Below are 57530 nucleotides of genomic sequence, written 5' to 3'. Positions count from 1 at the left end.
CGTCCCGTCGGCGCACCGCACGGTCCGCCGCTCCCGGTCGATGCCGGTCACGGTCGTCGAAAGGCGCACGTCCACCAGGGAGTCGGGGGCGGGCAGCGCGAGATCGGCCGGCGTCGGACCGGAGACGAGGGAGGAGAGCGCGACCCGGTCGTAGGCCCCGCGCGGTTCCTCCCCGAGCACGACCACCCGCCATCCGTCGGTCCGGTCCAGGGTGCGCAGCTCCGTGACGAGCCGATGCCCGACGGGCCCGTAGCCGGCGACGACCAGAGTCCGGCGCCTCATGCGACGCCCTCCGGTACGCGCAGCGCGGCGCACACCGCGCGGACCGCGTCGGCGCAGCCGCCGCAGCCGGTGGTCGCCCGGGTCGCCGCGGCCACCGCCCCGACATCCCGCGCACCGTCCTGCCAGGACCTCACGACGGCCCCCTTGCTGACGTTGTTGCAGTGGCAGAGCACGGCCTCGTCGGCCAGTGCGGCGGGATCACCCCCCGCACCCCCGGCGCCCGCGCCGGCCCCGCCCCTGAGGCCGAGCAGGAGCGCGAGCCGGTCGGCGGGGACAGGGCGGCCCTGGTCGTACAGCTGGGTCACGGCCGCGATCCCTTCGGGCATGCCGACCAGCACGGCCCGTGTCACCTTCCGCTCCGTGATCTCGATCCGCGCGTACCGTCCCCGCGCGGGGTCGGAGAACGTCACGACCTCATCGCTCTCCGCCCGCTCCGCCGCCCACCCGCGCGGACCTAGGGGGTGTCTTGCCGATCTTGCCGGGCTCGCGTGCCCTGGTGCCGCGCCTCGCCGCGTTGTCGTCGGTCGCCAACGCTCCGCGTTGTCTCCCTCCTCCGCCTTGCGATCCACGGCACCAGACCCCGCTCCCTGATCCGGCCTGATCGACAAGACACCCCCTAGGCACACGACGTCCAGGCCCGGGATCCGCGGCCGGACGATCGGGGGAGCGGGGACGCAGGAGGCGTCGCCGCCCGTCAGGACGGTGGCCAGGGTCTCCGCCTGGGCCAGCGCGCCGACGAGGTCCGGGGTGTCCGTACAGGCGCCGATCGCCCGGATCGAGGGGTCGCTCGTGCACAGGCGGTCGTCGACGACGATGCCGCGCCGGACCGTCAGACCGGCCTGCTCGGCCAGGGTGGTCTCCGGAGCGGTGCCGGTGCACCGCAGGACGGTGTCGGCGCCGAGTGTGTCGTTCGCCGCGACGTACGCGCCGAGCCGCAGCTCGATCCCGCACGACTCGAGCCGGGCGGCGACCAACTGCCCGGCGACCTCGTCCAGATGGTGGTGCATCGGGTACGGGCCGGAATGCGCCAGGACCACGCGGTGCCCGCGCCCGCGCAGCGCCGTCGCCGTCTCCACGCCCAGGACGCCCCCGCCGATCACGGCCACCCTGCCGCGTACCGGGCGGGTGCAGTCGGCCAGGGTGTGCACGTCGCCGGACGGCCGCGCCCCGGTCGCCAGGACCAGCGTGTCGTAGCCGAGGCGCGTCCCGTCGGCGCACCGCACGGTCCGCCGCTCCCGGTCGATCGCGAGGGCCTTCAGGCCCGTCCGTACCCGCACCCCCGCCGGTGGCGGCGGCAGCGTCAGCGCGCCCGGGGGCAGGCTGCCGGCGAGGACCGGACCGAGCAGGGTGCGCTGGTACGCGGGATGCGGCTCGGCGCCCAGGACGGTGACCGGGCCGTCGTGCCCGAGCACCGCGAGACGTGCGGTCAGCCGGTGCGCGGCGAGGCCGTTGCCGACGACCAGGATCCGCCCCGTCACGCGGTCACCGGAGCCTGTACCGGCTCGCCCCGGACGGCGCTCACGGGATCCCGCGCCGGTTCTATCCGTACCGCGCTCACCTTGAACTCCGGCATGCCGCTGCGCGGGTCGAGCGCCCCTCCGGTGAGCAGGTTCGCCCGCCCCTCCCCAGGGAAGTGGAACGGCAGGAACACCGTGTCCGTCCGCAGGCTCTCCACCAGGCGCACCCGCGCCACCACGGAGCCCCGCGCCGACACCACCCGGGCGAGCCCGCCCGCCTCCACGCCCGCCCGCCGGGCCGCGTCGGGGTGGATCTCCACATACGGCTCCGGCTCGGCCTCGTTCAGGCGCGCCACCCGCCGGGTCTGCGCCCCGGACTGGTAGTGGGCCAGAACCCGCCCGGTCGTCGCGTACAACGGGAGATCGGCGCCGGGCAGTTCGGCGGAGTCGCGGTGCTCGACCGGCAGGAAGCGGGCCCGCCCGTCCGGATGCGCGAAACCGTCCAGGAAGAGCCGGGGCGTGCCCGGATGCGCGGGCCCCGCCGGCACCGCCGGGCACGGCCAGTACAGCGCCTCGCCCGCGTCGAGCCGTTCGTAGCTCACCCCGGAGTAGTCCGCCCGGCTGCCCTCCGTGGCGCGCCGCAGCTCCTCGAACACCTCCCGGGGCCGGGCCGGATACCGCTCGGCCGGCTCCCCGAGCCGTACCGCGAGCCCGCGCAGCACCTCCAGGTCGCTCCGTACCCCGGTCGGCGGATCGAGCAGCGCCCGTCGGCGCAGCACCCGTCCCTCCAGGTTTGTCAACGTGCCTTCCTCCTCGGCCCATTGGGTCACCGGCAGGACGACATCCGCCATCCGCGCGGTCTCGGAGGGGACGAAGTCCGCCACCACCAGCAGATCGAGGGCCGCGAGGCGCTCGGTGACGTGCCCGGCGTGCGGGGCGGAGACCACCGGGTTGGAGCCGAACACGAGCAGGGCGCGCGGCCCGTGGGCGGTCCCCAGGGAGTCGAGGAGTTCGTACGCGCTGGGTCCGGGCCCGGGCAGGGACGCGGCGTCCACGCCCCACACGCCTGCCACGTGCTCCCGCGCCGCGGGGTCGGTGATCATCCGGTAGCCGGGCAGCTGGTCCGCCTTCTGGCCCAGTTCACGGCCGCCCTGTCCGTTGCCCTGGCCGGTCAGACAGCCGTAACCGCTGCCCTCCCGGCCCGGGAGCCCCAGCGCGAGCGCCAGGTTGACGAACGCGGAGACCGTGTCGGCGCCCTTGCTGTGCTGTTCCGCGCCGCGCCCCGTCAGGACGTACGCCCGCCGGGCGTCGGCGAGAAGCCGCACCGCCTCCCGCTGGTCCGCGACCGGCACCCCGGTCACCCGCTCGGTCCGCTCCGGCGTCCAGGGCAGCGCCCTCTGCCAGGCGGCCTCGAAACCGTTCGTCCGCTCCTGTACGAAGGTGTGGTCGAGCCGCCCGTCGAGCACCGTCAGCTGCAGCAGGCCGAGTGCCAGGGCGAGATCGGTGCCGGGGGCCGGCCGCAGATGCAGCGCGGCCCGCTCGGCGGTCGGGGTGCGGCGCGGGTCGAGGACGATCAGCGCGGCCCGGTCCAGATGGCGCATCAGCGGCGGCATCGTCTCGGCGGGATTCGCCCCCGCGAGCAGCACCACGTCCGCCCGCCCGAGATCGGTGACCGGGAAGGGCAGGCCCCGGTCGACGCCGAAGGCGGCGTTGGTGGCGGCCGCGGCGGAGGACATGCAGAAGCGGCCGTTGTAGTCGATCCGGCTGGTGCGCAGCGCGAGCCGGGCGAACTTGCCCAGCAGATACGCCTTCTCGTTGGTGAGCCCGCCGCCGCCGAAGACGCCGACCGCGTCCGGGCCGTGCTCCCGCCGGATTTCCCGCAGCCGCCCCGCGACCAGGTCGAGGGTGGCGTCCCAGTCGGCGGGGGCGAGCCGCCCGTCCCGGCCGCGCACCAGCGGCTCCCGCAGCCGGTCGGCCGCGGTCAGCACGTCCGGCGCGGTCCAGCCCTTCTGGCACAGGCCGCCCTGGTTGACCGGGAAGGCGGACGGGGCGACGGACACCTCGCCGAGGGCGCGGCTGAGCTTCGTACCGCACTGCAACGCGCAGTACGGGCAGTGCGTATGGACGGTGCGGGAGCAGGGGTCAGACACGGGTGACTCCACGTCGTACGGGCGGGGCTTCCAGCTGCCGGAGCGTACCGGTGGGACGCAGATAGACCGCCCAGGTGACCGCCACGCACAGCGCGTAGAAGCCGAGGAAGCCGAGGAAGGCGGGCGCGCCGCTGCCGCCCTCGGAGCCGTACGCCGCCCGGAAGGCCAGGTTCACCGCGACACCGCCGAGCGCGCCGACGGCGCCCGCGATCCCGATCACGGCCCCCGAGAGGCGCCTGGCGCGGGCGAACGCCGTCGTGGCGTCCCCGCCGTCCGTGACCTCACGGCCGGCCCGCTCGGCGAAGACGGCCGGGATCATCTTGTACGTGGAGCCGTTGCCGAGCCCGGTGAGCACGAACAGGACGGTGAAGCCGGCCACGAACAGCCCGAACGACCCCTGCGCGGAGGCGAGGAGCAGCCCGCCGGTGCCGGCCGCCATCGCCACGAACGTCCACGCGGTCACCAGGGCCCCGCCCCAGCGGTCCGCGAGCCGGCCGCCGAAGGGGCGGGCGAGCGAACCGAGCAGCGGGCCGAGGAACGTGTACGAGGCCGCTTCGAGCGGGGTGGAGCCGAACTGCGTCTGCAGGACCAGGCCGAAGGCGAAGCCGTACCCGATGAACGAACCGAACGTGCCGATGTAGAGCAGCGAGATCCACCAGGTGTGCGGGGTGCGCAGGGCCTCGCGCTGGGCGCCCTTGTCGCTCCGTACCACCGCCAGGTTGTCCATCCGCAGCGCGGCGAGGAGCGCGACGCAGACGATGAGGGGGAGGTAGAACGCGGCGACGTAGGCGGGGTGGGTGTCGCCCGCGGTGGCGATGACGAGCAGGCCGAGGAGCTGGACGACGGCGACCCCGAGGTTGCCGCCGCCCGCGTTGAGCCCGAGGGCCCAGCCCTGGTGGCGCTGCGGGAAGAAGGCGGTGATGTTCGTCATCGAGGAGGCGAAGTTGCCGCCGCCGACACCGCCGAGCGCGCCGATGACGAGGAACACCCACAGGGGGGTGCCGGGGCGTTGCACGAAGTACGCGGCCGCGGAGGCGGGGACGAGCAGGACGGCGGTCGCGCACACGGTCCAGTTGCGGCCGCCGAAGCGGGTGACGGCACGGCTGTACGGGAGCCTCAGCGCCGCGCCGACAAGGGTGGGAGTGACGACGAGGAGGAACTTCTCGCCGGGCGTGAACGGCAGGCCGATGCGTGGGGACATGAAGAGGACGAGGACCGACCACATGCTCCAGACGGAGAAGCCGATGTGCTCGGAAGCGATGGACAGCGCGAGGTTCCGCCGCGCGATCCGCTTCCCGCGCGCCTCCCAGAAGCGGACGTCCTCGGGGTCCCAGTCCTCGATCCACCGGGAACGGGATCGGGACCGGGACGGCTGGGGGTCGTGGGTGCTCACGGCGCGCCCTTCAGCGCCCGGTCCACCAGCGGCCCCGCCACGCCCGTGTAGGCGGCCGGGTCGCACAGCGCGTCGGCCTCGGCCCGGTCCATGACGCCGGCGAGCTCCGGGGCCTCCGCGAGGACCTCGGGCAGCGGGCGGCCGTCCCGGTCCGCCGTCACCGACGCCCAGGTGAGCAGCTCCTTCGCGGCGGCCTTCCCCAGGCGGGGCGCGAGGACGGCCGCGATCCGCTCGGAGACGATCCGGCTCCCGGTGAGCGCGAGGTTCTCCCGCATCCGGTCGGCGCGCACCTCCAGGCCCTCGGCCAGCTCGACGGCCGTGTGCGCGGCGCCGCCCGTCAGCCGCAGGCACTCCCGCAGCAGCTGCCACTCGGCATGCCACACCCCGGCGGACCGCTCGTCCTCCGTGACGAGGCACTGCGCCAAAGCGCCCGCGAGGGCGGGTACTTGGAGCGCGGCGGACCGGATGAGCGTGGCCAGCACCGGGTTGCGCTTGTGCGGCATCGCCGACGACGCCCCCCGCCCGGCCCCGCCCGACGGCTCGGCGACCTCCCCGACCTCGGTCCGCGCGAGCGACTGCACGTCGATCGCGAGCTTCCCGAGCGCCCCGGTCGCGAACGCCAGCGCGTACGCGAGATCGGCGACGGGGGCCCGCAGCGCGTGCCACGGAAGCAGCGTGGTCGCAAGCCCGGTCTCCTCGGCGAAGGCGGCACCGAGCCGCTCGACGTACGCCCCGGCGTCGAAGTCACCGTCGGCGCCGCCCGGACCACCGCCGGTGACCCGGCCGACCGCACCGGCACCTTCCTCCGCCGTCCGGGCGGTCGCACCGGCACCTTCCTCCGCCGTCCGGGCGGTCGCACCGGCACCTTCCTCCGCCGTCCGGGTGGTCGCGCCGGCATCTTCGTCCGCCGTCCGGGCGGCCGGGCCGGCCGGGTGCGTCGGGTCGTCGACCGGCGTCGGCGCCGCCGGCCTCGCGTACTCCACGTACCCCGCCAGCGTCCCCGCCGCCCCGCCCAGGGAGACCGGCAGGGACTCCTGGACACGGGCCAGCCGCTCCTCCGCCGACAGCAGCAGCTCGCGCCAGCCCGCCGCCTTCAGGCCGAAGGTCGTCGGGACGGCGTGGAGCGTCAGGGTGCGGCCCGCGACCAGGGTGTCGCGGTGGCGTTCGGCCAGCGACGCCAGCGCCGTCGCCGTGCGGGACACATCCGCCCGGATCAGTCGCAGCGCCCGGTCCGCGACCAGCATCGCACCGGTGTCGAAGATGTCCTGGCTCGTCGAGCCCCGGTGGACGTACTCCGCCGCCGCCGGCTCCTCCGCCGCGACCACCCGCGTCAGCGCCTGCACCAGGCCGACGACCGGGTTCGCCGTCTCGCGGGCCGCCAGTGCCAGGGCGCGGACGTCCAGGCGCTCCGCGCGCGCCGCGTTGGAGACGGCCCGCGCCGCCCACTCCGGGACCGTACCGAGCCGCGCCTGCGCCCGGACCAGCGCCGCCTCGGCGTCCAGCATGGCCTGCAGCCACGCCCGGTCGCCGACCGCCGCCTCCGCGGGCGTCCCGGCCCGCACCGGCGAAAGGAGACCCGCGTCGTCGTAGGACCGGGTCACACGATCACCCCGGCGAGCTCCGTCGTGGCCTCCCGCGTCACCGGCCGCACACCCGCCGGCACCTGGGCCGTCGGCGGCAGCGCGCACAGGGCGCGGGCGATCGCGTCCGAGTCGCCGAGCGTCACCGAGTCGACGCCCGGCCGGATCCCGGCCGCGGTCACCCAGTGCACGGACTCCGTCGGCACGCCGTACGCGAACCGGCGCGGATGCGGGCGGCCCCGGCCGTCCACCACCCGGTACGGCCGCTCGGTGACGGCCAGCCCCCCGGTCTCGTAACTCGTCCCGCAGGAACCGGCGATCCGGTACGGCGCCGCCTGGTCGGTGCCCAGCAGGTGCAGCAGCAGCGGATCCTCCGTGCGCCGCAGGTCCGGCTCGGGCAGCCGGGCCTCGATCAGCACCGTGGCCCGTACGGGCGGCCCCGGCACGGTCTCCGACGCGGCCACGAACGACGGCGCCGCCGCGTCGAGCCGGATCTGCGTACCGGGACCGGTGACCTCCAGGACCCCCGCCTCGATCAGCGCGATCATCTCCTCGATACGGGAGACCGGCGGGCCGATCGACAGGAAGCCGTTGAGCGGGGTGTACCAGCCCTCCAGGTCGTCCCGGTGCGAGTTGCCCTCCAGGCCGCCGTGGTCGACGGCGAGCCGGACCTCGTTGCGCAGGTCCCGCAGCACGTCGAGCGCCGCCTTGAGCGGGCCGTCCACATTGCCCGCCCGCGCCTCGGCCACGTCCTGCTCCAGATGGCGCAGCAGCCACGCCCGGAAGTCGTCCCGGCCGGTGAACTCCCGCTCGCCGTACGGCCGTGACAGCTTCTCCCAGTCCCAGCGGCGGGGCTCCTCGATGCCGTACGAGGCGACCAACGCGGCCCGGTCGGACTCCTCGGCCTCGGCCAGGTACCGGGTGGTGAACTCCTCGCGTTCGGCCCCGCGCCCCAGGGAGTCCAGGAGCGTGCCGTAGTAGACGCTCTCCACCTCCCGCGAGATCAGCGGCCACAGGTCCTGCGCGAAGTTCACCCTCCCCCAGCCTCCGGCCGGGGGGACCCCCATCTCGCTTCGCTCGCCGTCGAGGTTCCTGGCCCGCAATCGGGCGACGAACTCCGGGGTCAGCAGCTGCGGCAGATGGCGCCCGTACGCGCCCTTCTGGTTCTCGCCGCGCGCGTGGTACGGCACCCCGCGCCGGGAGGACGCGAACAGCTTGGGCTCCCGCCCCGACGCGCGGTACACCAGGCGGCCGTCGCGCCGCTCGAAGACCCCGCCCCGCCCGGCCGTGAACAGCGCCATGTGGTCGAAGAAGTTGAGCCCGAGACCGCGCAGCAGCACGTGCTCGCCGGGCTCGATGCCGCTCAGGTCCAGGTCCGCCGGGTTGGCCGGCGTGATGTAGCGCAGGTTGTGGATCCGGGCCAGGCTCGCCGTGCGGGCCTCGCGGGCCGTCAGCCGGGCCGGCACATGGCCCTGCGCGAGGACGACCCCGTCGAGGTGGTTGAGCCGGGTGCCGTCCTCCAGCCGTACGCCCTGCGGTCCGCCCGGCACCCCGTGGGTGTCGGCCATCGCGACCGCCCGCGAACGGTGCACGCGCACCGTGATGTGAGCGGGCGCGCGGGCCACCACCCGCTGGAAGGAGTCGTGCAGATACCGGCCGTAGAAGGCCCGGGAGGGGTACGAGTCCGGGCCGAGCCGCCGCGCCTCCTCCAGGGTCGCCGCGTCGTACCCGTCGGCGCCCGTCCCCTCGGCGCCCGTCCCCTCGGTGCCCGTGCCGAACGTCTCCGCGCCGTCCTTGGTGAGAACGGCGAGCGCCGCGAGTTCCCGCGCCCACTCGTAGAGGCTGGGACCGGGCTCGACCGGCCCCTCGATCCGGGCGCTGTCGTCGGTGTACACCGTCACCTGCGAGGCGACCGTGTTCATCAGCAGGTGCCGGGACTGCTCCGTCCGCCACACCGCCCCGGCGCCGGGAGCGGCGGGGTCGACGACATGGAGGGTCAGAGTCCGGTGGGTGGGCGCGATCCGCTCGTTGGCGCAGATGCGCTCCAGGACCGACAGGCCGCGCGGCCCGGCGCCGACCACGCAGTACTCCGCGTGTGAGTCGTTCATGCGCGCTCCCCGGCGGCCGGCGAGGTGCCGGCGGCGAGCAGGCGCGCCAGTTCCAGCCGCTTGATCTTGGTGGTGGCGGTCTGCGGCAGCTCGCCGAGCCGCCACTGGACGGGCTCCGCCATGGGCGGCAGCGCGGCCGCCGCCGCCTTCCAGGCCGCCGGGTCCAGCGGGCGGTCGTTCTTCGTGCACACCACCGGGACGGCCCGGCCGTCGCTGCCCGGAATGATGATGACCTCGGCCAGCTCCGGCAGCTTCCCGAAGAGCGTGTCCTCGGCGGCGAGCGTCGAGCCGAAGCCCTCGATCAGGTCGACCTCCCGGTCGAGCAGGTGCACGCAGCCCCACTTGGTGCGGTAGCCGACATCGCCCATCCGCCACCAGCCGTCCGCGGACACCTGCTGGTCGTACCGCTCCTGCTCGCCGAGGTAGGTGACGATCCTGCCGTCGCTGCGCACCTCGATGTAGCCCGGGTTCTCCGGCGAGGGCTCCTTGCCGTCCCGGCTCACCACCCGTACGTCCGTCATGCCGGGGAAGGGACGGCCGACGCAGCGCCCGTCGTCGTCGAGCGAGCGGCGCCGGGTGAAGGCGCGGACCACGGCCGGGCCGACCTCGCTCTGCCCGTACAGCTGGCCGAAGAGCGGCGCGCGTCGCTTCGTGGCGCGCAGCAGGGTGTGCACGGTCCGCGGGTGGATCGCGTCGAACGTGGAGGAGAACAGCTTCACGTTGGACAGCGGCCCGCGCGGGTCGCGCGCCAGCTCCTCCCACTCCATGAAGGAGTTGGGGTGCGCCTCCAGGATGCCGGGCTTCAGCCGGGCGAAGAGGTCGGCCGCCTGCTTGGGGTCCGGGTCCGCGAGCACGATGATCGGGAAGCCCCGGAAGAGGGAGATCGCGAGCGCGGTGAAGAGCCGCGAGTGCACGAACGACACGTGCATCGCGATGGTCTCGCGGCCGCGGATCAGCGGCGCGACGGCGGAGATCTGCGGCCGGTAACGGGCCTGCAGCGTACGGCCGGTGTGCACGGCCAGCTTGGGCGTGCCCGTGGTGCCGGAGGTGTGGGTGATCAGCGTCGGGTGCTCGGGCGGCATGGTCACGGCGGGCACCCGGGGCACGCCGGCGAGTCCGGCCAGCTCCGTGGCGCCCTCGTGGCTGCCGGAGGCCAGGAGCACCTTCCCGGCCAGCTCGAAGACCTCGGCCGGCAGCTCCTTCTCCAGCTTCGCCGCGTCCGTGAGCAGGAACGGCCGGTCCGTGCGGCGTACCAGCTCCGCGGCCGTGGCGCCGTCCAGCTTCGGCGAGAGGAGCACCGGTACGGCCCCGATGCGGGCGATGGCGCAGGACAGCAGCGTGATGTCGAAGCCGTCGGACTTGTAGACGACGACCCGCTCGCCGGGGCGCACCTTCGCCGCCCACAGCCGGGACGCGAAGTCGTCGATCAGGTCGGCGATCTCCGCGACCGTCGTACGGCGCCCGAGGCCGGGCGCGATGTCGAGGTCGTGGTCGAGGATCACCACGTTCGCGGGGTGCCGGGACGCCGCTCGCTCGAACAGCGTGCCCAGCCGGATTCCACGGTTTCCAATGCGCTGCAGCAGCATGTCCCCAGGCTTTCGTCAGTAGAAATGCCGAGTCCGGCAGAGATCGGCAAGGCGAATTCGGGCCGCTCCCGCGGAAAAGTGCGGGTGAAGAAGGGCGGACGGAGAATGGAGATACTCTTCGCAGTTCTCGGAAGGGGATACTGCTGAGCGCCCGGGGAAGGGTCAACGAAGCGATTCAGGGTCCGTCAAGTCCGGGCCTGTCAGGCCAGTTCCACGGCGTAGTGCAGGGCCACGATGTTCATCCGCTGTGCGTGGTAGAAGCGTTGTGCGCCATGGTTGCCCGTGCCCGTGTCGAGTTCCATCCGTACGCACCCGGCCCGTCGGCCCCGCTCCCGCAGGGCGTCGAGCAGGCGGGCGCCCACCCCGGCCGAGCGGGCGGCGGGCGCGGTGACGAGGTCGTCGACGAAGAGCAACCGGCCCCGGCTGGTGGCCAGTACGCGGTGCGAGGCCACGCCCAGGCAGCGGCCCGCCGCGTCGTGGGCGGCGGTGAAGACCAGGCCCTGACGGTGGGCCGCGGTCGCGAACTCCAGGAAGCCGTCGGCGTCCAGGCCGGGGCGCAGGGCCCGGACCAGGGGGCCGACGTCGGTCACGAGGGCGGGGTCGTCGGGTGTCAGATCGGTCATTGTCAATTCCATGAGCGTCAGCGTAGGACCGTAAAGTCGCCCGACCGCTCCGAGTTGACACATCATGGTGCCCGCGGGCGAAATGCGGGAACGGCCCTGCCAGTATCCGGGTATGCGCGCTGCCTACATCGAAGAGCTCGGACCGCCGGACGCGATTCAATACGGAGAACTGGCCGAACCTCGCCCCGGGCCCACGGATGTTCTGGTCGACGTCCTGGCCACCACGGTCAATCCGGTCGACACGTTCGTCCGTTCCGGACTGTTCAGCACTCCGCTGCCTTTTCCCTTCGTGATCGGACGCGATCTCGTCGGCCGGGTCGCGGAGAGCGGAGCGGGCGTCACCGGTTTCACCACCGGTGACCTGGTGTGGTGCAACAGCCTGGGCCACGAGGGGCGTCAGGGCGCCGCGGCGGAGAAGGCCGTGGTCGCCGCCGACCGGCTCTACCACCTTCCGGAGGGCGTCGACCCGGAGACCGCCGTCGCCGTCGTGCACCCGGCGGCCACCGCGTACCTCGGGCTCTTCACGCACGGCCGGGTGCGGGCCGGGCAGACGGTGCTGATCGCGGGCGCGGCCGGCAACGTGGGCAGCGCGATGGTCACCCTCGCCGTATGGGCGGGCGCCCGGGTGATCGCCACGGCCCGGCAGCGGGACGCGGCGTACGTCGCCTCGCTGGGCGCGGCGGAGGTCTTCGACTACACCGATCCCGCCGCGTACGAGCTGATCCGGAAGGCGGCCCCGGACGGCGTCGACGCGTATCTCGACGCCTCCGGCACCAACGACCTCGCGCACAGCGTGGACCTGCTGGCCCACCGGGGCCGGATCGTGCTCCTCGCGGGCGCCCGCAGCCGGCCCGTCCTGCCGGCCGGGCAGCTCTACATGAAGGACGGCTCGATCGCCGGTTTCGTCATCTCGCACGCCACCACCGCCGAACTGGCCGAGGCCGCCGAGGCGATCAACCACCTGCTCGCCGCCGGGCTGCTGCGTCCGCGCGAGATCGAGGTCCGTCCGCTGAGCGAGGCCGCCGAGGTCCACCGCCGCATCGAGACGGTGGGCCCGCACGGCACCCGCCTCGTTCTCCGCACCCCGGGAGCCTGACACCGGGTCCCCCGTCCCGGTCGTCCGCCTCCCTGTCGGCCACCTTCCGCCCGCCCCCCCCGGGCGGAAGGTGGTCCCACAACACCGCTCCCGGCAGCGGGTGGTGATCGCGCCACCCCGTGCACGCGGCGGGAACTAAGTGGCCGAGGTCACCGTTGACCGTCTCTCGGAGCCGAATTAGTTTCGGCCAGCGGTACGGGTTCCCTCCGGGGCTCCCGGTTTCTCTCAACAACGGGGGTTGGGACATGTCCAAGCACGGCGCGGACGGCGGCGGGGGGACCGACGCGCTCGCGGTTCTGGAGCTGCTGGCCCAACAGGCACCACCCGGCCGTTACGAATCCCTGCTCAGCCGGGCCCGCGGCGCGGGCGCCCCGGAAGCCGAACTGGCCCGGCTCGAACGGGCCGTCCACCTCGCCATCGGCATCTCCTCCTCGTTCGACCGCCGCGAGCAGCGCGAGGCCGGCCTCGCCGCCCTCGTCGACACGGCCCGCGACCTGACACTGCCGTACGACCTCGACAGCCTGCTCCGGGTCATCACCCGCCGTGCCCAACGGCTCCTCGGCTTCGACATGGCGTACGTCAGCCTGCGCGACACCAACGGGTCCTCGTTCATCCACACCACCGAGGGCTCCCACACCGGGCTCATCACCGGCCTTCGCGTCCTCGACGGCCACGGCCTCGGCGGCGAGGCGCACACCCGCGGCGAACCGGCCTGGACGCCCGACTATCTGGAGGACGACCGGTTCCCGCACACGCGGGCGGTCGACGAGGTCGTCCGGGCCGAGGGACTGCACGCCATCATCGCCGTACCCCTGCGCAGCGGCGACACCACCGTCGGCGCGCTGTACGGCGCCGATCGCCGGGTCCGCCACTACACCCCCGACGAGATCGGGCTGATGTCCTCCCTGGCCGACCTCGCCGCCGTCGCCATCGAGAAGGCCGGCCTCCTCGACCAGACCCGGGCCGAGGTCACCGAACTGGAGCTGGACAGCTCCCGGGCCCGGACCAGCCTCACCCGGATGCGGCACGTCAGCGAGGCGCACAGCCGGATCATGAACCTGGTCCTCGCGGGAGGGGACCTGTGCAACGTGGCCAAGGCGGCGGGGGACGCGCTCGACGGCACCGTGGTGATCCGCGACCCGGGCGGCCGTAGCCTCGCCTCCGGCGGTGACATCCCGGGCCTCGACGAGGAGGCGGTGGCGAAGGCCTCGCTGGACGCGCACGCCGGCCGCCGGCCCGTCGTGACCGGCGACAACACGTGGGTGGCGCCCGTCATCGCGGGGTCCGAGGACCTCGGAGTGCTGGTGATGCGCGCGGCGACCGGGCTGACCGGGGAGGACGAGAGGCTGCTCGAACTGGCCGCGCAGTCCGTCGCGTTCCTGCTCCTGATGCAGCGCTCCACGGCCGTCGCCGAGGGCCCGGTCCGGGACGAGCTCCTCGACGACCTGCTCGCCGACCCGCAGCACGCCCCTCCGCAGCAGTTGGTGCAGCGCGCCCGCCGCCTCGGCATCGACCTGCGCAAGCCGCACGTCCTGGTGGTGGCCCGGCCGGAGGGTGGGGAGCAGGGGCGGGCGGTGGTGTGGGCGTCCTCGTACGCGTACCGGATGTCCGGCCTGAAGACGGTGCAGGGCGGCTGTCTCGTGCTGCTGCTGCCCGGGCTCGACGCCTCGGCCGCCGCCCGCGCGGTCTCCGGCGAGCTGTCCCCGCTGCTCGGCCACCCGGTCTCGGTCGCCGCGGCGGGCCCGGGCTGGAGCCCGGACGGTGTGGGCCGGATGTACCTGGAGGCCATGCGCTGCCTGGACGCGATGAGCGCGCTGGGCGGTTCGGGGTCGGCGGCGTCCGTGCAGGACCTGGGGTTCCTGGGGCTGCTGCTCTCCGACGACCACGACGTGGACGGCTTCATCGAGTCGGCGATCGGTCCCGTACTGGACTACGACGCCGAACGGTTCACCGATCTGACGCGCACGCTGGAGGCGTACTTCGCCTCGGGCGGCAGCCCGACGAACGCGGCGGAGGCGCTGCACGTCCACCCGAACACGGTCTCGCGCCGGCTGGAGCGGATCGGCGAACTCCTCGGCGCGGAATGGCAGAAGCCGGGCCAGGTCCTGGAGGTCCAGCTGGCACTCCGCCTCCAGCGCACCCGCGACGTCCTGGCCCAACAACGCGGCACGGAGACGACCCGCCCAACCCCGGAACCGACCGCCGCGACCCCGGAACGGACCCGCCCGACCCCGGAATAGGCCGGTGTGGCTCCCGAACCTGGTCGCCCGGCTCCGGACCCGGCCGGTGCGATTCCGGCCCCGGTCACCCGGCTCCGGAATCGGCCGGCGCGGCTGCGGAACGGACCTGTCCTGGCCCGGAACGGACCGGCCCCGAACCCGCTCGTCCCGCCGAGCACCGGGCCCGCCCGATGGTGTCGTGACCCGCCGGGGCGGGGGGCCCGTGGCGCGCCCCCGCCCCGGCCGGTGTCAGCCGGTCGAGCCGTACGCCGCGTCCCAGTCCGTCGCCAGGACCGTCGCCGCGTGGGCCGCCGAGGCCAGGGTGATGTGACGGTGCCAGCCGCGGAACGAGCGGCCCACGAAGTCCCGTAGACCCGCCCCCTCCCCGACCTGGGTGAAGTCGCGCTCCACCCGCCCCGCCAGCTTCGTCAGGCGCAGCAGCGAGCCGACCGTCGAGCCGGTCAGGTCCGTGATCCACAGCCGGGCCGGGGGCCGCCGCGGGTCGTCCCACTCGCCGAGCAGCAGCAGCGGACGCATGCGTTCCCCCGCGGGCGCCGGCAGCGCGACCCGTACCACCGTGGCCAGCGACGTACGCGAGGTCCGCGCGCCGGACGCGGTGTCCAGCCAGCCCACCGGCCGGCGCAGGCTCTTGAGCGACTCCAGGATCTGCTGGGCCGGCAGCGGCCCGGCGCCGAAGCCGGGCAGCGACCGGTCCGCGACCGCGAGCCGGCACGTCGCGCCGATCCGGGCGACGACCGGAACTCCCGCACCGGCCAGCCGGTTCAGCGCCGCCCGCCCCGCGCCACCCCGGATGTCGAGCAGCAGCGGCTTGCGGCTGACGTCCTGCCAGCGCGCCGTGTCGAGCGCCGCCGCGACCGCGCACTCCTCCAGCGTCTCCTCGCCCGCGCCCTCCGGAACCTCCGCCCGGTCACGCCGGGTCCGGTCGTTCACCCACGGATCGGGCAGGAACAGGCGCCAGTTGACCGGCACGCTCAGCTCCTCGGCGGCGAACCACACACCGAACGCCTGCTGGCCCCGGAAGACCTGCCCACGCTCGGGGTCGAACCGGCGGTCCACGCCCACCGAGTGCTCGCCGGCCTTCGGTATCGGCATCGACCGCACCACCCACGCCTGCGGGCAGCTGTTCTGCTCCAGGAACCCGGCGAGCGCGGCCCGCATGGGCCGCCAGTCCCAGGTGGAGCTGGAGATGAAGTGGTGCAGGCTCTGCTCGGCGGCCGGCCCGCCGATCTGCGCCGCGATGTTACGGATGGACTTACGGCCCTGCGCGGTCAACAGCCCCCGAAGATACTGCTCCGCCTTCAGCCGCTGATCGCGCCGGGGGAACCCGGAGAAGAGCGTGGCGCAGAGCTCGTCGTAGACATCGTCGGCCACCGCGTTCCGGTACGCCGCGGGCTGGGGCCCGGTTCCCGTGCGGTGCTGGATTCCCAGTGGATCGAGAAGGGTCCTGTGCTTGGTTGCGACGGATGTTCTCACGACACTCCTGCCTACGGTTTTGCAGCTCCCTCCAGCTGCCCCTCAACCGTCTCGCCTGGGCGTCCGTGACACGAGGTGTACCCGGCACCCGTCTGGGCCGCCGGATGGTGGCCGGACCACCGTCGCCGTCGCGGGGAGTGCCGCAGCGGGGGCCGGGCACAGGTCGGACGGGGGGTGGGGTGTGGCCGGACCACCAGAGGACGGGCGGCCGGCTGTCGCGCCGACGTCGCGACGTCATACCCGGCGGGGGTGATCTGACAGACTCTGCGGCCGGGCTTTGACCGGGGTGCGGCCCGGGTCGACCATCGCAGAACGAGGCGGCACGGGCCGGCTCCTGGTTAATGCCCCAGGCCAGGAGCCGCGCCTGTCCGCCTCGCTCGCTTCCGCCGACGCGTCTTCCGCCGACGCGTCTTCCGCTTACGCGCCGGCCGTCGTCCCGGTCGTCGTCCCCGCCTCCGCGGCGCGTGCCGCCGCCACCCGGGCCGCATGGGTCGGCCCCGCGGGCACACCGGCCGGCCGCAGGTTGGCGAACTCCTTGCGCAGCACCGGGACGACCTCCTCGCCGAGCAGGTCCAGCTGCTCCAGGACCGTCTTCAGCGGCAGGCCGCCGCTGTCCACGAGGAACAACTGCCGCTGGTAGTCACCCACGTACTCGCGGAAGGACAGGGTCCGTTCGATGACTTCCTGCGGCGAGCCGACCGTGAGCGGGGTCTCGCGCGTGTACTCCTCCAGCGAGGGGCCGTGGCCGTAGACGGGCGCGTTGTCGAAGTACGGGCGGAACTCCCGTACCGCGTCCTGGGAGTTCTTGCGCAGGAAGACATGACCGCCGAGGCCGACGATGGCCTGTTCGGGGCTGCCGTGGCCGTAGTGCGCGTACCGCCGGCGGTAGAGCCGGACCATCTTCTCGGTGTGTTCCTTGGGCCAGAAGATGTGGTTGGCGAAGAAGCCGTCGCCGTAGTACGCGGCCTGTTCGGCGATCTCGGGGGAGCGGATGGAGCCGTGCCACACGAACGGCGGGACACCGTCCAGTGGACGCGGCGTCGAGGTGAAGCCCTGGAGAGCCGTACGGAAACGGCCCTCCCAGTTCACCACGTCCTCCCGCCACAGCCGGTGCAACAGCGCGTAGTTCTCGACGGCGAGCGGGATGCCCTGCCGGATGTCCTGCCCGAACCACGGGTAGACCGGTCCGGTGTTGCCGCGCCCCATCATCAGATCGACGCGCCCGTCGGCGAGATGCTGCAGCATCGCGTAGTCCTCGGCGATCTTCACCGGGTCGTTGGTGGTGATCAGCGTCGTCGACGTGGACAGGATCAGCCGCTCCGTACGGGCCGCGATGTGCCCGAGCAGGGTCGTCGGGGAGGACGGAACGAACGGCGGGTTGTGGTGCTCACCGGTCGCGAAGACGTCGAGCCCGACCTCCTCCGCCTTGCGGGCGATGGTGACCATCGCCTTGATCCGCTCGTACTCGCCTGGTGTGGTGCCGTCGGTGGGATCGGTGGTCCTGTCCCCGACGGTGAAGATTCCGAACTGCATGACACAACACTCCAAGCCGCCCCAGGAAGTCTGTCCTCCCCATAGTGCACGAGCCGGAGCGGAAACGGAAACTTATCCGGAAAGCTGTCGGTGTGGTGACGAAGTCTGTCGCGGCCACTGGACGAGCCGCCGCCGGACACCCACGCTCACAGCCATGACTCCCGTGACCCCCGTGACTCCCGTACGAGACGCGCAACCACCCGTCGTCACCGTCTGGTCGGACATCGGCTGCCCCTGGGCCTCGCTCGCCCTGCACACCCTGCGGGCCACCGCCGCCGAACGCGGCCAGGACCTGCTGATCGACCACCGCGCCTTCCCCCTCGAACTGTTCAACCGCCAGCCCACGCCCAAGCACATCGTCGACGCCGAGGTCGTCATGCTCGGCGCCCACCGCCCGGAACTGGGCTGGCGCCTGTGGGACGCGCCCGCGTGGGAGTACCCGTCGAGCGTCCTGCCCGCCCTCGAAGCCGTCCAGGCCGCCAAGGCCCCCGAGGCCGGTGGGCTGCGCGGCTCCGACCAGCTCGACGCCGGGCTACGGCGCGCCTTCTACACCGAACACCGCTGCATAGCGATCCACTCCGTCATCCTCGACATCGCCGAGACCTGCCCCGACGTCGACGCCCGCGCCCTGGAGGCCGCCCTCGCGCGCGGCTCGGGAAGGCGCGAGGTGTACGAGCAGTGGCACGAGGCCCAGGGCCCGCGGATCCAGGGCAGCCCGCACCTCTTCGCGAGCGGCGGTTACGCGGCGCACAACCCGGGCGCCACCTACGTCTTCACCGGCGACCTGTACGACGGCGGCTTCCCCCGCCTCGACCACTACGACGCGGGCTGGGCCGCCACGCTCCTCGACTCCCTGGCGGCGAGCACGGACTGAGGCCCGTCTCCTGGGGTGTCCGCCGGATCGGGGCCGGAGGGACCCCCTTAGCCTGGCCGCATGGACCTCCGCGGACAGCTGCCCGTCGTCGGGGCCGTCGCCGTCGGCGGCGCCCTCGGCGCGGCGGGCCGCTACGGCGCGTCGCTCGCCTGGCCCACGCCGCCCGACGCGTTCCCGTGGACGATCCTCACCGTCAACGCCTCCGGCTGCGCCGCCCTCGGCGTCCTGATGGTCCTGGTCACCGAGGCCGCCGCCCCGCCCCACCCGCTCGTACGCCCCTTCCTCGGGACGGGCGTCCTGGGCGGCTTCACCACCTTCTCCACGTACGCCCTCGACACGCAGCGGCTGCTGAGCGCCGGGGAGACGGCCCGCGGCGTGGCATACATGGGAGCGACGGTGGCGGCCGCGCTGGCCGCCGTCTGGGCCGCGACCACCGCGACCCGTGGCGCTCTGGCGAGGAGAACGAGGAGAACGAGGAGAACACGATGGCGAGACTGACGGGCAGCGCCCTGCGCGTGACGATCCTCCTCGGCGAGAGCGACACCTGGCACCACCGGCCGCTGTACTCGGAGATCGTGCACCGGGCCCACGAGGCCGGCCTCGCCGGCGCCTCCGTCTTCCGGGGCATCGAGGGCTTCGGCGCGTCCTCGCTCGTCCACACCTCGCGCCTGCTCTCGCTGAGCGAGGACCTGCCCGTCGCCGTCGTGATCGTGGACACCGAGGACCGGATCCGGGACTTCCTGCCGCAGCTCGACGCGCTGGTGACGGAAGGTCTTGTGATCCTCGACGACTGCGAGGTCATCCGGTACGCCGGCCGGGAGAAGCACGCGTGAACTGGCTCCTCGTGCTCACCGGCGCGGCGATCGGCGCGCCCCTGCGCTACCTCACCGACCGCGCCGTCCAGTCGCGCCACGACTCCGTCTTCCCCTGGGGCACGTTCACGGTCAACGTCATCGGCTCCTTCTTCCTCGGCCTGCTGACCGGGGTCTCCTCGACCGGGGCACACCTGTTGCTCGGTACCGGCCTGTGCGGGGCGCTGACCACGTACTCCACCTTCTCCTACGAGACGCTGAAGCTGTACGAGAGCGGGGCGAGGGGGTACGCGGCGGCGAACGTGGCCGGGAGCCTGGCCGCCGGACTCGGAGCCGTATGGCTGGGAGTGGTCGCCGCACGGGCCTGGTGACAAGGTGCTCCGGGCGATCCTCCGAAGGGCGGTACCTGCGCCTGAACTGGGCGGACTTCCCGTACGAGATCTACCTCGACGGCCTCGATCAGCCCGGGGCCGCCGACTGGGCCCAGAGGTCGTTGAGGATCTTGTCGGCGAGCTCCGGGTACGAAGGTGGGGCGCTGACGTGCAACCAGAGGAGGACCCCCAGCGGCACGGGCTTGTTCTTTCCCTCGGTGTACGTCGCCTTGACGGTCCAGTAGAGGGAGGCGGAGCCCGGCGAACGGTCATGGGAGACGGGGCCCTGGTGGTCCCAGTCGGCCAGGGGTCTGCCCGGGCGGCGGTCCGCGAAGGACCGTCGTTCCGCGGCCGAGCAGGAAGCGCCACAGCTGGTGAAGAGGAGGTCCATGCGGAAGCCGGCCGCGGGGCCGCGGCTCGCCGCGCAGACCAGCCCTCCGTCGGCGCCCGTGCGCTGCGCACCGTCCGGGACGTCGCACTGCGCTTCGCGTGGCACCCTCACCGCCACCAGCGCGTCGAGCGTCTCGACGCGTCCGGGATCGCTCTCCTTCCAGACCGCGCCCGCGAGCCGGCCCGTACGTTCCTTGTCGAAGACCCCGAAGCGGGAGTCCTCGGAGATCCGGCTGTCCGGAACGCGCGTGAGGGGCGCTCCCTCGGGGACCGGACCGGCGGGGAGGTCGTAGGTGCGGCGGATGCGGTCGAGGACCTCCCGTACGAGTGTCTCGGCGGCCTGCCAGGCCTGCCGCTCGGTGCCGAACTCCAGCGCCACGTCCACGGCCACCAGCGCGTTCCCCATGCGGCCCCGCGCCCAGCCGACGGGGACGCGCTGCTCGGCGCGGCTCGACCGAGGGTCGAGGGACGACGCCCACTCCGTACCGGCGACCAGAGACCAGTCGGCGCCCGAACTCCGTACCCGGGGGTCGAGCAGCCCCGGCCTGTCCACCTCGTACTGCGCGCGCTTGGCGCTCTTGATCGACCCCGCCCCGGCGGCGAGGGCCACGGTCACCGTGACCTCCGTGTCCGGCCGCAGCGCGGACCGCTCCGTCATCACGCAGGAGCTGCGCGCACGGGCATGAGGGTCGTCGGCGTGTTGCGGCTGCCGGAAACCGTCGTCGAGGAAGCCCCGGGCGTCGGAGAAGATGTCGATACGCGGCTCCCCACCCGCCGCCGGGCGCTCCATGAGGGGGCGTACGGACGACAGCGGAAGCAGCTCGCAGGCCGGGGCGAGGGTGTGGAGCGGTCCCATCGCGCCGGGGGCCGTGACCACCGAGCCGACCAGGAGGACCACGGCCGTCACGCCCGCCGACGCGGCCAGTGCTCCGGCGCCCAGACGCCCCGCCCGGCCCGTACGCCCTCCCGCGTCCCGCGGTTCGGTCCCCGCCGCGAGGCTGCGCCGCAATTCGATGTGCCGGAACCGGTAGACCCCGCCGGTCTGCCGCAGCACACCGCGGCGGTGCGCGTCCGCGAGGAACCCGGTGAGCTGCCGGGGAAGACGTCCTGTCGAGGCGAGCCACCAGCGCGCCACCGTGTAACGGCCCCACGCCGACATGGCGCAGCTCCACAGACACCACCACAGCCCCAGTGCGCCGTACACGGCCGCCCAGCGCCAGGGGGTGACGGCGTCCTCTCCGCGCCCGAAGCCCCAGAGCAGGAGGGTGGCGACCACCGGGAAGGGCAGCACCTTCTGCGCGGAGAGCATGGCCCGCGGATGGGGAAAGGAGAGAGGCGCGAGGGCCAGTGCGGTACGGCGGTCCTGGCGCAGCAGGGTGAGGGGGTCGCTTCGCTGGAGGTCGGCGGGCGCGCGGACGACGGTGAGTGCCCGAAAGACCGCGGCCAGCGGGATGGGCAGCAGGAAAGAGGCGAAGAAGATCGCGACGCCGTTGCCGGAGGAGACGGCCCAGATCCAGACGGCGAGCCCACCCACCGGAAGCAGTACGGAGAAGACGGCTGCCACCGGTCGGCGTCGCAGGGCGCCGAGCACCTCGTCGCGAGGTGAGCGCAGGCGCTGCGGGGGATCGGCGCGCGTTCCGTGCTCGGCGATCCAGTCCAGCGCCCCGGCGCACACGGCCGCGACGAGAGCGAGAAGACCGGCCCGGAGGCCGAGGCCGGGCACGGCCGACTGTCCCGGCGCGGGCAGGGAGCCGGCGGCGACCGCCGCCGCGAGGAGCAGTCCGAGCGGGAGGGAGACCAGCAGGGTACGGAACGTCCACGGCACCTGCTCCTCCAGGCGCCACCAGGCGATGTCCTGCTCCGGGCGGCGGGCGAGGCGGGCCAGGTACCGGCGGGCGCGTGTGGCCGTCCAGCGGTCGCGACGACGCGGTACCGCAGCCGGGTCCGGCTGGTAGGCGGCGTCGACGAAAGCATTCAGCAGATGCCGTTCCACCGCGTCCCGGGTGGTGAGGTCGCGCCGGTTCAGGAGGTCGTCGGGGCGGGCGGTGGTGTCGCTGTAGACGGCTCGGGCGAGGGAGACCATGAGAGGGGTGCGCAGCACGTCGCGCAGGTGCCGCGCCGCGGAGTCGTCCCGGGCGGGGTCCTCCCGGTCGGGGTCGTCCCGGCCGGAGTCGTCCCGGCCGGAGTCGTCCCGGCCGGAGTCGGGCTCGGGGCCGGAGTCGGAGTCAGGGGTGGCGAGCCGGTCGAGGACCTGGTCCCACTTCGTGGTGGAGTCGGCCCGCTCACGGCTGGTGCGCGGCAGGTAGGCGCGCAGGTCGGCCACGTCGAGCGGCTGGAGCTGGACCGCCGCCGTCCTGGGCAGGCGTACTCCGGCGCTGTCCACCGCGGCGGTGAACTCGGCGGTGCGGCTGGTGAGGACGAAGCGGCCGTCGGGCAGCAGGCTCTTGGACAGCTGGGAGAGGGCCTTCGTGCGTGAGGCGGTGGGGAGTTCGTCGAAGCCGTCCAGGATGGGCAGGACGCGTCCGGACGTGATGAGGTGGTGAGCGATGGTGCGCGCCGGGGCGTCGGAGCCCTCCCCGGCCAGGATCCCGGCGTGCGTCTGGGCCAGCCGTCCGGCCGCCCACCACCACAGCGGCGTCCCCTCCTGCGGGTCCCAGGACGAGATCGGGAACACGACCGGCACCGGATCACCGTCCGTACGCCGTGCCAGCAGACCCGCGGCCAGGTGGAGGACGAGCACCGACTTTCCGGCACCCGCGTCACCGAGGATCACGAGGCGGCCGTGCGGCAGGCTGTCGTACGTCCGGACGATGTCGGAGAAGGAGCCGTCGAGTGCGGGTGCCGTCCGCCCGGCGTCCGCGAGGTTCGCGGCGTGGTCGCCGATGCCACGCGGGGCCGCCGTCCAGCGCACCGGCAGCGGCCCGGGGTCGTGCACGCGGACGGCCACCTCCTCGCGTGCGTACTGCTCGGTGAGGGCACGCGCCAGCGACGAGGCCGCCTTGCGCAGTTCTCGGGGCGACGGGGTCCGGTCCTGGGGCCGGCGCCGGCCGCGAGCCCGCCTGAGGATCACGCCGACCGCGGCACCCAGGACGAGACAGGCCGCGGCGGCCCACCCGTCCGCGGTCGGGGAGCCCAGCTGCGCGCCGTCCCAGGCCAGGCCGACGGCGAGCATGACACCCATGAGGACGGCGAGTGCGGGCGCGGCCCGCTCCGAACGCGCGGGGGCGGCCTGCTGATAGATGATGTCGCCGGTCCGGTACGCGTGCACCACCAGCTCGGGGGCTTCCCCGTCCGCCTGAGGGACGTGGAAATTCACCCGCTCCGCGCGGTGGAAGGCGACGCTGCCGCGGTCGGCGTGGACCGTGACGCCCTGGCCGCCCGCGTCGCGGCCGGCGGTGCGGGAGGCCCCCGCGTCACCGTCACCGTCGTCGTGGTCGTTGCGGTCGTCGTCGTCGTCGTCGCCGTCATCGCCGCGGCCGCGGTCGTCGCGGTCGGGGGCGTGCGGTGGGCTTGTGTCAGCCGGTGCCGGTCCGTTCAGCCCTGGGTCGGATCCGGCGCGGGAGGGGCGGGGAGGGTCACATCCCCGTTCACGATGCCGGCCGCGACCGATCCCCGGTCGGCCTGGATCCGGAGGTCCCCCCGTACGGCGATCCCGCCCGTGCCCGCCGCGACCGCGCCGGGCGGGGCGTGCCGCCGCAGCAGGTCGCGCATCGCGTCCGCCGCGCCGTCCCGTTCTTCCTCCGGCAGCTGCTCGAGCAGGTCCTCGATGCGGGACTGCCACACCGCGTCGTGCCGGGCGCGCGCACGTTCCGCGCCCGCCTCGCCCTCGTCCCGCGCGGCCTCCAGCTCCGCCGCGGTACGGTCCAGCCGTTCCAGCTCCGCCTGCCGGCGCTGTTCGTCACCCCGTCCGAACCACTGGGCCACCGCCTGCCGCAGCGCGGCCCACGCGTCCGTCCCGGCGGCCTGCACCACGGCGGCCCCGCCCGCGGCGGCAAGTGCCACCAACGCCTGCTCCAACACCCGTTCGCCCTCCCCATGTTCGGCCGTTACGGCTCCGTACCGTATCGCGACCGTATCGCGCGACTCGGTGTCGCCGGGGCCGATCAGACTTCGTCGACGTGGGTGCCGGTGAGGGGGGACGGTCTGCTGGTGGTGAGCCAGGAGAGGGCGGGTTCCGCGGCGGTTTCGGTGTCGACGGTGAGGTGGAGCCGGGTGCCGCCCTCGGGGACGGGGTAGCTGCGCTGTTCCGTCCCGGCGAAGGAGCGGCGGATCACTTCGGCGACGGCGCGGGCGGCTTCGGGGGTGGCGGCGACGATACGGACCTCGGCGTGGCCGGCCGAGGGCAGGGAAGTGGTGTCGGTGGGGTACAAGGGGTGTGGTCCCTTCATGGGCGAACGAGAGGCCGGCAGGTGGGTCGTCCCGGGTGTCGGGGCCCCACCCGCGGCCTTCGGTCGGAGGAGTGGTCTGAGGTGGTCAGAGCTGGTCAGAGGCTGACGTGGCCGAGGCCGAGGTGGTCAGGGCCAGGTGCCGGTGACCCGGTGGCCGGAGGCTTGCTCCGTGGGCGTGTGGTGGCTGTGGCCCGGTGGCCGGAAGATGGCCGGGAAGGGGTCACTGAAGTGGTGGGCCGCGATGCGTGCGTCGTGCTGGGCGTTGAGACGGTGGATCAGGCGCGTGCCGAGCGCGATCAGCAGGGCGGCTGCCGCGAGGGCGATCAGGATGTCCATGACGTCACCTCCGTGGGTTCCCCGGCAGCGGGATCATCCGCGCTCCGACGACCGGGTGCCGGAGCGGCGGGGCGGACCCGCCGTCGGTCTCCCAGGCGTCCTCGCTGCTTCGGGCGTCCCGCGTACGGCGGCCTGTGGCGGCTTCGTCGGACATCAGGCCACCGGCGGTGAGGACGCTGCCGGGGAGGGCGGCGGCGGTCATGAGCCGGGCGGCTGTGGCGGGTTCGGTCTCCGGAGGGATCACCAGCAGGTCGCGGCGGCCGACGGTGTAGGAGAGCAGGATGATCTTGTCGGGATCCTGTTCGGTGAACCAGCCCACGTGCAGGGTGTGCCCGGTCACGGCAACCTTGTGCGGGACGACCGGCCAGCGGGTGGGGTTCACCGTGACGCGTGTGATGCGTCCGTACGGCCCCTCCAGCGCATCGGCCAGGGCCGGAAGCTCAGCGGCGAGGTCACGCGAACGAGGCCACCAGGCGCCGTCCAGCAGGCCGGCGAGGGTGGTCTTCGGTGTCAGCGACAGGCGCGCCGAGAGCGGGCGCGCGAGGGTGGTGGCCATGAGGGCGGACCCGTCTCCGGGCCGCCCTGCGGGGCGGCCCAGTGTCTTGATCGCCGGAAACGACGTCCGCGTGGGAGCGGGTGTTCGAGTTACTCCCGGTACTTGCAGCGTACTCCGCCCCGTGGTCGGACGAGCCGTCCTGACCAGGCGACTTTCAGCCTGGAGCACCGCCCGGCCGATGGCGCGGACCGGTGGGCCGACGACCGCGGGCATGACCGCAGGCACGCGGAGTACCGTGAGACCACGGCGGTATGTCGGCCATGAGGTGCCGGCGTCCCCGCGTAGGCAGGCGGACCATCATGGCCGAATCCGACACCCCCACCGTTCGGAAGCTACTTCCGGACGAGATCCACCGGGCGGTGAGGCCGGGCACGGCCCTGCTCCGGCTGCAGACGACCCACTCCCGCGAGGGCGTCCTCGACGGCGCCTGGTGGCCCCGCTCCCGGGACGTCGCGACCGAGCTGCCCGCCCTGATCCAGGCGCTCACGACGCACCTCGGCCCCGTCACACGGGTCGGCCTGGACACCGACGCCTGGGAGGAGGTCCCGACCCGTGTGGTCGTCGACGACCGGGTCGTGCACCTCGACTCCTTCCCCGTCGGCGACGACACCGTCCTCATCACCCGTGGCGAGAACGACCACTTCGCCCTCCTGGTGGTGCCGCCGACCACGACACCCGACGCGGCACGTGACGCCATGGCCCGTGCGGTGGACGCCGGCAACGTCACGCAGGCTGCCGAGATCCTTGTCGCCACGCTTCCCGAACCGGCGACCGACCGCGAGGAGTCGGCGTGATCCAGATGGCGGACATCCGTGAGTGGCGCACCCACGACGTGGTGGACACGCGGGGCCACAGGATCGGTGAGCTGGAGGCGATCTACGTCGACACGAGCACCGACGAGCCGGCCATGGCCACGGTCCTCGTCGGCCTGCCCACCCGGCGCCGTCTGGTATTCGTCCCCCTGGACGGCGCGACGGTGGGCCCGGGCTACGTGAAGGTCGCCCATGACAAGGCGCTGGTGAAGCAGTCCCCTTCGGTGGGCACCGACGACGTCCTGCCCGCCGGGGACGAGGAGGCGGTCTTCCGGCACTACGACCTCCCCTACCAGCTCGGCGCGAACGGCGAACGACAGCTGGCCCGCCGCTGATCTCCCCAACCGACCGAGGGGGCGGCCCTCATGACGCTCTTCCTTTCCCTGATCATCATCGCGATCGTGCTGGGCATCATCGGTGCCACCGTCGACGGCCTGCTCTTCCTGCTGATCATCGGCATCGTGCTGCTCGTGGCGGACCTCATCCACATCGCCCTGCGCATCCGCCACTCCACCCACCACCACCCGGCCCGGTGACTCGCCCCACCTGATCACGGCCGGGGGTAAGTTGGGGACCTTCGGCTTGCGCATGCTTCCGGAGTCCCCGAAGGCGAACGCCCGTGATGAACCCCGATCAGCCCCGCGCACGACCTCGCCTCGACGCCGCGCTCCGCGGCCTGGCCGTCACGTTCCGCGGGAGGACCGCTCACCCCGACGAGTTCAACTGCGAGTGCCACTGGGGCAGCGCGGAAGACCTCGCGCGACTCAAGGTGGCGGACGTGGAGCTGGACCTTGATCTCCTGCACCGCACATGGCAGGCCACCGACTGGAGCGACAAGGCATCGGTGCTGCGACGGATCCTTCCTCAGTTCGCCTCGGCCCTCGTCAGCGGCCTCATCGAGACCCCCTTCGGCATGGAAAGCGTCGGCCTTTCGTTCGCCCGCGCCTCCTGGCAGGAGTGGCCCGCCGAGCAGGCCGCCGCGGTGGAGGAGTTCCTGAATGCCTGGTGGGCGTACGCGCTCACGGATCCGGATCCCGTCGTACCGGTGCATGACCTCCTCGTCCTGAACGCTGAGGCCACGGGCACGCTGAGCCCGTGGCTCGCCACCTGGGAAGCGCTGAGCGACCCTGTGGCCGACCGACACCTGGCCGAGGCAGCGGACCGCTGGGAGTACGAACTCCTCGGTGACCAACTTCCCTGGAGCGCCTGGGAGAACGAGGAGGACATGCGCGCCGAGCTGACTTCCTGGCTCGTCCGCCACGCGCCTGCCCGGCTCCGTGCGCACGGCGTACCGGAGGATCTGCTTCACCGGATACGGCTGCTCGGCCTCACCGGACCCGACCGCTGGGACGACCCGCACTGGCCCGGCCACCGTTACTGACCCACCGAACCGCACGACGCTTTCCTGGCGGGTTCGCGGGCGGGGGCGGTCGTCCCCTGAGAACAAGGAAGACCATGACCACGGAACGAGACATCCGGACGAACTTCGCCTTCTGCCCTCCTGAGGGGGAGGGCGGAGCCTGGCACGCCACCCTGGAGTCTCTGGAGCGGGCGCTGCGGGAGGCGTTCCCCGATCCCACCATCGGGCACCGCAGGTCCGGCGTCCACGAGATGACCGTGCTGGACTTCGAGATCGAGCCGGCGCCGGACCTGTGGGTCGACGGTACCGCGGCCATCACCGAGCCCGACTACGCCTACATCACCCTCACCGACGCGACGGCGGACGAAGCCGGCGCCTTCGCCGTCTGGTTGCGTGACTCCTTCGTCCCGACGCCGAGCCTCGTGCGCTTCGCCAGCAGCCTTGCCCTGGCGAACGGCGAGGAGACCCCCTCGCCATTGCCGGCTCATGGGAGCCGGGAAGACATCACTGGCCTGCTGCGTCGGCACCTCGAGGCGTTCGACCACTGACCAGCGCCCCTCGCCCGCCGCCAGGAGCGGCAAAGGGATGGGGCGGCGCCCCGGCATTGGCGGGGCAGCCTTGATCGACTCGCTATACGCACGCACTGGGTCGTGCCCGAGCAGGGCTCGTGGTCGGTTGCAGTCGGCTGCAGAGCCAGCGGGCCTGCTGCGCGCCCACGTCTGCGATCGCCTGCCGAACCGCGTCGCGCCCGGCCGGGGTGACCCGCTCCTCCAGCCCATTGCCGGCGTCGTTGATCCGGTACGCCGACCATGCGTCGTCGAGTCTCTGGCTGGGCTCCCCGCCCTGGCTCAACGCCGGCGTCCCGGCCGCGACCGTGGCCGAGTGGGCGGGCAACAGCGTCCCCGTCCTGCTCGCCACGTACGCCCGGTGCATCGAGTGGGCAGCTGGACGACCTGAAGCATCGGATCGGCGGGCGGGGGAGCTGCCGGACCCCGCCGCGCCCCCGGCCTGAAAAGTTCTCCGCGTATTCTCCGCAGCCACCCGCAGAAACCCGGAATCAGCCGGACACCGCCGGACACGCCCCACGCCCGCCGAGGGGCGCGTCCGTCCATCTCCCGCCCGCCAGAAACCGGCCATGACCAGCAAAAAGACCCTCCCGAAGGAGGGTCTTGATCTGTGCGCCCCCGGCAGGACTCGAACCTGCGGCCAAGTGCTTAGAAGGCACCTGCTCTATCCACTGAGCTACGGGGGCCGGGTGGTGGCCTTGAGGCCGGGAGCCCCTGGTGGGTGGGGCGTGGCCTGTCGGGTCAAGGATAGGGCTCGGATCCCCTTGGCCCGCTTGCTTCACCTGCGTGGCACGATGTGGAGGTTCGGTGAAGCGGAACGATAATCGCAGGCAGGTGCGATTCCCGCAGCGCTTTTCGCGCCACTTGGCCCGGGTGTTGTGCACTCGTTATGCCTGAGGCCCGTGTCATCAGCCGTTCGGTCGGCGCGTAGGACCGCTATACGCTTCAAAAAGGCTCCAAAATTGGGCATTCTTCGCATGTGGTGACCTTGGACGAACGGCCTCAGCTGATCGACGCACTCTCCGCCCTGCGCGACTGTGTCGCCGCCGTGCGTCTACCCCTCCCCCTCCCAGGCGCTCCACGCGCCCGGCAGACCCGCGTCGAGCTGCTCGCCCAGCTCGACGACTATCTGGTGCCCCGGCTGAAGGATCCCGACGCCCCTCTACTCGCCGTCGTCGGCGGCTCCACCGGAGCCGGCAAGTCCACCCTCGTCAACTCCCTTGTCGGGCGGCGGGTGAGCGAGGCCGGGGTGCTCCGCCCCACCACGCGTACGCCCGTCCTCGTCTGCCACCCCGAGGACCACCACTGGTTCGCCGGGATGCGCGTGCTGCCCCAGCTCACCCGCGTCTGGCTGCCCCAGCAGGACGACGACCACCCGGCCGAGGAGCCCCCGGAGGACAACGCGCTGCGCGTCGAGACGTCCTCCGCGCTCGCCCCCGGGCTCGCCCTGCTCGACGCGCCCGACATCGATTCCCTCGTCGTCGAGAACCGGCTGCTCGCCGCCGAGTTGATCTGCGCCGCCGACATCTGGGTCATGGTCACCACCGCCTCCCGGTACGCCGACGCCATCCCCTGGCACCTCCTCCGTACCGCCAAGGAGTACGACGCCACGCTCGTCACCGTCCTCGACCGCGTCCCCCACCAGATCATCGGCGAGATCTCCCGCCAGTACGAGGCCCTGCTCGACAAGGCGGGGCTCGGCGACGTACCCCGGTTCACCATCCCCGAGCTGCCCGAGTCCGCCGGGGGCGGCCGCGGGCTGCTGCCCGACACCGCCGTCGCCCCGCTGCGCGCCTGGCTCGCCCACCGCGCCCAGGACCCCGCCGCCCGTCAGCAGGCCATGAGCCGTACCGCCACCGGTGTCGTCGACTCCCTCGACGGCCGGATTCCCGAGCTCGCCTCCGCGGTCGCCGCCCAGTACGCCGCCGCCGTCCGGCTCGGCGGCGCCGTCGAGTCGGCGTACGAGGAGCAGGGCGAGCGCCTCCGGCAGCAGCTGCGCCGCGGTGCCGTCCTGGCCGGTGACGCCCGTACCCGCTGGCGCGGCTACCCCCGCGACAGCTCCGCCGACGAACTCCTCGACGCCCTCGTCGAATCCCTCGCCGCCCTCCTCCAGTGCGCGGTCGCCGCCGCCGACGAGCGCGTACGGGACATCTGGCGCCACGAACCCGCCGCCGCGGCCCTCGGCGCCGCCGTCGCCGCCCCCGACCGGGAGGCGAACGAGCGGATCGAGATGACGGTACGGCGCTGGCGGCGCGTCCTCGAAGAGCTGGCCGAGGAGGAGCTCCGCAGTACGGAGCGGCTGGGGAGCGCCCGTACCGCGGCCCCCGAGGCCGACACCGTCGCCGCCCTGCTCGCCGCCGCTCTCCTCGGCGGCCGCCGCACCCGCAGCGCCGGTGAACGCCTCGCCGAACTCCTCGGGGCGCAGGCCGCCCTGCGCCTGCGCGACAAGGGCGGCGCGCTCGTCATGACGTACCTCGACCGAGCCCTGCACGCCGAACGCGACCGGCGCCTCGCGCCCCTCGACGCACTCGGCGTGACCCCGGAGCCGCAGGCGGAGCTGATCGCCGCGCTCTCCGTACTGCAGAAGGAGAAGTGACGACCGGTGAGCAGCAGCACGGGCACCACGGGCACCACGGACACCCCGGTGGGCGACCGCTGGGACGACGGCCTGATCGCGCGCCGAGCGGCGGAGAAGGCGAGAGCGGAGGGGAGATCGGAGGCGAGGGAGGGGGCACACGAGCAGGCGGGGGCGCCGGGACCCGGTGAGGACCTTCCGCCCCTGGTCGGGCAGTACGGCGGGGCCCTGCGCATCCGCCTCGACGCCCTCCACGAACTCGTCGGCCTCTCCCGTACGCGGCTGGAGACCGACGCCCTCGCCGAGGCCGGACTCGCCGAGGCCGGACGCGTCCTGGACGAGGCCGCCGCCCGTCAGCGGCTCTCCGCCCGGCACACCGTCGTCGCCGTCGCCGGACCCACCGGCAGCGGCAAGTCCACCCTCTTCAACGCCCTCGCCGGCGTGCCCGTCTCCGAGACCGGACTGCGCCGCCCCACCACGTCCGCGCCCATCGCGCTCAGCTGGTCGGAGGGCTCGGCGGGCCTCCTGGACCGGCTCGCCGTCCCCGGCCGGCTCCGCCGCCGCCCCCTCGCGGGCGGCGCCGGCGACGAGGACCTGCAAGGACTCGTCCTGATCGACCTGCCCGACCACGACTCGGCCGTCACCGCCCACCGCGACACGGTCGACCGGGTCCTCGGCCTGGTCGATGCCGTGATCTGGGTCGTGGACCCCGAGAAGTACGCCGATGCCGTCCTCCACGAGCGCTATCTGCGCCCGCTCGCGGGCCACGCCGAGGTCACCTTCGTCGTCCTCAACCAGATCGACCGGCTGAGCGCCGACGCGGCCGACCTCGTCCTGGACGACCTGCGCCGCCTCCTCGACGAGGACGGCATGGCCCTCGGCGAACACGGCGAGCCCGGCGCCACCGTCCTCGCGCTCTCCGCCCTCACCGGGGACGGGGTGGGCGAACTGCGCGAACTGCTCGGCCGGTTCGTCCAGGAACGGACCGCGCCGGCGCGCCGCCTCTCCGCCGACGTCGACGCGGCGGCCGTCCGCCTCAGGCCGGTGTACGTCGCCGACGGGCAGACCGGTCTGGGCGAGCGGGCGCGGGAGGACTTCGCGCGCCGCCTCGCGGTCGCCGTCGGCGCCACCGCCGCGGGCGAGGCCGCCGAACGCGTCTGGCGCCGGGGAGCCATCCGCGCCTGCGGCACCCCCTGGCTGCGGCTCTATCGCTGGTACGAGCGGATCCGCGCCCACGGCTCCACCGACCCGCGGCTGCAGACGCCGGTGGAGGACGAACTGACCGCGCGGCAGCGGGTGGAACAGGCCGTACGGACCGTGGCAGACGAGGCGGCGCGCGGGCTCCCGGCGCCCTGGGCGCAGGCGGTGCGCGAGGCGGCGGCGCGAGGGGCCGAGGGGCTGCCCGAGGCGCTGGACGAACTCACGGTGACCATCGGGGACCCGGCCGCCCGCCCGCCGCGGCCCGCCTGGTGGCCGGCCGCCGTCCTCGCCCAGGTCCTCATGACGTTCCTGCAGATCTTCGGCGCGGTGTGGCTGGTCGGGCAGATCATCGGTGTGGTGGAGCCCGGGCTGCTGCCGCCGGTGCTCATCATGATCGGCGGCATCGTCGGCGGGCCGCTGGTCGAGTGGGCGTGCGCCGCAGCGGTGAAGGGGCCGGCCCGGCGGTACGGGCAGGAGGCCGAGCGGAAGCTGCGGGAGGCGGCGGGCGCCTGCGGACGGGCACGGGTGCTCGACCCGATCTCGGCGGAGCTGATGCGGTACCGGGAGGTGCGCGAGCAGTACGTGACGGTGTCGGGGACACGGTCGGGCGCGCGCGTGACGCGGCTGGGCGGCTCGGGTGGCTCGGGCGGTACGCGGTGGGGCGGTACACGACCGGGGGCGCGGCTGAGGTGAGTTCCGGTTCCCACCCGTACGGGTGACGGACTTTTCCCCAGGTCGCGACCCCTCCACAGGCTCGGGCACGGGCTCCCGGACCGGTCCAGCATGGAACCGGACTCGGAAAGGGTCGGAAGGGCCGGGAAGGGGAGGGACATGAACGACACGATGGTGACGCTGGTCGGGAACGTGGCGACGAGCGTGGAGTACCGGGACACGGCGACGGGCGGGGTGGCCCGGTTCCGCTTCGCGGTGACCGCGCGCCGCTGGGACCGGGAGCGGGGCGCGTGGACGGACGGACACACCAGCTTCTACACGGTGTTCGCCTGGCGGGCGCTCGGTGTGAACCTGGCCGCCTCGGTCTCGGTCGGCGAACCGCTGGTGGTGCACGGCCGGTTGCGGGTGCGTGAGGAGGACCTGGAGGAAGGCCGGCCGGACGGCAGGCGCAGGACGTTCGTGGACATCGACGCGCTGGCGGTGGGCCACGACCTGACGCGCGGCACCGCGGCGTTCCGCCGGGTGGTGAAGGGAGAGCCGCGCCTGACGGAACGCCAGGGGAACGGAGGCGCGGAGCGGGATCCGTGGGAGGGCGCGCAGGCCCAGGGGGCCGAGGCGGCGAAGGTGCTGGAACCCGTGCTCTGACCTGGAGTTGTGGGGATTTGTCGATACTGTGAGCGGTGCGTACGCGCGCGGCGGGCCCCGGTCATAACGATTCCGAGTCGGAATGGTTATCAGACCGTATGAACGGGCACGCGGGTCTTCCGCATCCCTAGGATTCCCGAGTACTCATACGGGACTTGAGTCAACGCTCGAGTCAACTGGGTCTTTGTGAGTTTGCTGGCGATGCGCTCCCCCCACGTGTCTCGACCAATGACGCGGAGCAGCTCGCCCGGAGGGGAATTTCATGTTTTCTGTTCGGAGGCGCGGCGTCGCCCGCCTTGCCGCCGCGACCGTGGTCTCCGGCCTCGTCGCGGTCGGCGCCATAGCTGTCGCCGGACCGGCGGCGGCCGACGAGGGACTCGACGGCACCGGCGGTGCGACCGCCACGCTGGGCAAGCTCACCACCTTCGACACGGTCGAGATCGCGGGCAAGGGCAAGGTCTCGGCCGGCCTGTTCGAGATGCAGGTCACGCCCGGTGGGGCGCTGCAGACCTACTGCATCGACCTCTACACGGGTGCGAAGACGGGCCAGGAGTACAAGGAGGTCGGCTGGGACCAGTCGTCCCTCCACAACAACGACAACGCCGGCAAGATCCGCTGGATCCTGCAGAACTCCTACCCGCAGGTGGACAAGCTCGACGAGCTGGCCTCCAAGGTCGGCGCAAAGAGCCTCACCAAGGAGACCGCGGCCGCCGCCACCCAGGCCGCGATCTGGCACTTCTCGGACAAGGTCGACGCCATGCCGGTCGACAAGGACGCCCAGAAGCTCACCGCGTACCTGGAGAAGGAAGCGGTGAACCTGGCGGAGCCGAAGGCGTCGCTCAGCCTCACCCCGGCCTCCCTCGCCGGTAAGTCCGGCGAGCGCCTCGGCCCGGTCACGGTGGACACCAACGCCGCCTCGGCCGCGGTCTCCCTCGCCCCCGGCGCCCCCGCGGGCGTCAAGCTGGTCGACAAGGACGGCAAGGTCGTCTCCAGCGTCACCAACGGGGCCAAGGTCTACTTCGACGTCCCGGCCGGCACCCCCGACGGCTCCGCCGAGCTGAAGATCCAGGCCGACACCACCGTCCCGATCGGCCGCGCCTTCGTCTCCACCAAGGTCAAGAGCCAGACCCTGATCCTGGCGGGCACCAGCACCTCCAGCGTCAGCGCCAAGGCCACCGCCACGTGGGCGACCAAGGGTGCGATCCCGGCCGTCACGGCGGAGAAGAACTGCGCCAAGGGCGGCCTGGACATCACGGCCTCCAACGAGGGCGACGAGGACTTCACCTTCGAGCTCAAGGGCCTGAAGTACACGATCGGCGCCGGCAAGTCCCAGACCGTGACGGTCCCGCTCGCCGAGGACCAGGCGTACGACTTCACGATCAAGGGCCCGAACGGCTTCGAGAAGACCTTCAAGGGCGTCCTCGACTGCAAGACGGCCACCCCGGGCCCGCTCCCGTCGGAGACCCCGTCCACCAGCCCGTCCAACGAGCCCGCCCCGGCCACGGCCGGCGGCTCCACGGGCGGCTCCACCACCGGCACCACCTCCGGTGAGGGCGACCTCGCCGAGACCGGTAGCTCCAACGCCACCCCGATGATCGCCGGCATCGCCGCGGTCCTCGTGCTCCTCGGCGGCGGCGCGGTGTTCTTCCTCCGCAAGAAGAAGACCGCCGGCCAGTAACCCACGAGGAACGGCCCCCGACGGCCCCGGTGCGCACCTCGCGCACCGGGGCCGTCGCGCATGGGCGGCGGCCCCGGCCGGTCGCCACCCTCTGCCGGATGGCCCTGCCGGATGACCGACGACGTCACCACCTGGAACGCCTGAGACCGGTCCGTACACGTACCGCCACTCAGCGGCGACGGTCGGCACGCCCGCGTGTCGCGGAGGCGATCAGGGCGGAAACAGCGGCGGTCACGAGGAGGCTCCCCACCATGACCATCCCCGCGCCGATCATGTAGAGACCACTGGCGTCGTCCGACCAGTCGTACACGGCGGCGACGGTCAGGCCGAGGCTGGTGCCGAGGGCGGTGAGGAACACGGCACCTTCGACGGAGCGCCGGGACGCCGCCCAGTACACCGGTACGAGCACGGTCAGCACGAGCCCGATCACCTGCCACGCCTCGTAGGGTCCGGTCGTGGAACCGTCAGGGTGCACGTCACGGTGCTGGTCCCAGCCCAGCCAGGCGGCCCATGCCGCCGCCGCCACCAGGGCCGGCACGAGGAGCACCGAGAGCCGGGGGACGCGCTGCCGAAGTCGTTGTCGCATGGCCCCAGCGTTCCGGCTCACTCCATGAGCGACCAGAGCGTACGTACTCAGCCTCGGCTGAGTGCTTCCGCCGAGTACGGCCGAGCCCGCCGCGGGGTGATCCAGAACCCGCAGGTCAGGCCGTGGCCCCGATGCTGGTTTCCGCCTCGGGGTAGCGGTCAGGCAAGATGGGGTGTATCTGCCCACTCACTCCTAGCCGGACGGTTTCTCTTGGCTGAGTACATCTACACGATGCGCAAGACGCGCAAGGCGCACGGCGACAAGGTCATCCTCGATGACGTGACGCTGAGCTTCCTGCCCGGTGCGAAGATCGGTGTGGTCGGCCCGAACGGTGCCGGTAAGTCCACCGTCCTCAAGATCATGGCCGGCCTCGAGCAGCCGTCCAACGGTGACGCCTTCCTGTCGCCCGGCTACAGCGTCGGCATCCTCATGCAGGAGCCGAAGCTGGACGAGGCCAAGACGGTCCTGGAGAACGTCCAGGACGGCGCCGCCGAGATCATGGGCAAGCTCAAGCGCTTCAACGAGGTCGCCGAGCTCATGGCGACCGACTACTCGGACGCGCTGATGGACGAGATGGGCAAGCTTCAGGAGGACCTGGACCACGCCAACGCCTGGGACCTCGACGCGCAGCTGGAGCAGGCCATGGACGCCCTGGGCTGCCCGCCCGGCGACTGGCCGGTCACCAACCTCTCCGGTGGCGAGAAGCGCCGCGTCGCGCTCTGCAAGCTGCTGATCGAGGCCCCGGACCTGCTCCTCCTCGACGAGCCCACCAACCACCTCGACGCCGAGTCGGTGAACTGGCTGGAGCAGCACCTCTCGAAGTACGCGGGCGCCGTCGTCGCCGTCACGCACGACCGGTACTTCCTGAACAACGTCGCCGAGTGGATCCTCGAGCTCGACCGTGGCCGCGCGATCCCCTACGAGGGCAACTACTCCACGTACCTGGAGAAGAAGGCCACCCGTCTGAAGGTCGAGGGCCGCAAGGACGAGAAGCGCGCCAAGCGCCTCAAGGAAGAGCTGGAGTGGGTCCGCTCCAACGCCAAGGGCCGGCAGACCAAGTCCAAGGCGCGCCTCGCCCGTTACGAGGAGATGGCGGCCGAGGCCGACAAGATGCGGAAGCTGGACTTCGAGGAGATCCAGATCCCGCCGGGCCCGCGTCTGGGCTCCGTCGTCGTCGAGGTCAACAACCTCTCCAAGGCGTTCGGCGACAAGGTCCTCGTCGACGACCTGTCCTTCACCCTGCCCCGTAACGGCATCGTCGGCATCATCGGCCCGAACGGCGCCGGCAAGACCACGCTGTTCAAGATGATCCAGGGTCTCGAGGCCCCGGACTCGGGTTCGGTCAAGATCGGCGACACCGTCAAGATCAGCTACGTCGACCAGACCCGCGCCAACATCGACCCCAAGAAGACCCTCTGGGCCGTCGTGTCGGACGAGCTGGACTACATCAACGTCGGCCAGGTCGAGATGCCGTCGCGCGCGTACGTCAGCGCCTTCGGCTTCAAGGGGCCGGACCAGCAGAAGCCCGCCGGTGTCCTCTCCGGTGGTGAGCGCAACCGCCTCAACCTCGCGCTCACGCTCAAGGAGGGCGGCAACCTGCTGCTCCTCGACGAGCCCACCAACGACCTCGACGTCGAGACCCTGTCCTCGCTGGAGAACGCGCTCCTCGAGTTCCCCGGCGCGGCCGTGGTCATCTCCCACGACCGTTGGTTCCTGGACCGGGTCGCCACGCACATCCTGGCGTACGAGGGCGACTCGAAGTGGTACTGGTTCGAGGGCAACTTCGAGTCGTACGAGAAGAACAAGATCGAGCGCCTCGGCCCGGACGCGGCCCGTCCGCACCGCGCCACGTACAAGAAGCTGACCCGAGGCTGAGCGTGCGTCATATCTACAGCTGTCCCCTGCGCTGGTCGGACATGGACGCCTTCGGGCACGTCAACAACGTCGTCTTCCTGCGGTACCTGGAAGAGGCGCGGATCGACTTCATGTTCCGGCTGGCGCCGGGCGACGGTTCGCCGTCGTTCTCCGGCGGGTCCGTCGTGGCCCGGCACGAGATCGACTACGTACGGCCGCTGGTCCACCGGCACGCGCCGGTGACCATCGAGTCGTGGGTCACGAAGATAGGCGCGGCGTCGCTGACGATCGCGTACGAGATCAAGGATCCGGACGTCGTCTACGTACGGGCCTCGACGGTCGTCGTGCCCTTCGACCTGGAGGCGCAGCGGCCGCGCCGTATCTCCGCCGAGGAGCGGTCCTTCCTCCAGGAGTACGTCGACGACGGGATGACGTCCGCCGCATGATCGCGCCGCTGCACTTCGCCGATGCCAGGGAGGCGGCGGACCTCGCCGCCTTCCTGGCCCGGCTGATCCACTACGACCGCGCCGCCGCCGTCCGCCTCCAGGCGGGGGGCGGGGCGCTCGCGGTGTTCGGGCGGCCGCCGTCGTTCGAGGTGCTCGCCATCCGCACGGCGCGGCTGGCCGACGCGGTGGATCTGGACGTCACGGTGTCCGCCGGCGAGCTCCTCGAAGGCATCGAGGAGTCGGCCGGCAAGGCCGTCGTCCCCGACGCCGTCACCGGGCCGCCGTGGGCCGGCGTGCTGCCGCCTCGGGGCGGCTGGGAGCCGGTCTCCGGAGTGCCCGCCGTCGCGGAGATGCGGGGCGCCGTCGCGGCGGCGGTCGCGGAATTCCGGGCGCGGGACGAGGAGTTGCCCGAGGAGCGGCGCACCCGGGCCGAGCGCGACCGCATCGGCCGCGAGATCTGGTCCCGGACCCTCGCCGACACGGGACTGCCCCTGCGGGCCGTGCACGCCGCGCAGTCGCTGGGCTTCCTGCCGCCGCAGAAGATGCCGGTCGCGCTGTTCGCCTCGGGGCCGTGGCTCCGGCTGCGCACTCCGTACGGCTCGATAGCGCTGCGTTCCGTACCGATGTCCCTGACCGTGACCCCGGGCGCGCCGTCCCGGTGACCCGGGCCGAGGCCGACGCGCGTCCTCACCGCTGACGGGCTGCACCCGCTGTTCCTTTGTTCCGTTCCGCCGGCTGCCGCCAGGGCTTGCGGGGAGGCGCTGACCAGTGTGTGCTGCGCCGCGACCCCACCCTCGCCCTCTGCGGCCGGCCACCAGGACGCCGACCGCGAGCCGGTGACCGGCGCGCAGCCGGCCTGCCGTGACCGGAGCCCGCACCCGCGCGATGCCTCCGCCGCGTGCCGCGCCCGCGCGACGGCCGCCCGCGGGCTGAGCCCGCGCCCCCCCGCGACGTCCCCGCCGCCCGCGACCGCGCCCCGCCCGCGCCGAGGCGGGCGACGCCTCCGCCGTGGCCCGTGGCCAACGCCCCCGCGCCACGCCCGCGCCTCCCCGCCGTGACCGGGGACCTCGTTCCACCGCCGCCCCAGCGGTCCCCCTCCTCCGGTTCTCAGCCGTTCGGTTCCTTGTCGTCCGGCCAGACACCGATGTGGTCCTGCTCCAGCTCCAGCAGCACGCGGTGTTCCATGCCCAGCGTCTCCGTGTACTCCGCCGGCAGCTGGAGCCGGCCCGCGCGGTCGAGCATCGCGTACTCCCGCGCCACCAGCGATTCCTGGCCCTCCGCGTCGATCTCCGTGCGGCGCAGGACCTCCGAGGAGGTGCGGCCGTCGCGGATGGCGACCGTGCGGCGGACCTCGGAGGCGACCGCCTGGTCGTGGGTGACGATCACGATCGTCGTGCCCAGCTCCTCGTTGGCGCGGCGGAAGGCCGCGAAGACCTGTTCGCCCGTCGCCGAGTCCAGTTCACCGGTCGGCTCGTCGGCGAGCAGCACCGACGGGTTGTTGGCCAGCGCGACCGCGATCGCGACCCGCTGCTGCTGACCGCCGGACATCTGGTGCGGCCGCCGGTCCCGGCAGTCCTGGACGTCCAGCATCGCGAGCAGGTCCTCCGCCCGCTCGGCCTTCGCCGCGCGACGAGAACGCCCCCGCAACTGCATCGGCAGCGACACGTTCTGCGCCGCCGTCAGATACGGCAGGAGGTTGCGCGCCGTCTGCTGCCAGACGAAGCCCACCACGTCCCGCCGGTAGCGCAGCCGCGCCTTCGCGTCCATGGCCAGCAGATCGCAGCCCGCCACCTTCGCCGCGCCGGCCGTCGGCACGTCCAGGCCCGCCAGGATGTTCATCAGCGTCGACTTGCCGCTGCCCGACGCCCCCACCAGGGCCATCAACTCGCCCTCCTTCACCAGGAGATCGAGCCCCTGGAGCGCCTGCACCTCCACCCCGTCCGTGGTGAAGATCCGTACCAGCCGGTCGCAGGCGATCAGCGCGTCGTGGCCGTACGAGGGCCGGTCGCGGTGCGCCGTCGCCCGCTGCTCCAGCTCCGCAAGGCTGATGTCGGTCATCGTGCGTCTCCTGCCCTGAGTTCCTTGATCGAGCCACTGCGCGCCGACCACCACGCCTGAAGGGCGGCCGCCACCCCTGCCAGGACCACCACGCCCAGCGCCGGCAGCCCCAGCGACCACGGGTCCGCCCGCAGGGTCGCGCCGGCCGGCCCGGCGAGCCCCGGGGCCGCCGCCAGGGAGAGCCGGACCAGATCCACGCCCGGCCCGAGCAGCAGGATCGTCGCCCAGCCGACGAGCGTTCCACCGACCGAGGCGAGCAGCGCCTGCGGCAGCGCCTCGAGCCCGAGGAGCCGCCGGCCCTGCCGCCGGGTCAGGCCCATGGTCCGCAGCCGGGCGAGGAGCGTGGCCCGTTCCGGCGCCGACTGCAGCAGGGACAGCAGGACGGCGAGCACCGCGTATCCGGCGCCCGCGCCGATCGCCGCCCGATAGATCCGCTCGGCGCCCGACTGCATCGGCGAGTCCACATAGGTGGCCCGTCGCTCGGTCCGCAGCACCACCGGGAGGTCCGGCGACGTCGCCGCGACCGCGGCCCGCAGCGCCTTCCCGTCCACCGCGGCGCCGGACACCAGCAGTGCGGTGTCCGCCCGGTGCGTCAGGTCGGCGGCGTTGACCAGCAGGAAGTCCCCGCCGGGCAGGGCCGGCGTGGTGGACCGTACCGCCACGACACGTACCTTGAACTCACCCGCGGCCGCCGTCACGCTCTGCGGCTCACCGCCGAGCCGCGCCGCGACCGCCGGGGAGGCGATCGCCGGCAGGACCCGCTGGTGGTCGATCCGGCCGCCCGTACCGGTGGACTTCAGCAGACCGGCGGGGAAGGGGCCGAAGCCGGTCTGCCGGGCGAGCCGGGTGTACGACTCCGGCTCCACCCCCACCAGCGGCGCGGACCGGACCTCGGCCTCCGCCGTACCGCCCGGCGCCGACCGGGCCCCTGCTTCCGCCGTACCGTCCGGCGCCGACCGGGCCCCTGCTTCCGCCGTACCGTCCGGCGCGGACCGGCCCCCTGCTTCGGCCGTACCGCCCGGCGCGGACCGGCCCCCTGCCTGCGCCGTACCGCCCGCCCCGGCCCCCGCCGAACCACCCGCCCCGGCCGGCAGCAGCAGGCCGTACTCGATCTGGACGGCGGTCACGTCCCGCACCCCGGCCGCGCCGCGCACCGCCGTCGTCAGACCGGTCGGCAGGGGCACCCCGTCGGCGCTCCCCGTCACCCGCGCGTCGGCGCCCGTCTCCAGGAGCGCGGCCCGGTCGCGGGCGTCGGCGACCCCCGCGAGCACCGAGCCGCCGAACGCCGCCGTCGTCAGCGCCACGAGGAGCGCGAGCAGCGGCAGCGCGCCGGTCGCCGAGGAGCGCCCGGCCCGGGCGAGCGAGAGATACCCGACCGCCCCGCGCAGCCTGCGCGCCGGGCGGGCCGCCCAGCGCAGCGGCAGCGGATACAGCCGTACGAGCACCAGCGCGGCGATCAGCGCGACCAGGACCGGTGCCGCGCTGACGAGATGGTCACCGGAGTCCTCCGTACCACGGCGGCGCAGCGCGACGACCGCGCCGACGGCCAGGACGAGCACGGTGAGTTCGGCGACCGTACGGCCCCGGGAGGGGCGGGCGTCGACCAGATCCTCGCGGCCGCCGTGCGTGAGCGGCCTGCGGTGCAGGAACAGCGCCCGCAGCGGCAGCGCCGACGTGGCCAGAAGCGCCACCGCGCCGGCCGCGGCCAGGGCCGGAACGAAGCGGGCGTCGGGGAAGGCGAGCGTGGCCAGCAGCAGCCCGAGCGCGGCGGCGGGCAGGGCCAGGACGGCCGTCTCGCCGAGCAGCCGGACGCCGATCCCGGCGAGCGAGCCGCCGCGCGAGCGCAGCAGCGCCAGTTCGGAGGTGCGCCGGGCGGCGAACAGGCCGCCGGTCATGGCCAGGACGACCGCCGCGACCGCGCCGATGCCGAACGCCGCAACGGCGACGACCGGGGCGATCGCCGCACGCATCCCGCGGTACCCCGCCAGGATCTCGTCGAGACCGGTGGCGACCGCGCCGGTGCGGCCGACCGTCTCCCGCACCTTCACCAGGTCGGGGCCGCCGGAGAGCGAGGCGACCGCCGCGCTCAGCCGCGGCTCGTCCTGGGCCGTCAGGTGTCCGGAGGTGGGGGCGAGACGCCAGTACAGCTCCGGCTCGCCGGTGCCCGAGAGCAGCAGCGGGCCGCCTTCCGGGGCGAGCAGCAGCGCGGCCTGCCAGAAGAACTGCGTGCCGTCGCCGCGCGGGACCACGGCGTACAGGGGGGACCGCAGCAGCGGTTCGACGGACCAGTAGCTGCCCTCCGGGCGCACCGGGTCGACGATGCCGGTGATGGTGACGGCGAGCGGGTCCGAGGAGAACTTGGACGGCAGGTGGACCACCGAACCCACCTTCAGCCGCAGCGCCGTCGCCGTCGCCGCGGTGACGGCCGCCTCGCCGGTGCCCTTGGCCGGGTCGGCCTTCGCGGGCAGCCGGCCCTCCCGTACCGTCGCGTGCCCGGCGAGCCCGGACGGCGCGGCCAGCATGAACTCGGGCGGGATCCCGTACGGCTGGGGCAGCCAGGGGTCGAGTCCACCGGCCCGTTTGACGGTCCGCACCCCATGCACCGACTGCTCGGGGTCGGTGCGCAGCGGCTCCGGCAACAGCCGCTCCAGCGCGGTCCGCTGCCGGGCCAGCGCGTCGGGACCCATGCCGCGCTCGCGGGCGCGCTGCGAGAGGTCGGGCGGCGGTGGGGGAGCGGTGATGTCGAGGACGGAGGTACGGGGCGTGGCGGCGGCGATGTCGTGCCGCAGGCCCGCGGTCTCGTACGCGTCGAGGGTCCGGGGGAGGGCGGCCGCGAGGAAGGCGGTGACGAGGACGAGGAGCGCGAAGGCGCACGCCGTGCCCGGCGAGGTCCGCAGCCGGGTCCGCACCCAGGGCGCCACGGCGCGGGCGGGTCTGCCGTCCTTGCGGGGCATGTCGGTCGCCTTCCTCGGCTGATCGGTACGCATCACTGGTCTCCCTGGTGGCGCAGGGTCACGGCCGGGTCGGTGCGGCGCAGCGCGATCGTGGCGACGATCAGCAGCGGCAGCGCGGCGACCCCGGCGAGCAGCAGGGCCACGTGTCCGGGCGGGAGTTCGACCAGGACGCGGGGGACGGGCCGGGTCGCCTGCCCGGTCAGGACGACCAGCGGGACGACGGCCCGGGTCAGCACGGCGCCGAGGGCGACGCCCACGAGCAGGCCGATGCCCACGAGCAGGCCCTGTTCGGCGGCGATCAGTCGGGCCAGCTGGCGGCGCGGGGCTCCGAGCGCCCGCAACACACCGAACTCGGCGGACCGTTCACGGGCCGAGCCGGCCGCGCTGACCGCGAAGCCGACCGCCGCGAGCGCCGCGGCGGCCGCCGCCACCGCCATGAGGGCGGCGTTGGGGCCCGCGCCGAGCGGGTCGCCGAGGAGTTCGGCGGCGGCCTCGTCCCGTACGAGCACCTGGCCGGGATCGGCGTCGGGGCGGGCGCGCAACGTCCGGGCGACCTCGTCGGTCCGGCCGGGCGCGGTGGTCAGCCACCACTCGGTGGGCGGCAGGGTCGCGGTGCGGTCGGTGGCGAGGAACTGATTGGCCGCGCGCAGATCGACGAGGAGCGCGCCCCCGTCGTCGGGGGTGACGGACGGCGCGGTCGCGGACACGACCTGGGCCCCGGCGCCCGTGGTGGGCAGCTCCGGGACGCTGTCCACGATGGTCACCCGCAGAGGCAGGTCGCCGAGGGACACCTCGACCCGGTCGCCCTTCTTCGCTCCCGCCGCCGCGAGGAAGGCGTGGCTCGCCACCCCGCGCAGCGTCTGCGGCGGGGCGGGCCGCGGTGCGGCGATCCGTACGGTGAAGTCCTCGGGACCGGCGACACCGGCGACGGCGAATCCGACCGCGTACGGCGTGGCGGCTCCGGACCGCCCGGTGAGCGGGAGCGGGTTCTGCCACTCGCCGTTCGACGTCTGGCGGTAGCTCGTGGCCCAGGAGGCCAGGGAGCGGGCGGCGTCGAGCGGGCGCTCGCCGCCGTCGTGGAGCGAGACGAGGCGCTCGACGGCGAACGTCTGCTGTCCGCCGGGACCCACGGCGCTCTGCCCGTCCAGCTCCACGCCGGTCAGGTTCAGCACGCCCGCGGGCGACGGGCCGGTTCCCTCGGGGCCGAGGTCGAGAGCGAGCCGGTGCGGCTTCCCGTCGGCCGGAAGCGGCCCGAGGAGCTGACGGTACGGAGTGCCGTGGCGGTCCTCCAGGACGACCGTCACCTGGACCGCCGCCGTGCCGGGCGGCGCCGCGCGCCGCAGGTCGAGAGCCAGGCCGCGGCTGCCGGCGGGCAGGGCGAGCCCCGGACGGGGAGCGTCCTTCGGGGCCAGTGACGTCAGCAGGGCGGAGGTGGGCCGGTCGGCGAGGTCGTCGCGGAGCAGGAACCCGTCGGCGGCGTGCCGCGTGTCCAGGGCGAGGATCGTCGCGGTCCGGTTGCCGGCGACGTCCGTGGTGGCGCGGTGCGCGGGGGCGGCCGAAGCGACCCCGGGCAGCGCCGCGTAGCGCCCGGCCCCGGCCGGGTCGGGGGTGCCACCGGTCAGGACCCGGAGCGCCGTTCCCGTACGGAAGTCGGCCCGGTCCTCCTGCGAGCGGTCCCAGGAGGCGCTCTGCCCGATGGCGAGCATCCCCATCGCGACGGCGAGGACGAGGAGCAGCACCGGCCCCGCTCCGCGCAGCGGCCGGCGGCTGAACTGCCAGCCGGCGAGCGCGGCCGGCAGCCCGCGGCCACCGGCGGCGCGCCGCTCGGCGAGCCTGGCCAGGGGCGGCAGCAGACGCAAGGTCAGGACGGTGCCGGCCAGCAGCGCGAGCGCGGGGGCGGCCACGAGCAGGGGATCGATGCCGAGGGAGCCGCCCCGGTCGCCGCTGAGCGCGCCGCCCCCCGCGCCGACACCCGCGTCCGCGGAGGCGTCCGCGGAGGCCCCGGTCTGCCGCTCAAGCTGCCAGTAGGCGACCGCCGCGACGACGAGAAGACCGACGTCGGCCCCGGCTCGTACCGGCGCGGGCAGCGCGGCCGTACGCCCCTTGCGGAGCTTCACCACCCCGCCGTCCCCCGTGCTCAGCGCGGGCGCCACGACAGCGGCCGCACAGCACACGGCGACGAGCGCCGCGACGAGGGACACCTGGCCGAGAGGGGCGTCGTCGAGCCGTACGCCCAGTGCGGCGAGCGAGGACCGGTCGACGAGCAGCCGGGTCAGCGGACCCGCGAGGAGCGGGGCGAGCACGGCGGCGGGAAGGGCGAGCAGCAGCGCCTCGACGGCGGCGAGCGAGGCGATCCGGCGTCGCGAACCGCCGCGGGCCCGGAGCAGCGCCGTCTCTCCCGACCGCTCGGAGCTCAGCAGTCGGGCGACGAGCAGCAGGGCGTACGCGGCGAGCAGTACCAGCTGCACGGCGACGATCATCAGGGTGGACCGGGAGACGAGCAGGGCCCGATCGGTCCGTTCGAGGACGGTCGGCAGCGAGGTGTGCGCGGTGACGGTGCCGCCGAAGGGGGACGTGTCGGCGGCGAGCGCCTTCGGCTCCGCCGTGGCGGTGGCGCGCAGCGCCTCCATCCGGCCGGTGGTGACCCCGGTGAAGTCGGCGGTGGCCAGCCAGGACGTCTCGCCCGAGGTGACCCGCCCGGAGCCGAGGACGGCGGGGTCGGCGACCAGCGGACCGTACGTCGTGAAGACGACGGTCCTCACGCCGCGCCCGCCCGCCGGGTCCAGCTGCCAGTAGAGGTCGGTGAGATCGGTGGGCCGGTAGAGGCCGGTGACGCGGGCCTCGACCGGCTTGCCGCCGAGCCGGTCGGTGAGATCGAGCACGCTTCCCGGACCGATCCGCAGCCGCTCCGCCGACGCCTCGGGCACCGCGACGTCGACGGTTCCCCCGGCAACGCCGGCGCCGGGCCAGGCGCCCTTCACCAGGGTGAGGCGCGAACGGTCGAGGGCGGCGAGGTGCGTGAGGTCGGGTTCGCCCAGGCGTGCGGCCGGATCCTGGAGGCCGCGGGGCAGCGCGTACGGCCCCGAGAGCTCGAGCTTCTGTACGTCCACCGGCAGCCCGTCGAAGGTCCGGCCGGCCGCCTCGCGCGTGGCCGCGTCGGCGCTCTGCCGCTGGGCCACCGGCACCTGCGCGGTGACGACCAGCGCGGCGGCGGGCGCGGCCCGGCCCCGCAGGGTGCCCTGGAGGGCGGCGTTGCCGACGGAGCCGGAGAAGGCGGCGAGCGCGGCCAGCACGGAGGTGGTCAGCAGCACGGCGAGGAGCGCCGCGGCGAGCAGCAACCGGTGGGCCCTGACACGCAGAAGTACGAACCCGGTCACCCATCCCCCTGAAGCCCACCGAACGTTCATCCGATGCTTTCAGAGGGCACGTGCCCTGGTAACCGCTTGCACAGGGCCTTGACGCGATCGTGACCGTTATCCGGGACCCGGACTCCGGAATGCGTCAGTCCGCGGACGGCGCGGGGATTCCGGACGGCGTCAGTCCGCGGCGTTCACCATCGACGCCGCCGCGTACGTCAGGTACTTCCACAGCTGGCTCTCGTGCTCGGGCGCCAGGCCGAGCTCGTCCACCGCGTCCCGCATGTGCCTCAGCCAGGCGTCGTGAGCCGCCCTGTCGACCGTGAACGGCGCGTGGCGCATCCGCAGCCGGGGGTGGCCGCGGTGGTCGCTGTAGGTGCGGGGACCGCCCCAGTACTGGATGAGGAAGAGCACGAGGCGCTCCTCCGCCGGGCCGAGGTCCTCCTCGGGGTACATCGGGCGCAGCAGGGGGTCCTCCGCGACCCCCTGGTAGAAGCGGCGGACGAGACGCCGGAAGGTCTCCTCGCCACCCACCTGCTCGTAGAAGGTCTGCTCCTGAAGTGTGCCGCGCGGAATCTCCATCACCGCTCCATCGTCTCAGATGCTCCGACCGAGGACCGGAGGTCTAGGACCACTGGCCCGCTGCCCCCCCCGGGCCTCTCGCCTCCTCACCCGCCGCGCAGGACAGTGGAGGCATGGGCGCACACGGGGATGCCTTCGCCGAGGACGGCGCGCGGGAGCGACGGGAGCTGGTGCGGGAGATCGAGGCGTACGGCGCGCTGTGCGACCCCGCCTGGCGCGCGGCCTTCTCCGAGGTGCCCCGGCATCTGTTCGTCCCCTCCTACTACGTCGCCGGGGCCGGCGGCTACGAGCGGCTCTGGTCCGGCCACGCCGACCCCGCCCGCCGTGCCCGCTGGCTGCGCGGGGCCTACCAGGACGAGCCGCTGGCCACCCGGGTGCGGGACGGGGAGCTGGTCTCCTCCTCCAGCCAGCCGTCCCTGATGGCCGAGATGCTGGAGGCGCTGGACGTACGGGACGGACACGACGTCCTGGAGATCGGCGCCGGCACCGGCTACAACGCCGCCCTGCTCTGCCACCGGCTCGGCGCGGAGCACGTCACCACCGTCGACCTGGACGAGGAGATCACCGCGTCCGCCCGCGCCCATCTCGCCGCCGCCGGATACAGGCCCACCGTGATCACGGGCGACGGCGCCCGTGGCTGCCCCGAGCGCGCCCCCTTCGACCGGATCGTCGCCACCTGCACCCTGCCGTCGATCCCGTACGCCTGGCTCGCCCAGTGCCGCCCCGACGCCCTCGTCCTGACACCGCTGTCCACCGGTCTGGTGCTCCTACGGGTGCGCGGGGACCATGCGGAGGGGCGGTTCCTGCCCACCTCCGCGTACTTCGTCGCCCTGCGCGGCGGCCACGCCCGCTTCCCGCGCGCCCGGCCGATGGGGCTGCCCCGGCAGGCGTACGAGGACGACCGGTTCCGCTTCCTGTTCACGCTGGCCGAGGGGAGCCTGGACGCGCGCGAAGCGCTCTCGCTCTGGCAGCGCGAGGGGCGGCCGGAGCGGGAGCGCTTCGGGGTGACGGTGAGCGCGGGGCGGCAGTGGGCCTGGCTGGACGACCCCGAGGGGCCGTACGCCTGGCCACTGCCGAGCCGATGAGGCGAGGGTTATCCGCGGCGCACGGTGATCGTCGTCCACGCGCCGACGTGCACCCGGTCGCCGTCCTGGAGCTGGACGGGGACGTAGGGCTGGATCGGCTCCTCGCCGCCGTTGATCGTGGTGCCGTTGGTGGAGTTCTGGTCCACCACCGCCCACGATCCGTCCGGCTGCTGCACCAGCACCGCGTGCTGGTGCGAGACGCCCGGGTCCTCCGGCGGCACGGAGAGGTCGATGTCGGGGGACTCGCCGGTGGAGTGCCGGCGGCGGCCGATGCTGACCTGGTTGCCCTGGAGGGGCAGGTGCTGCTCGGGGGAGTAGGCGGGCAGGTTCAGGCCCGAGGCCTCCGGGCCGCTGCGCTGCATCATCGCCATGAAGTAGTCGCGGTCCGGCCCGATGTACGCCGACCAGCCGGCGGCCGGCCGCTGCTGCTGGAACTGCTGCTGCGGCTGTTGGTGCTGTTGCGGCTGGTGCTGGTGGGGCTGCTGCGGGGCGTGTTGCTGCTGCATCGGGGGCGCCTGCGGTGCCTGCGGCGGCGCCTGGGGCTGCGAGGGCGGCGGCAGCATCCAGTCGTCGTCGGCCCTGCCCGGCTGCTGCCGCGGCGGGGCCTGCGGAGCGGGCGGCTGAGGCGCCTGCTGTGAGGGCGGCGGGCTCTGGAAGAAGGACGGCGGAGGCTGCGGCGTGCCCTGCTGCTGGAACCCGTGCGGTGCCTGGGGGGCCTGCGGCGGCGGTCCCTGATGCTGCTGGGGAGCCTGGGGCGGCTGCTGCTGCATCGGCGGACGCTGCGGCGGCGCCTGGTGGTGCGTGGGGTCGGCGGACAGCGGCTCCGCGGGCCGGTTCATCTGCGAGGGCCGCGAGCTCTGGTACTCGTACGGATCCGGCTGCTGCTGCGGCGGCTGGGACGGCTGAGGCTGCTGTGGCTGCGGCGGGCGCGGCGGCGACTGGAAGCCCGGCGGCAGGTTGAGGCCCGGCGGCGGGCTCTGCTGCGAGGAGGGCGGAGCCACCGGCGTGTACGAGGTCGCCGTGTTGGTCTGGAAGTTCCAGCGGCACTCCTCGCAGAACGGGGCCATGGCCTCGCGCGGGGTGCGGCACTGCGGGCAGAGCTCCGCCTGGGCGGTCGCGTTCGGGTCGTAACCCCCGGGACCGCCGGGACCGCCAGGACCGCTGGGGCCCCCAGGGCCGGGATAGCCGTACGCGGGAGGAGGCGGCGGGGGAGGCGGCGGTACGGCACCCGCCGGCGCACCCGCCCCGGCCATGCGGTGGCCGCAGACCTCGCACCAGTCGTCGGAAACCGACTGGTGTCCGTTCGGGCAGGTCGGCATGTCGGTGCTTCCCCCTCTCGTCGTCCGGCCCTCCTGGCCGGGCTACTTCTTGACGCGAACCGTCTTGGTGGAGCGGGTCTCGAGAGTCATCTCGTCCGCTTCCGCGACCTTCGCCTTCAAACGCACAGTACCGGTCGCCGCGTCGACGACGTCCACCACCTTCGAAAGCAGTTTCGCAGTGTCCTCGTTGCCCGAGGCGGCCGCCAGCTGCACCGCGCGCCCCAGTTTGGCCGTCGCCCCGTCGTGGTCGCCGGACTTGCGCGCGTCCAGGCCCTGCTGGATGACCTGGGCCAGTTCGGCCTGGCCCGTGTAGTGCGCGACCTGCGGATTGATCGACGTGGACATCGCCATGTCGTCCGTCCACACCGCCCGTACCAGGCCCTGTCCCAGCGTGCGCGGAGTGCCGCCCGCCGGGTCCGGGACGATGAGCGAGACGCGGGCGGCGAGCATCTCCTGGCCGATCTGGGCCTGGGGGACGTGGACGCAGACGTGGTAGTCGCGCGACTCGTCGCCCCACGAACCGGTCGGGTAGTCGCCGGCCCGCGGACCGGCCTCGGTCCGCCGGCCGGTCAGCTCCTCGACCGTGGGCGCGACCTGCTTCACATAGCGGATCTCCACCCCGACCGGGGTCCACAGGCGCAGCGAGACATCCGCGACCTCCTTGCCCATGGTGTTCTCCATCATGGTGGTGAAGTCCGCCGACAGGCCCTTCGGGTCGGCCACGATGTCGGCCGTGCCGAGCAGGGCGGAGGCGATGCCGGTGACCTCCTTGACCTCCCAGTCCGTACCGACGCCCCGCGCGTCACAGGTGAACCGGCCCGCGCAGGCGTCCAAGGCGGCCCGCAGGTCCCCCGGCGCCTCGTGCTCGTTGCGGCCGTCGGTGAGCAGGATGCCGTGCCGGATCGACACGTCGGCGGAGGCGAGCAGCCGGTCCGCGAGGCGCAGCCACGTGCCGATCGCGGTGCCGCCGCCCGCGCTCAGCCGGCGCAGCGCGTCCTTGGCCTGGCCTCGGGTCGCGGGGCCGGCGACGGCGAGGCCGCCGTTGCCCGGGTAGATCTCGTTCGCCACGTGCGTACCGGCGATGACGGCGAAGGAGGTGCCGTCGCGCAGGGCGTCGATGGCGGCGGACGTCGCGTCCCGCGCGCCGCGCATCTTGGTCGGCGGGTAGTCCATCGAACCGGAGCAGTCGACCATGATCACCACGGCGGCGTCGGCGCCGGTCCCGCTTCCCCCGAGCGCCGCACCGCCGGTGGTGCCCCCGCCGGTCGAGGTGACCGTGACGATGGCGTTGACCTCACGGCCGCCCTCGGGCAGGAACTCGTTCTGGTACACGTCCACCGAGAACTGCGGCACGTTCGACTTGGAGAAGTTCGCCATGGATTGAAGCTCCTCGACAACAAGCGTGACAGGGGGCGGGTGGGTCGGGGGAGGAAGGACAGGGGGCGGCGGCCGGTCAGGCCGATCCTGCCCCTTGCGGGGAGAGGGCGAACGGCAGCAGCGCCACTGTTACGTTGTCGTGGCCCCCGCCGTCCAGGGCGTGGCCGACCAGGACCTGGGCGCCGTGCAGCAGCCGTCCTGCGGCGTCCGGTGGCACGACCCTGGCCATGTCCTCGGCGGCCTCCGCGTAGTTCCAGAGGCCGTCGGTGCAGACCACGACCACGCCGGGCCGGTCGGGCTTGAACGCGGCGGTGTGCGGTTCCAGTTCGTACGCGTCGGCGCCGAGCCAGCCGGTGATGGCGTGGGCGCGCTCGTCGGCGTACGCCTCGGCCTCGTTCATCAGGCCCGCGGCGACCATCTGGGCCGCCCAGGAGTCGTCCTGGGTGAGCCGGGCGGGCGGGGAGGTGCGGTCGTCCGGCACCCAGTAGGCGCGGCTGTCGCCGACCCAGCCGACGATCAGCAGCCCGTCGGCGACGACCGCGCCGACGATGGTGCAGGCGGGGGCGTTCTGGTGGCGGTGCGGATCGTGCTCCATGCCGCCCTGACCGGGCTCCTCGGCCAGGGCGTTGACCGCCTCCGAGGCGGCGACGATCGCCTCGTGCATGGCCTGCTGCGGGTGCGTGCCGCGCGGCAGGGCCGTGAGCAGCGTCTGCCCGGCCGCGCTCGCGGCGGCGGCGGACGCCTCGTCGGGACGGGTCGCGGAGGAGACGCCGTCGCAGACGATCGCGAGGGTGGCGGGGGAGCCGTCGGGGAGCGCGGTGGCCGAGACGGCGAACGCGTCCTCGTTGCGGTGGTGGCGCAGGCCGCGGTCGCTGACGGCGGCGACCGTGGAGAGCTCCTGCTCCATGTGGTCACGCTCGCGCGGCTGGGCGTGGCCGCAGTTCTCGCAGTAGCCGTCGGGATCCACGTGCCCGGCGCGGCAGGCGACGCACAGCTTCGTCCCGGCGGGCGGGGTCGCCGTCGGAGGGACGGTACGGGGGTCGGGAGCGGCGAGCGCGAAGTCGCCGTCGGGGACGGCCGGGGTCGGGGCGGGCGGCTCCGGAGTCCCGGCGGCGAGCGCCGCGAGACCGCTGCCGGACGTCGCGGCCGCGTGCGGCCCGTCCGTACGAACGGGCACGGTCGCCATATCCCGTCCGGACGCGACGGCACCGGGCGCGGCGCCCGTCTCCCAGGAGGCACCCGCCGCCGGGGCGGCGGAACCCGCAGGTCCCTGGGGCAGCGGGCCGGGGCCTTCGGCACGGGCGGTGGGGCCCGGCGCGGCGCCGGCCGCCGGGGCTCCGTAGGCCGGGCCGCCGGGTGTCGGGGGGAGGTCGTGGCCGCCCGAGTCCGTGCCCGGGAGGTCGCCCGGGTGTTGGGTCACCGTCGAGAGGGAGCCGGGGTCGCGGGGTGGGGCGTCGGGCCAGTTCACGGGCGTGCCGATCGCCACCGTCGGGCGGTCCGCCGGCGGCGCCGGTACGGCCGACAGGTCGTATCCGCACGCCCCGCAGAACCGGTCACCCGAATCCAGCGGCTCCGCGCACCCGGGGCAGGCGGAGAGATCGTGCTGGGGCATCTGGGACATCCTCACACCCACGTCCGGGGGCGGAAACGGTTGGCCCGCTCCACCAGTTCGATCCTCTCCTCGCCCCGCTGAGCGAGCCGGGCGAGCACCCGGTACGAGCGTTCGAGGCCGAAGCGCAGTCCGCGCTCGTCCAGTTCGCTGCCGAGCAGGTGCGTGCCGCCCGGTCCCGCTCCGGGACTTCCGGAGAGTACCCAGTCGAGCGCCGTGCCGAGGACCTCGGTCGACAATCGCTCGCGGCGCACCGCGTCCAGACCGAAGCCCTGGAGCGCGGAGACCTGCGCGGCCGCCGCCGTCAGATCCGCGCCGAGCGGTTCGTTCGGCGGCCGGCGCCGCAGCCGGGCCCGTACGGCCGCGACCCGGGCCGCCGTGTAGTGGATGGACGCCTCCGGTACGGACTCCAGCGTGCGTACGGCTCCGGTGCGGTCGCCGGCCGCGAGCTGCACCCGGGCGAGCCCGAACGCGGAGCTGACGTAACTCGGATCGGTCGCCCACACCAGGCGGTAGTACTCCGCGGCGTTGTCCAGCTGGCCGAGTATCTCGGCGCAGATGCCGAGGGCCAGCTTGGGCGCGGGCTCCCCGGGGAACGCGTCGTAGATCGCGTCGAAGGACAGGGCCGCGTTCGCGTGGTCGCCGGTCACCAGGGAGGTGAGGCCGCGGTACCAGACCACCCGCCAGTCGTCCGGGACCTGCTCCTCCAGCGTGGCCAGCGCGCGCCCGGCGGAGCCGAGATCGCCCATCTCCAGGCGGGCCCGCAGCTCACGCAGACGCAACTCCAGGGAGGGCGCGGGCGCGTGGTGCAGGGCGCTGATCAGCTCGGCGGGCGCGGAGGCCATGAGACCGGCGAGGAACCCGGCGTTCGGGTCTCCGGGGTCCACCCGGGGCACGGGCAGCGCGAGCGCGCAGGCCCGCCCGTCGAGGGGTCTGAGGAAGGGCCCGCCCGGTGGCAGACCGATGCCGGAGGTCCCACCCGTGACCGGCCCACCCACGACCGTGCCGACGGCCCCGCCACCCGCAGCCCCGCCGGTGAGCGCCGCCGCGCCCGTACGGCCTCCGCGGCTCCGCCGGGCCTCCCGGGCGCCCAGGACCGACACGTCCTCCGTCAGCTCCGCGAACAACTCCGTGTCCGTGACCTTCAGTTCCGTCCCGAACAGCGTCGAGAGCGCCGGGCGCGGCCGGCCCGACTGGAGGGCCACGACCTCGCGCAGCACCCCCGTCAGCTGCTCGGCCATCTCCTGCGCGGAGGCGAACCGGCGCGCCGGATCCGGGTCCGTCGCCCGCACCAGGAGCCGGTAGAACGACTCGTACGTCCGGAAGACCTCGATGTGGTCCGGGTCGGGAAGCGAGTCCACGAAGACGTTGGTGTAACCCTGGAAGTCGAAGGTCAGCACCGCCAGCGTGCGCGCCACCGTGTACAGGTCGCTCGCCACCGACGGGCCGACCTCGGCCACCTCCGGCGCCTGGTAGCCCACCGTCCCGTAGATCGCCGACTCGTCGTCGTCCATCCGCCGGACCGCGCCCATGTCGATCAGCTTGAGCTGGTCCTCGCTCTGGATCGCGTTGTCGACCTTGAAGTCGCAGTACAGCAGGTTCCGGCTGTGCAGGTGACCGAGCGCCTCCAGCGCCTCGATCCCGTACGCGCACGCCTGCTCCACCGGCAGCGGGTCGCGCCGCCCGTCGGGCGTCCGGCGGTCGTTGGCGATCTCCTTGAGCGACTTGCCGCCGACGTACTCCATGACGATGTAGCCGTCCAGGGAGCCGGTGCGCTGGTCGAGGTGCTCGACGAAGTTGTAGATCCGGACGATGTTGGAGTGCTCGATCTCGGCGAGGAAGCGACGCTCGGAGATCGCCGCGGCCATCGCGTCCTGGTCGCCCGTGTCGAGCAGGCCCTTGAGCACCACCCACCGGTCGGAGACCGCCCGGTCGACGGCGAGGTAGATCCAGCCGAGCCCGCCGTGCGCGAGACAGCCCGCCACCTCGTACTGCCCGTGCACGATGTCTCCGCCGCGCAGCTTCGGCACGAAGGAGTACGGGTGCCCGCACTTGGTGCAGAAGCCCTCCGTACGGCCCGGCCGGTCACCGCGCGAACGGCCCACCGGGGCGCCACAGTCCGAGCGCGAGCAGAATCGCTTCCGCTCGGGAACCTCGGGCTTCTCCATCACCGCGGCACGCGGGTCCGGGCGCGGCACCTCCGGGATCGAGACCAGGCCGGCGCCCAGCCGGTTCCGCCCGGACTGCGCCGTCGACGAGCCGGAGCTGCGCACCGAGACCGAGCGGCTGCTGTTCCCGCCCGACAGCGCGCGCGAGAGCCGCCCGGAGACCGAGCGGCGCGACGTCGAGGAGCGGGAGGAACGGGAGGAGCTGCGGGCCGAGGCCCGCGAACTCGACCGCGACGAACCCGACTCCTTGCCGGGCACGGCCAGACCGGTGGGGTTGGACTGGAGCTGACCGCCGGGCGCGACGACCGGGGCGAGACCGCAGGTGTCGCAGTACAGCTCGCCGCCACCCATATCCTCGTACGCACCCTCGCACGAGGGGCGCTGACAGGCGCTCACCACTGCCTCACCACTCACCACTGACTCCCCCTGGCATCTCTGGGGCCGGACAGAACCTCCGCCGCGGCCTGCTGGTAGCGCAGCACGGCCTGCTCGGCGACCCGCAGGTCGCACGGCGCGCTCCACAGCATCCGGCGCGCCGCGTCGTACCGCTCGATCAGCAGCGGATCCTCCGCCGCGCCGAGGCGGGCGACCTTCGCCTTGTACGCGTCGAGCCGGCCGCGCAGCTCGGCGCGGACCGCGAGCGGCGCCGTGACGGCGGACAAGGACTCACGGGCGCGCAGCAGTTCGTCCTCGGCCTCCCGCTCCAGGGACTCCAGGAGCGGGGACAGCCGGTGCCACTGGGCGTGCCTGCGGTACTCGGCGGCCGTCGCGAGCCGTTCCTGGAGGGCCGTCGGCGGACCGCTGACGGCCGGCACCTCGGAGGCGGCGATCTTGGCGAGGACCTCGCCCCGCGCCGCCCGGGCCTCGGCGAGCGTCCGGTCGGCCCGCGAGAGCACGTCCCGCAGCCGCAGCAGTCGCTCCTCGGAGTCCTGCCGGACCGCGAGGACCGCCTCGATCTCCCGCCGGATGTCCTCCAGGGCCCGCGCCGCCCGGTCGTACCGCTCGGTGTCCGGCCGTCCGCCGCCGGGCGCCGAACTGCCCTGCGCCGGCCGCCAGAAGGACAGCGGGTCGGTGACGACCTGCGCACGCAGCGCGGTCAGCTCGGCCGTGATGGACTCCAGCTCGTCGCCGGCCGGGTGCTCCCCGGGCCGCACACCGACCGAGTGCGCCAGCGAGCGCGTACGTCCCAGCTCGGCGGCGAGCAGATCTATCCGGGCGGGCAGCGCGGACCAGACGGCGTCGGCCGTCACGACCATGTCGAGCGAGGAGGCGTACAGCTCGTTCATCCGTTCCACAAGGCGTGACAGCGTGAACCGCTCGGAGAGCCCGGCCTCCTGCCGCGCCCCGCCCGAGACGAGCACGCTCTCGCCGCGCAGCCGCTCGGTCAGCTCCTCCAGGTCCTCGCGACTGGACCAGCGACGCCGCGCCCGCAGCTCACGGGCTTCGCTCAGCGCGCCGGTGTACGCGTCGAAGTACGTCCAGAGCAGGGTGATCGTCCGCTCGGTGGACTGCCAGCGTTCCCGGGTCGTGCCGGTCAGCTCGGCGCCTTCCAGCAGCCTGCGGCCCGCGTGGTCCTGGAGAGCGAGGAGCGAGTCCTCGATCGCCTTGTGCTCCGCGCCGAGCCGCGCCAGCGCACGGTCCACCTCGTCCCGGTCCATCACAGGCCCGGGGGTGCCCGCGACGCCCATCGATCACCTCTCGCTCTACTTGTACGTGGGTGCGGGCGGCCCGGATATCCCGGGCAGGTCCGCCTTGAGCCAGTCGTCGTACGCCTTCTGCCAAGGGCCCTGCCGGTACTGGACGAGGACGTGGTTGACCCGGCGGACCAGGTCGTCGTTGCCGAGCTTGGCGGCGACGCCGTAGAACTCCGTGGTGAACGGCTTGCCCTTGAGCTCGACCGCCGGGTCCTGCGCGGCCTGGCCGGCCGCCAGCGCGTTGTCCGTGACGACGGCGTCCACCTCGCCCAGCTGGAGCCGCGCCAGACAGTCGAGCTGGTTCGGGACCGTCAGCAGGTCCTTGTCGTCCTTGGTGCCGTCGGCCTCGTCCTTGAACGTGGCACCGAAGGAGTTGCTCTCCAGCGCCTCGTAGGCCGTGGAGCCCTCGGCCGTGCAGACCCGCTTGCCGCTGAGCGAGGAGTCGTACCCGGTGATCGTGGAGACCTTGGGCGCGAGGACCTGCTGGCCGGCCTGGAAGTAGGCGGTGGAGAAGGCGACCTGCTGGATCCGCTTGCAGTTGATCGTCATCGTCCGGACGACGAGGTCGACCTTGCCGCTCTCCAGGGCCGCGATCCGCTGGTTGGTCGGGATGGCCCGGAAGATGATCCCGTCCTCGCTGCCGAGGATGTCCTTGGCGATGGCCCGGGCGAGGTCGATGTCGAAGCCTTCGAGCGTGCGCGTGGACGGATTCCGGTATCCCCAGCGGTAGCTGGACTGGTCGACGCCCACGACGATCTTCCCGCGCGCCTTGATGGCGTCGATGGAGGGGCCACCGGCCGGGGAGGGGCTGAGGGATGCCTCCGGCTTCTCGCAGGTGTCCGCCTTGATCGGCACGCCGATGCCGATGCCCGGACCGGTCACCGCGGTCCCGCCGGAGTCGCCGCGGGCGCTGTGGGTGAGCGGCAGCAGGGTCAGGGAGGCGGTCAGGCCGCAGGCCACCGCCATCGCGGCCACCCCGCCCCAGCCGCGCAGGCGGGCGAGCGGGCGCCTGCCCCGGAGGGGACCGCCGGACCCGGCCGGGCCGTGCATCCTCGCGCCGTCGACGCCGTTCCGCATCCCGCCCCCTCTCACCGGTACTCCGACAGCCTGCGGTTGATTCCCACGACGGCGCCGGCGGCGCCCAGTATCCCGAGAGCGGCCGCACCCAGCGGGAGCGCGGTCAGCGCGCCCCTGCCGTCCTCGGCGGCGCGCGTGAACTCGGACTGCTCGTGGTCCAGGGCCCGCTTCAGGGCGGCGTCGACCTGGTCGAAGGACTGCCCGGTGGAGTCCTTCGAGCCGATGATCCGGGTCACGGCGCCCTCGTAGTCGCCCGAGTCGTCCGCCGCCCGCGCGACCTTGTGCCGCTTCTGCCACTCGGCCGTACGGTCCGCCGCCTCGTCCAGCGGGACGCGGCCGGCGTCGTCGTCGGCGCGCTCCCGCGCCGTGGCGAGCGCGTCGGTCAGCGCCGCCATGCTGCCGGTGTAGTCCGTCTCGTACTTGTCGTTCTTGCCGTCGTCGGTGAGGACCGCGCCGCGCGAGACCACGGCCAGGTTCTCGTTGGCCCTGGCCTTCAGGGAGCTGATCCGGGCGGTGGTGAGGACCTGGAGCGAGCTCTGCCCGTGCTCGCGGGCGTCGTCCAGCTCGGTGCGCGCGAGCGTGTGCGCCGTCGCGAGCCAGAGCAGCACG

General features: G+C 73.6%; 46 protein-coding genes and 1 tRNA gene (2 of these 47 cut by a window edge). 19 read left to right on the top strand and 28 right to left on the bottom strand.

Features of this window, described 5'->3' with window-relative positions; translation table 11 throughout:
* The 8 genes from ACFYV5_RS20990 to ACFYV5_RS20955 all read right to left on the bottom strand — a co-directional run.
* Positions 1 to 282, bottom strand: the start of a protein-coding gene (locus tag ACFYV5_RS20990) for an NAD(P)/FAD-dependent oxidoreductase (protein WP_389170487.1). 840 nt of this gene lie to the left of the window's left edge; only the first 282 of its 1122 coding nucleotides appear in the window; the start codon lies at positions 280 to 282; the stop codon falls past the left edge of the window.
* Entirely contained in the window at positions 279 to 1760 is a 1482-nt protein-coding gene (locus tag ACFYV5_RS20985; RefSeq protein WP_389170484.1) for an FAD-dependent oxidoreductase, read from the bottom strand. Before ACFYV5_RS20985 ends, ACFYV5_RS20990 begins: the two co-directional genes overlap by 4 nt.
* Complete coding sequence (locus tag ACFYV5_RS20980) at positions 1757 to 3889, bottom strand: molybdopterin oxidoreductase family protein (protein ID WP_389170481.1); 2133 nt, start codon at positions 3887 to 3889, stop codon at positions 1757 to 1759. The genes ACFYV5_RS20985 and ACFYV5_RS20980 overlap by 4 nt, the downstream gene beginning before the upstream one ends.
* Positions 3882 to 5282, bottom strand: a complete 1401-nt coding sequence (locus ACFYV5_RS20975; protein WP_389170478.1) for an MFS transporter — start codon at positions 5280 to 5282, stop codon at positions 3882 to 3884. Before ACFYV5_RS20975 ends, ACFYV5_RS20980 begins: the two co-directional genes overlap by 8 nt.
* On the bottom strand, positions 5279 to 6883 hold the full coding sequence (locus tag ACFYV5_RS20970; RefSeq protein WP_389170475.1) for a lyase family protein: 1605 nt from the start codon (positions 6881 to 6883) through the stop codon (positions 5279 to 5281). Before ACFYV5_RS20970 ends, ACFYV5_RS20975 begins: the two co-directional genes overlap by 4 nt.
* Positions 6880 to 8970, bottom strand: coding sequence for an FAD/NAD(P)-binding protein (locus ACFYV5_RS20965; protein WP_389170472.1), 2091 nt, complete (start codon positions 8968 to 8970; stop codon positions 6880 to 6882). The genes ACFYV5_RS20970 and ACFYV5_RS20965 overlap by 4 nt, the downstream gene beginning before the upstream one ends.
* The gene (locus ACFYV5_RS20960; RefSeq protein ID WP_389170469.1) at positions 8967 to 10556 is read right to left on the bottom strand and encodes a class I adenylate-forming enzyme family protein; all 1590 of its coding nucleotides are present in this window, start codon (positions 10554 to 10556) and stop codon (positions 8967 to 8969) included. The genes ACFYV5_RS20965 and ACFYV5_RS20960 overlap by 4 nt, the downstream gene beginning before the upstream one ends.
* Positions 10557 to 10756: 200 nt before the next feature.
* The gene (locus ACFYV5_RS20955; protein WP_355115369.1) at positions 10757 to 11191 is read right to left on the bottom strand and encodes a GNAT family N-acetyltransferase; all 435 of its coding nucleotides are present in this window, start codon (positions 11189 to 11191) and stop codon (positions 10757 to 10759) included.
* 100 nt (positions 11192 to 11291) lie between these two features.
* Here ACFYV5_RS20955 and ACFYV5_RS20950 point away from each other — a divergent pair, with 100 nt between their 5' ends.
* The gene (locus tag ACFYV5_RS20950; protein ID WP_389170465.1) at positions 11292 to 12275 is read left to right on the top strand and encodes an NADPH:quinone reductase; all 984 of its coding nucleotides are present in this window, start codon (positions 11292 to 11294) and stop codon (positions 12273 to 12275) included.
* Positions 12276 to 12520: 245 nt separating this feature from the next.
* On the top strand, positions 12521 to 14515 hold the full coding sequence (locus tag ACFYV5_RS20945) for a helix-turn-helix domain-containing protein (RefSeq protein WP_389170462.1): 1995 nt from the start codon (positions 12521 to 12523) through the stop codon (positions 14513 to 14515).
* A 228-nt stretch (positions 14516 to 14743) separates the two neighbouring features.
* On the opposite strand, the gene ACFYV5_RS20940 is transcribed toward ACFYV5_RS20945, so the two are convergent.
* Both ACFYV5_RS20940 and ACFYV5_RS20935 read right to left on the bottom strand, forming a co-directional pair.
* A complete protein-coding gene (locus tag ACFYV5_RS20940) occupies positions 14744 to 15886 on the bottom strand; it encodes a transposase (protein WP_355115374.1) in 1143 nt (380 codons plus the stop codon).
* A gap of 519 nt (positions 15887 to 16405) precedes the next feature.
* The gene (locus ACFYV5_RS20935; RefSeq protein ID WP_389170459.1) at positions 16406 to 17521 is read right to left on the bottom strand and encodes an LLM class flavin-dependent oxidoreductase; all 1116 of its coding nucleotides are present in this window, start codon (positions 17519 to 17521) and stop codon (positions 16406 to 16408) included.
* 154 nt (positions 17522 to 17675) lie between these two features.
* Here ACFYV5_RS20935 and ACFYV5_RS20930 point away from each other — a divergent pair, with 154 nt between their 5' ends.
* The 4 genes from ACFYV5_RS20930 to crcB are packed head-to-tail and all read left to right on the top strand — an operon-like array spanning position 17676 to position 19578.
* The gene (locus ACFYV5_RS20930; RefSeq protein WP_389170456.1) at positions 17676 to 18395 is read left to right on the top strand and encodes a DsbA family protein; all 720 of its coding nucleotides are present in this window, start codon (positions 17676 to 17678) and stop codon (positions 18393 to 18395) included.
* A 60-nt stretch (positions 18396 to 18455) separates the two neighbouring features.
* Entirely contained in the window at positions 18456 to 18893 is a 438-nt protein-coding gene (locus tag ACFYV5_RS20925) for a CrcB family protein (protein WP_389170453.1), read from the top strand.
* Positions 18881 to 19228: a DUF190 domain-containing protein gene (locus ACFYV5_RS20920; RefSeq protein WP_355115380.1), complete on the top strand. Its 348-nt coding sequence runs from the start codon at positions 18881 to 18883 to the stop codon at positions 19226 to 19228. The genes ACFYV5_RS20925 and ACFYV5_RS20920 overlap by 13 nt, the downstream gene beginning before the upstream one ends.
* Positions 19225 to 19578, top strand: a complete 354-nt coding sequence (gene crcB, locus ACFYV5_RS20915) for a fluoride efflux transporter CrcB (protein ID WP_389170448.1) — start codon at positions 19225 to 19227, stop codon at positions 19576 to 19578. Before ACFYV5_RS20920 ends, crcB begins: the two co-directional genes overlap by 4 nt.
* 88 nt (positions 19579 to 19666) lie before the next feature.
* On the opposite strand, the gene ACFYV5_RS20910 is transcribed toward crcB, so the two are convergent.
* From ACFYV5_RS20910 to ACFYV5_RS20890, 5 genes are all read right to left on the bottom strand, one after another.
* Complete coding sequence (locus ACFYV5_RS20910) at positions 19667 to 23284, bottom strand: NACHT domain-containing protein (RefSeq protein WP_389170445.1); 3618 nt, start codon at positions 23282 to 23284, stop codon at positions 19667 to 19669.
* 218 nt (positions 23285 to 23502) lie between these two features.
* A complete protein-coding gene (locus tag ACFYV5_RS20905; protein WP_389170442.1) occupies positions 23503 to 23970 on the bottom strand; it encodes a hypothetical protein in 468 nt (155 codons plus the stop codon).
* Positions 23971 to 24071: 101 nt separating this feature from the next.
* Positions 24072 to 24356, bottom strand: coding sequence for a hypothetical protein (locus ACFYV5_RS20900; protein WP_355115386.1), 285 nt, complete (start codon positions 24354 to 24356; stop codon positions 24072 to 24074).
* 126 nt (positions 24357 to 24482) lie between these two features.
* Positions 24483 to 24692, bottom strand: coding sequence for a hypothetical protein (locus ACFYV5_RS20895; RefSeq protein WP_389170439.1), 210 nt, complete (start codon positions 24690 to 24692; stop codon positions 24483 to 24485).
* 4 nt (positions 24693 to 24696) lie between these two features.
* Complete coding sequence (locus ACFYV5_RS20890) at positions 24697 to 25248, bottom strand: DUF5994 family protein (RefSeq protein WP_389170436.1); 552 nt, start codon at positions 25246 to 25248, stop codon at positions 24697 to 24699.
* 299 nt (positions 25249 to 25547) lie between these two features.
* On the opposite strand from ACFYV5_RS20890, the gene ACFYV5_RS20885 reads away from it, so the two are divergent.
* From ACFYV5_RS20885 to ACFYV5_RS20865, 5 genes are all read left to right on the top strand, one after another.
* On the top strand, positions 25548 to 26042 hold the full coding sequence (locus ACFYV5_RS20885; RefSeq protein WP_355115391.1) for a DUF5994 family protein: 495 nt from the start codon (positions 25548 to 25550) through the stop codon (positions 26040 to 26042).
* Positions 26039 to 26395 (top strand): PRC-barrel domain-containing protein, encoded by a 357-nt coding sequence (locus ACFYV5_RS20880; RefSeq protein ID WP_389170432.1) that lies wholly within the window; start codon positions 26039 to 26041, stop codon positions 26393 to 26395. The genes ACFYV5_RS20885 and ACFYV5_RS20880 overlap by 4 nt, the downstream gene beginning before the upstream one ends.
* A gap of 30 nt (positions 26396 to 26425) precedes the next feature.
* Positions 26426 to 26596 carry a hypothetical protein gene (locus ACFYV5_RS20875; RefSeq protein ID WP_355115395.1) on the top strand — a complete coding sequence of 57 codons (171 nt, stop codon included), beginning with the start codon at positions 26426 to 26428 and terminating at the stop codon, positions 26594 to 26596.
* Between the two features lie 86 nt (positions 26597 to 26682).
* Positions 26683 to 27441: a hypothetical protein gene (locus ACFYV5_RS20870; protein ID WP_389170429.1), complete on the top strand. Its 759-nt coding sequence runs from the start codon at positions 26683 to 26685 to the stop codon at positions 27439 to 27441.
* 74 nt (positions 27442 to 27515) lie between these two features.
* Complete coding sequence (locus ACFYV5_RS20865; RefSeq protein WP_389170427.1) at positions 27516 to 27968, top strand: hypothetical protein; 453 nt, start codon at positions 27516 to 27518, stop codon at positions 27966 to 27968.
* A gap of 631 nt (positions 27969 to 28599) precedes the next feature.
* Here the strand turns inward: ACFYV5_RS20865 and ACFYV5_RS20860 are convergent.
* Positions 28600 to 28672: transfer RNA gene (locus ACFYV5_RS20860), tRNA-Arg, on the bottom strand.
* Positions 28673 to 28974: 302 nt separating this feature from the next.
* On the opposite strand from ACFYV5_RS20860, the gene ACFYV5_RS20855 reads away from it, so the two are divergent.
* The 4 genes from ACFYV5_RS20855 (at position 28975) to ACFYV5_RS20840 (ending at position 34756) form a co-directional block, all read left to right on the top strand.
* Positions 28975 to 30582: a dynamin family protein gene (locus ACFYV5_RS20855; RefSeq protein WP_389170424.1), complete on the top strand. Its 1608-nt coding sequence runs from the start codon at positions 28975 to 28977 to the stop codon at positions 30580 to 30582.
* Between the two features lie 6 nt (positions 30583 to 30588).
* The gene (locus ACFYV5_RS20850; RefSeq protein ID WP_389170421.1) at positions 30589 to 32454 is read left to right on the top strand and encodes a GTPase; all 1866 of its coding nucleotides are present in this window, start codon (positions 30589 to 30591) and stop codon (positions 32452 to 32454) included.
* 138 nt (positions 32455 to 32592) lie between these two features.
* Positions 32593 to 33078, top strand: a complete 486-nt coding sequence (locus ACFYV5_RS20845; RefSeq protein WP_389170417.1) for a single-stranded DNA-binding protein — start codon at positions 32593 to 32595, stop codon at positions 33076 to 33078.
* A 262-nt stretch (positions 33079 to 33340) separates the two neighbouring features.
* Positions 33341 to 34756 carry a Cys-Gln thioester bond-forming surface protein gene (locus ACFYV5_RS20840; RefSeq protein ID WP_389170414.1) on the top strand — a complete coding sequence of 472 codons (1416 nt, stop codon included), beginning with the start codon at positions 33341 to 33343 and terminating at the stop codon, positions 34754 to 34756.
* Positions 34757 to 34925: 169 nt separating this feature from the next.
* Here the strand turns inward: ACFYV5_RS20840 and ACFYV5_RS20835 are convergent, their stop codons facing one another.
* A complete protein-coding gene (locus tag ACFYV5_RS20835; protein ID WP_389170411.1) occupies positions 34926 to 35342 on the bottom strand; it encodes a hypothetical protein in 417 nt (138 codons plus the stop codon).
* 210 nt (positions 35343 to 35552) lie between these two features.
* On the opposite strand from ACFYV5_RS20835, the gene ettA reads away from it, so the two are divergent.
* From ettA to ACFYV5_RS20820, 3 genes are read left to right on the top strand one after another with little or no spacing between them, the layout of a single operon-like run.
* Positions 35553 to 37217, top strand: coding sequence for an energy-dependent translational throttle protein EttA (gene ettA, locus ACFYV5_RS20830; RefSeq protein WP_389170408.1), 1665 nt, complete (start codon positions 35553 to 35555; stop codon positions 37215 to 37217).
* A gap of 2 nt (positions 37218 to 37219) precedes the next feature.
* The gene (locus tag ACFYV5_RS20825; protein ID WP_389170405.1) at positions 37220 to 37642 is read left to right on the top strand and encodes an acyl-CoA thioesterase; all 423 of its coding nucleotides are present in this window, start codon (positions 37220 to 37222) and stop codon (positions 37640 to 37642) included.
* The gene (locus tag ACFYV5_RS20820) at positions 37639 to 38304 is read left to right on the top strand and encodes a hypothetical protein (protein ID WP_389170402.1); all 666 of its coding nucleotides are present in this window, start codon (positions 37639 to 37641) and stop codon (positions 38302 to 38304) included. The genes ACFYV5_RS20825 and ACFYV5_RS20820 overlap by 4 nt, the downstream gene beginning before the upstream one ends.
* A 445-nt stretch (positions 38305 to 38749) precedes the next feature.
* Here ACFYV5_RS20820 and ACFYV5_RS20815 read toward each other — a convergent pair whose 3' ends face one another.
* From ACFYV5_RS20815 to ACFYV5_RS20800, 4 genes are all read right to left on the bottom strand, one after another.
* Positions 38750 to 39700: an ABC transporter ATP-binding protein gene (locus ACFYV5_RS20815; RefSeq protein ID WP_355115417.1), complete on the bottom strand. Its 951-nt coding sequence runs from the start codon at positions 39698 to 39700 to the stop codon at positions 38750 to 38752.
* The gene (locus ACFYV5_RS20810) at positions 39697 to 42687 is read right to left on the bottom strand and encodes an FtsX-like permease family protein (RefSeq protein WP_389170399.1); all 2991 of its coding nucleotides are present in this window, start codon (positions 42685 to 42687) and stop codon (positions 39697 to 39699) included. The genes ACFYV5_RS20815 and ACFYV5_RS20810 overlap by 4 nt, the downstream gene beginning before the upstream one ends.
* Positions 42687 to 46031, bottom strand: a complete 3345-nt coding sequence (locus ACFYV5_RS20805) for an ABC transporter permease (RefSeq protein ID WP_389170396.1) — start codon at positions 46029 to 46031, stop codon at positions 42687 to 42689. The genes ACFYV5_RS20810 and ACFYV5_RS20805 overlap by 1 nt, the downstream gene beginning before the upstream one ends.
* Positions 46032 to 46190: 159 nt before the next feature.
* Entirely contained in the window at positions 46191 to 46595 is a 405-nt protein-coding gene (locus tag ACFYV5_RS20800; RefSeq protein WP_389170393.1) for a globin, read from the bottom strand.
* Between the two features lie 110 nt (positions 46596 to 46705).
* Here ACFYV5_RS20800 and ACFYV5_RS20795 point away from each other — a divergent pair, with 110 nt between their 5' ends.
* Complete coding sequence (locus ACFYV5_RS20795; RefSeq protein WP_389170390.1) at positions 46706 to 47677, top strand: methyltransferase domain-containing protein; 972 nt, start codon at positions 46706 to 46708, stop codon at positions 47675 to 47677.
* Positions 47678 to 47685: 8 nt separating this feature from the next.
* Here the strand turns inward: ACFYV5_RS20795 and ACFYV5_RS20790 are convergent, their stop codons facing one another.
* From ACFYV5_RS20790 to ACFYV5_RS20760, 7 genes are all read right to left on the bottom strand, one after another.
* Positions 47686 to 48996 carry an FHA domain-containing protein gene (locus ACFYV5_RS20790; RefSeq protein ID WP_389170387.1) on the bottom strand — a complete coding sequence of 437 codons (1311 nt, stop codon included), beginning with the start codon at positions 48994 to 48996 and terminating at the stop codon, positions 47686 to 47688.
* Positions 48997 to 49038: 42 nt separating this feature from the next.
* Positions 49039 to 50373 carry a VWA domain-containing protein gene (locus tag ACFYV5_RS20785; protein ID WP_355115426.1) on the bottom strand — a complete coding sequence of 445 codons (1335 nt, stop codon included), beginning with the start codon at positions 50371 to 50373 and terminating at the stop codon, positions 49039 to 49041.
* A gap of 76 nt (positions 50374 to 50449) precedes the next feature.
* Positions 50450 to 51985, bottom strand: a complete 1536-nt coding sequence (locus ACFYV5_RS20780) for a PP2C family serine/threonine-protein phosphatase (protein ID WP_389170383.1) — start codon at positions 51983 to 51985, stop codon at positions 50450 to 50452.
* 11 nt (positions 51986 to 51996) lie between these two features.
* Entirely contained in the window at positions 51997 to 54501 is a 2505-nt protein-coding gene (locus ACFYV5_RS20775) for a tetratricopeptide repeat protein (protein WP_389171087.1), read from the bottom strand.
* Between the two features lie 59 nt (positions 54502 to 54560).
* Positions 54561 to 55838, bottom strand: a complete 1278-nt coding sequence (locus tag ACFYV5_RS20770; protein WP_389170380.1) for a hypothetical protein — start codon at positions 55836 to 55838, stop codon at positions 54561 to 54563.
* A gap of 15 nt (positions 55839 to 55853) precedes the next feature.
* Positions 55854 to 56921, bottom strand: a complete 1068-nt coding sequence (locus tag ACFYV5_RS20765) for a glutamate ABC transporter substrate-binding protein (RefSeq protein WP_389170377.1) — start codon at positions 56919 to 56921, stop codon at positions 55854 to 55856.
* An 11-nt stretch (positions 56922 to 56932) separates the two neighbouring features.
* Positions 56933 to 57530 carry the 3' end of a hypothetical protein gene (locus tag ACFYV5_RS20760; protein ID WP_389170374.1) on the bottom strand. Its footprint extends 839 nt past the window's final position, so the window shows 598 of its 1437 coding nt (coding positions 840–1437); its start codon lies off the right edge, out of view; the stop codon is at positions 56933 to 56935.

The sequence above is a fragment of the Streptomyces sp. NPDC003035 genome, from assembly GCF_042888285.1.
Classification (GTDB): Bacteria; Actinomycetota; Actinomycetes; order Streptomycetales; family Streptomycetaceae; genus Streptomyces.
Note: the sequence above shows the minus strand (reverse complement) of the source record. Positions and strands in the feature narration are given on the sequence as shown.

Excerpts from the sequence above, each read along its gene's own strand:
- ACFYV5_RS20965 (WP_389170472.1), bottom strand. The coding sequence starts at position 8,970 with ATGAACGACTCACACGCGGAGTACTGCGTGGTCGGCGCCGGGCCGCGC.
- ACFYV5_RS20960 (WP_389170469.1), bottom strand. The coding sequence starts at position 10,556 with ATGCTGCTGCAGCGCATTGGAAACCGTGGAATCCGGCTGGGCACGCTG.
- ACFYV5_RS20955 (WP_355115369.1), bottom strand. The coding sequence starts at position 11,191 with ATGGAATTGACAATGACCGATCTGACACCCGACGACCCCGCCCTCGTG.
- ACFYV5_RS20950 (WP_389170465.1), top strand. The coding sequence starts at position 11,292 with ATGCGCGCTGCCTACATCGAAGAGCTCGGACCGCCGGACGCGATTCAA.
- ACFYV5_RS20945 (WP_389170462.1), top strand. The coding sequence starts at position 12,521 with ATGTCCAAGCACGGCGCGGACGGCGGCGGGGGGACCGACGCGCTCGCG.
- ACFYV5_RS20935 (WP_389170459.1), bottom strand. The coding sequence starts at position 17,521 with ATGCAGTTCGGAATCTTCACCGTCGGGGACAGGACCACCGATCCCACC.
- ACFYV5_RS20930 (WP_389170456.1), top strand. The coding sequence starts at position 17,676 with ATGACTCCCGTGACCCCCGTGACTCCCGTACGAGACGCGCAACCACCC.
- ACFYV5_RS20925 (WP_389170453.1), top strand. The coding sequence starts at position 18,456 with ATGGACCTCCGCGGACAGCTGCCCGTCGTCGGGGCCGTCGCCGTCGGC.
- ACFYV5_RS20920 (WP_355115380.1), top strand. The coding sequence starts at position 18,881 with ATGGCGAGACTGACGGGCAGCGCCCTGCGCGTGACGATCCTCCTCGGC.
- ACFYV5_RS20900 (WP_355115386.1), bottom strand. The coding sequence starts at position 24,356 with ATGAAGGGACCACACCCCTTGTACCCCACCGACACCACTTCCCTGCCC.
- ACFYV5_RS20895 (WP_389170439.1), bottom strand. The coding sequence starts at position 24,692 with ATGGACATCCTGATCGCCCTCGCGGCAGCCGCCCTGCTGATCGCGCTC.
- ACFYV5_RS20890 (WP_389170436.1), bottom strand. The coding sequence starts at position 25,248 with ATGGCCACCACCCTCGCGCGCCCGCTCTCGGCGCGCCTGTCGCTGACA.
- ACFYV5_RS20885 (WP_355115391.1), top strand. The coding sequence starts at position 25,548 with ATGGCCGAATCCGACACCCCCACCGTTCGGAAGCTACTTCCGGACGAG.
- ACFYV5_RS20875 (WP_355115395.1), top strand. The coding sequence starts at position 26,426 with ATGACGCTCTTCCTTTCCCTGATCATCATCGCGATCGTGCTGGGCATC.
- ACFYV5_RS20870 (WP_389170429.1), top strand. The coding sequence starts at position 26,683 with ATGAACCCCGATCAGCCCCGCGCACGACCTCGCCTCGACGCCGCGCTC.
- ACFYV5_RS20865 (WP_389170427.1), top strand. The coding sequence starts at position 27,516 with ATGACCACGGAACGAGACATCCGGACGAACTTCGCCTTCTGCCCTCCT.
- ACFYV5_RS20845 (WP_389170417.1), top strand. The coding sequence starts at position 32,593 with ATGAACGACACGATGGTGACGCTGGTCGGGAACGTGGCGACGAGCGTG.
- ACFYV5_RS20840 (WP_389170414.1), top strand. The coding sequence starts at position 33,341 with ATGTTTTCTGTTCGGAGGCGCGGCGTCGCCCGCCTTGCCGCCGCGACC.
- ACFYV5_RS20835 (WP_389170411.1), bottom strand. The coding sequence starts at position 35,342 with ATGCGACAACGACTTCGGCAGCGCGTCCCCCGGCTCTCGGTGCTCCTC.
- ACFYV5_RS20820 (WP_389170402.1), top strand. The coding sequence starts at position 37,639 with ATGATCGCGCCGCTGCACTTCGCCGATGCCAGGGAGGCGGCGGACCTC.
- ACFYV5_RS20815 (WP_355115417.1), bottom strand. The coding sequence starts at position 39,700 with ATGACCGACATCAGCCTTGCGGAGCTGGAGCAGCGGGCGACGGCGCAC.
- ACFYV5_RS20810 (WP_389170399.1), bottom strand. The coding sequence starts at position 42,687 with ATGCGTACCGATCAGCCGAGGAAGGCGACCGACATGCCCCGCAAGGAC.
- ACFYV5_RS20795 (WP_389170390.1), top strand. The coding sequence starts at position 46,706 with ATGGGCGCACACGGGGATGCCTTCGCCGAGGACGGCGCGCGGGAGCGA.
- ACFYV5_RS20790 (WP_389170387.1), bottom strand. The coding sequence starts at position 48,996 with ATGCCGACCTGCCCGAACGGACACCAGTCGGTTTCCGACGACTGGTGC.
- ACFYV5_RS20785 (WP_355115426.1), bottom strand. The coding sequence starts at position 50,373 with ATGGCGAACTTCTCCAAGTCGAACGTGCCGCAGTTCTCGGTGGACGTG.
- ACFYV5_RS20780 (WP_389170383.1), bottom strand. The coding sequence starts at position 51,985 with ATGCCCCAGCACGATCTCTCCGCCTGCCCCGGGTGCGCGGAGCCGCTG.
- ACFYV5_RS20775 (WP_389171087.1), bottom strand. The coding sequence starts at position 54,501 with ATGGGTGGCGGCGAGCTGTACTGCGACACCTGCGGTCTCGCCCCGGTC.
- ACFYV5_RS20770 (WP_389170380.1), bottom strand. The coding sequence starts at position 55,838 with ATGGGCGTCGCGGGCACCCCCGGGCCTGTGATGGACCGGGACGAGGTG.
- ACFYV5_RS20765 (WP_389170377.1), bottom strand. The coding sequence starts at position 56,921 with ATGCGGAACGGCGTCGACGGCGCGAGGATGCACGGCCCGGCCGGGTCC.